This is a genomic window from Arthrobacter sp. R4, from assembly GCF_051365025.1.
GTDB lineage: Bacteria > Actinomycetota > Actinomycetes > Actinomycetales > Micrococcaceae > Arthrobacter.
On the sequence record NZ_JBLWIJ010000001.1, the window covers coordinates 55,738 to 112,431 of the forward strand.

A 56,694-nucleotide genomic window follows, 5' to 3' on the forward strand; every position below is an offset into this window, starting at 1 on the left:
TGAATGGGTCAAGGGGCATGCGGGCCACGACCTGAATGAGGCCGCTGACGAACGGGCCAGGGCCGCGGCCACCGCGTACCAGCAGGGCGTTGCTGCCCGCTCCGGTCCGGGATTCGCCGGCGCGCCGGGCCACGTGGGCGCCAAGGCTCCTGCCGCGGCCGGTGCGGCGGCAGGTATGGGCGGATCTGTTGGTTCCAATAATGTTGCCTTGTCCAATCACCAGGAGCTGCTGAGCGAGCCAGATCTGTTCAGCGAGCTGGAGGAAGATCCGCTGGCCACCCCTGGCGCCCCCGGGAAGTCGCCGGAGGAAATCGTTGAGGCCCTCGAACGGGAGCTGCTGGGCCCCGACGTTCGGGGCGACATCGGCCGCACGGGTGTCCTGCTGCATCCCGACTTCATGGAGATTGGAAGCTCGGGGAGGGCGTGGACCCGCGAGGCGATGATGCTCGCGCTGGAGGAAGATCCCGGTGAGCGGACGGAGCTGGAAATACTGGGCGCGGACCGCATCGGAACCGGCGCGGTCCTGCTGACCTACCGCAGCTACGCGCGTTCAGGGACAACGCTCCGCAGCTCCTTGTGGGTCCTCGACAACGGCCGCTGGCGGCTCCGCTTTCATCAGGGAACGCCCGAAGCCTGAAAGCAGGCATCGCCGCGGCGGCGGGGCCTCTACGGGCACCGCGCGTTGCCTCCACGTCCGGCCGCCGTTCTCAGCTAAAACGCTGGGTGTTGCCCTGCTCGGCTTGGGCATAGGTGGCCGCGGCCGAGGCCAGTGCAAGGTTGATTGACGCAAGCGAGGCCTCCACCTTGCCCTGGGTCAGGGTCCACTCCGATATCAGCGCCTGGAAGTTGGTGGCGGCCGAGCCCCGCCAGGTGGACTGTAGCTCGTCCAGGCCGCGCTTCATGGCCTGGACGTCGGCGCTGATCCGGTCCACTGTCGCTTTGACGTTGGCGGACTTGAGCTGGAGGAGTTCGGTGTCAACGGAAATGATGCTCATGGCTGCTGCCTTTCAGGTGGTGGACAGTCAGGCTGTCCGGTCCGGCACCTCCGGACCACTGCCATGAGCCTATGGAGCCGGACGCAGCCAGGGCCACGGGAGTTTGCTATATGTGGATAACGCGGCCGTCGTTGGCGCTTCCGCCGTCGCCATGATCCTGCCCACCGGTGTCCTGGACTTCGCGAATCCGTCCCTGGCCGGGTTCGCCTTGTGGGTCCTGTCCTTCGTCCTCGTCCCGTGTGGGCAGGCTGACCACCAGGGTGGCGCCGCCGCCGTCCGTGGCCTGGACCCTGACGCTGCCGCCATGTGAGCCGACGATTGCCGCGACGATGGCCAACCCCAGACCGCTGCCGCCCGTGTCTCTGGTCCGCGACGTATCCGCGCGGTAGAAGCGCTCGAAGACCCTGGAGGCGTCGTCGTCGGAAATCCCGGGGCCGTGGTCCCTGACCTCGATCACGGAGGCCGGCTGGCCGCCGTCGGACATCCTGACGCCCACCGCCAGCTCGATCGGGCTGCCGTCCGGCGTGTAGCGCAGGGCGTTACCGACCAGGTTGCCTACCACCTGGCGCAGTTTTGCTTCGTCCCCGAGGACGGGGGCGGGCGCCGCACTGCCGCCGTCGAGCCCAACCAGTGAAATGGTGCGCGTACGGTCACTGGCCTGGGTGTCCACCACGGCGTCATGGGCGATCAGCTGGAGGTCAACCGGCTTCTGCTGGAGGGGCCGTTGTTCGTCCAGGCGGGCCAGGAGCAGGAGGTCTTCCACCATGGAACCCATCCGCTTGGCTTCACTTTCGATGCGGCCCATCGCGGTGGCGACGTCGGAATCCGTAGCGAGGGCACCATGGCGGTACAGCTCCGAGAAGCCCCGGATGGTCACCAGCGGTGTGCGGAGTTCGTGCGAGGCATCGGCTGCAAAGCGGCGCATCCGGCCCTCGGAGGCTGTCCTGGCGGCAAACGCCGTTTCGATGTGCGCCAACATGGCGTTCAGCGAACTGGCCAGCCTGCCCACCTCCGTACCGGGATTTTCGACTTCCACGCGCCGGGACAGGTCACCGGCGGCGATGGCGGCAGCGGTCTTCTCCACCCGGGCCAGTGGACGGAAGGACCGCGACACGGTCCAGCTGGCAATCAGCGAGGCGAGCAGGAGCGTCAGCAGTCCCACGCCTGTGACCACCAGCGTGGCGTGCTTGAGGACGTCGTCCACGCTCTGCAGCGGCAGGCCGATGACAACCACAGCGCTGCGTCCGTTGTTCAGGACGGGCACGGCCACCACCCGCCAATTCTGGCCGTCGGTGCCGCGGACCTGGTAGGGGCGGGTTCCCAGATCCTGCGCTTGATCCGCGGTGATGTTGCTGATGTCCGGGCGGTTCACGGCATCACCGCCGAACGGGTAGGGATCCTCGCCCGGGGTGTAGAGAATCAGGGAGTAGTCGGTGGGTACCGGATTGGGTGCCTGCAATTGTGTGAAGGACCGCTGTCTGTGGGCCAGTTCGACGGCGGCATTGAGTTTGTCATCCACCTGGCCTTGGAGGTAGCTATGGAGCAGCGTCAGGGTGCCCGCGCCGGTCACCGTCAGCGCAACGATCAGCAACGCCATGATGATGGCGACGAGCTGGGACCTCAGGGAGGCCGATTTCCACCGCTCCAGCAAGGTCAGCGCTTCTCTGCCGTCCGGAGCACGTAGCCCACCCCGCGCTTGGTCTGGATCAGGGCGGGCGCCTCCGGGTCAATGTCTACCTTGCGGCGGAGATAGGAGATATAGGACTCCACGATGGAGGCGTCCCCGTTGAAGTCGTACTCCCAGACATGGTCCAGGATCTGGGACTTTGAGAGCACCCGGTTGGGGTTCAACATGAGGTAGCGGAGGAGCTTGAACTCTGTGGGGGAGAGCTCGATGACGGTGCCGCCACGCCGGACTTCGTGGGCGTCGTCGTCGAGCTCCAGGTCATCAACGCGAATGACGGCGTCGTCGTCGAGCAGCGGCTGGGTACGGCGGAGGACGGCGCGGATCCGCGCCACCACCTCGTCCAGGCTGAAGGGCTTGGTGACGTAGTCGTCGCCGCCCACAGTGAGGCCAGTGACCTTGTCCTCGGTGTCATCCTTGGCAGTCAGGAACAGTACGGGAAAGTGCTTCCCGGAGGCACGAAGCCGGCGCGTGACCGTGAAGCCATCCATGTCCGGAAGCATCACGTCCAGGACGGCCAGGTCAGGGGAGTGGAGTTCAGCGGCGGCCAGGGCATCGCGCCCGTTGCCCGCGGAGACGACCTCGAAACCTGCGAACCGGAGGGAGGTGGACAGCAGTTCGCGGATGTTGGGTTCGTCATCAACAACAAGGAGCTTCGCCTCTGGGCCGTTCTTATTCATACTCCCATGATGCTCCCAGAGTCTGGGAGTTTTCTGGATGGATGGTGGGTGTTCTTCGTGAAAGTCAAAACAGGGCCCCTGCCACCGCATGCAGGGACCCTGGTTTTGGTGCCGACAGGCACCCCGTAAGACCTATCCGGCCTGCTCTACATCCTTGGCATCCATGATCCGGTAGGCGTAGCCCTGCTCGGCCAAAAACCGCTGGCGCTTGGCCGCGAAATCCTGGTCCAGGGTGTCCCTTGCAACCAGCGAGTAGAAGCGGGCTGCCCGCCCGTCTTTCTTAGGACGCAACAGGCGGCCCAGCCGCTGCGCTTCCTCCTGGCGGGATCCGAAGGAGCCGGAAACCTGGATGGCTACGGAAGCCTCGGGCAGGTCGATGGAAAAGTTGGCCACTTTGGACACCACCAGTGTCTGCACGTCACCGGCTCGGAACGCGTCGAAGAGCTTCTGCCGTTCCTTGACGGACGTATCGCCCTTGATGACCGGAGCGTTGAGGCGCTCGCCGATTTCGTCCAACTGGTCGATGTACTGCCCGATCACCAGCAGCGGCTCGCCCACATGCTTGGCTACGAGCTGTTCCACGATCTGCGTCTTGGTCTCGGATGTGGAGCACAGCCGGTACTTGTCGGCGTCCTCTGCCATCGCGTAGGCGACGCGCTCGTCGCGGGGGAGGTCCACCCGGACTTCGACACAGTCGGCCGGGGCGATGTACCCCTGCGATTCGATGTCCTTCCAGGGCGCGTCGTACCGCTTGGGCCCGATCAGGCTGAAGACTTCGCCTTCGCGCCCGTCCTCCCTGACGAGGGTAGCGGTGAGGCCCAGCCGGCGTCGTGCCTGCAGGTCTGCCGTCATGCGGAAGATCGGGGCGGGAAGCAGGTGCACTTCGTCGTAGATGATCAGGCCCCAGTCGTTGCCGTCCACGAGCTCCAAATGCGGATACAGTCCGCCGCGTTTGGTAGTGAGGACCTGGTACGTGGCGATGGTGACAGGCCGGACTTCCTTGACCGCCCCGGAGTACTCACCTATCTCGTCCTCGGTCAGCGAAGTGCGTTTGAGCAACTCGTCCTTCCACTGCCGGGCAGCCACCGTGTTGGTCACCAGGATGAGGGTGGTTGTGGAACTGACGGCCATGGCCGCTGCCCCCACCAGAGTCTTACCCGCACCGCACGGAAGGACCACCACCCCGCTGCCCCCCGCCCAGAAGTTTTCCGTGGCCAGCCGTTGGTAGGGGCGCAGCTTCCAGCCGTCCTCATTCAAAGCGATCAGGTGCGGCGTGCCGTCCACATAGCCGGCGAGGTCCTCCGCCGGCCAGCCGATTTTCAGCAGCAACTGCTTGAGCTGGCCCCGCTGGGAGGAATGGACCACGATGGTTTCGCCGTCGATCCGTGGCCCCAACAGGGGCTGGATTTTCTTGGCCCGGATGACCTCTTCCAGCACGGGGTAGTCGTCAGTGCGCATGACCAGGCCGTGCTGCGGATCCTTTTCCAGCCTCAGCCGCCCGTACCGGGACATGGTCTCTTCGACGTCGATCAGCAGCGAATGCGGCACCGGGAAGCGTGAGTACTTCAGCAGCGTGTCCAGGACCTTTTCCGCGTCCAGCCCCGCGGCCCGCGCATTCCACAGGCCCAGCGGCGTCAGCCGGTAACTGTGCATGTGTTCCGGGGCGCGCTCGAGCTCGGCGAACGGGGCAATGGCGTGGCGGGCTTCGGTGGCCAGTTCATGGTCCACCTCAAGCAGTATGGTCTTATCGCTCTGGACAATCAGCGGTCCGTCGTTCACGCGGTGGCGTCCTTTACTGGCGCAGTTCCCCTGCGGCCTCGATATCAATGATCCGGTGGATGGAAACCACCCGTTCGGTCTCCCGCGCCGGATCGAAGACCCTGACCCGTCCGCCACTTACCGATAAGGGAACAACCGTCTCCAGACTCGCATTCCCCCCACCGTCCACGACATTCATGCTCACAGTCTGCTTGAGCCGGATGGCCCGCTGCAGGGTCTCCAGCCCAAGCTGGGTTGCGGTTTCCCCGGACCCGGACTGGGGTGGGGGCACGGACGACGGCGGGACGCCGGCCCCCGGTCCTCCCACCGCTTCCTGGCCATCGTGGATGCCGGAGGGTGAGGTTTTGTGATGGCGCAGGACAGACAGCTGGGCATCCATCTCCGCTTCGGCCGGCGCGGTCCGCGGGGCGGTGTATACCGGACGGGTGCTCCCCGGTGCCTGCGTGGTGCGGCGCAGCCGGACCACCGACGGTTCGGATTCCTCCACTGACGGCGAGAGCCCCATGCTGCGCAGGACCTGAGCCGTTTCGCGTGGGGGCGCTTTGGATATGAGCACTGTGGGCGCGATTCTCACGAGGCCAAGGCCGGAGGCCTTTGATTCGGAGGCCAGCTCCAGCACGGCGGTCTCGTCGTCGCTCTGGACAAAGCTCGCGGCCATCCCCACCCGCAGCCGTCCGTGGCGCGAGGCCGTGTCCTCTACCAGGTATTCCAGGGGTTGCGGCACAGCGGTGGCGGAGTGCTCCCTCAGGAAGCCCAGCAGGCTCGCCGCATCCTGCCCTGCCTCCAAGGCGCGGCGCACGGATGCAGCAGAAAACCGGTAGATCGTTGCCGGACCCTGCCCTTCGGCGTCGGCCATCAACAGCAGTTTTTCGCTGAGCTCGGGACTGAGGTACCCCGGGGCAACGGCCGTGAGATCGGCCTGGAGCAGCACGTGGTTCAGGGCAGCGGGAAGGTGCTCACCGAGGATCCCCAGCGCTTCATCGGGCTTGTCCTCGGCGATCGCGCTTCCCAGCTGGCTGAGCGCCCCCGAACCGGTCAGGCCAAGCATGTCGGCCTCCGCCAGCACGCCGCGGATCAGCGAACTGAAGCGCCGCGCCATCCGGGGCTGTTCCCATTCAGCCCGCTGCAGCACAGCCGCCGCGTCCAGGACGGGGGCGTGGGCGTCGGGAGCTGTGGCCTCATTGGTGAGTTGGTTCAGGATTTCCAGGATCCTTTTCCGGACAACGGGAGCATCAGGCCGTTGCGCTTCGGCCGAGAGCGCGTTGATGGTGGTGCCGGCTGCGCCGCGATGGGCAACTGCCGGTGCGTTCGGCTGCCCACTGACGGGCTGGCCCACCAGAGACGGGACGCGTTCACTTGCCAGCCAAGCGTTAACCAGCCACAGCCATTGCTCCTGCCGCGGCAGGAGCAGCCATTCCAGTTCCGGAGGCTGCACCCAGGCAGAGGAATCCACATCAAGGCGGATCAGGCCGGATAGGGCACAGAGCTCCACCAGCAAGCCCGCACGATGCTGCTCAATCCGCAGCGTTTCCGCGACCCGCCTCATCTCCCGTACCCCCACGCCGCCGGTGCGCAATGTTGCCAGTGGCTGTTCCCTGACTGCGTAAAGAAGCTCCCCCACCAGCCGAAGCGTTTCCGCAATGGCACCCAGCGCGGCGTTCCGGCGGAGTGCAGCTGTCGTGTGGCCGAGTTCAGGAACGGGCGGCGAAAGGGTGAAGTCGTTGATAATCGCACCGCCCCGGAGGGACACGCCCACGCTGTGCGGCAGTTCCACGTGGGCCGCGTCCAAGGGGACCAGCAGGCCGCGGGCCAGCAGCCAGTCAACGGGCCCGACGTCGGCGGTTTCGTTGGTCACGGATGCTTTCCGTTGCGCTTGGGGGACAGCACCCATGGCCCAGTTTCCGAATCGGGCCAGTAACGCCGTGGTACGTTCCGGTGCATCCGCCAGGATCTGCTGCAGCGACTCCGGCGACGACGTCCAGTGCTGCAGGGCAAGCGCTGCTTCCATAGGCGTGGTGGCTTCCTGGACGGGCACGCCGCTGCGGTGCAACTCGGCAACCAGCTGTACCACGCGCTGGGCGAACGCCGGCTGCAGGCGGACCAGTTCCGTGTAGCTCCGGCCCAGCCCGGCCGGGTAGATGCCCACGACATCCCGAAGGGACCCCACCGGGAGGTAGAAGCGCTGACGGTGTCCGGTAGGGGTTGTTCCGTGCGGGGGATCCGCCCGGTGTACGAGCGCGAGGTCCTGAAGGGAGGCCAGGATCCGGTCTACGGTGGCCACCGAAGCACCGGGAATGAACTTCCGCAGCCCGGCGGCGCAGGCGCTGTGGGCCGTGTCCGTATTGGTGCAGAGATGGAGGGTCTCCAGGACCTGCATCTGCGGTTTGTTCAGGCGTTCCAGTGCCCGCTGGACACTTACCCTGGCGCTGGCACGCGCCGCGAGGGCGGAAAAGTCCGGAACGGCAGGCGAGATAAGGTCCGGCCGCGCGGCGAACAGTGCCCGCAACGACTCGTCGCTGCGTGCCTCCAGCTCTTTGCTCAGCGCGCGGATAAGGGACATCAGTCCAACGTTACCGTCCGCCGGACTTTCCTGCCCGGCGCCGTCCCGCCACGCTGTCCAGGATCAGGAAAAGCATCAGCAGGAAGGCCAGCGGCAGGCCGTAGAGGGCCGTGGAGGTGACCCACACGGGGGCTGCCGAGCCGGCAAAGGCCAGCGCCATCACCGCGCCCACTGCCATCAGTGAGAGCAAGGCGACCGCTGCCGCACAGATCATCAGGGGACGCCGGTAACGCGAGGGTGTCATGGACGTAACGCTAACAGTCCTTCGGCAGGCGATGGTGTGAAGGAGGGAAAGCAGGATTCGGGCGTGCGGCAGGATAACCTTGAAGTAACAGACCAACTCGGCCCGGGCAGTCATACCCTGAACCCGCATATCAATGCGGATGCGGTGACTGCCGGTCGTGTCTCAAGACGTCAGAACGAAGAAGGTTGATTACGTGCCTACCGGCAAGGTCAAGTGGTATGACAAGGAAAAGGGTTTCGGATTCCTCGCGGGCGAGGACGGCCAGGAAGTGTTCCTGCCCAAATCATCGCTGCCTGAGGGCATTACTGAGCTGAAGGCTGGAACCCGGGTGGAGTTCGGCGTTGCCGACGGCCGCAAGGGGGCCCAGGCCCTGGGCCTGCGCGTCCTGGATAAGACGCCGTCCATCGCCAAAGCCAAGCGGCCCAGCGCCAAAGACCTGGCACCACTGGTGCAGGACCTCGTCAGCGTGCTGGACAACCTCTCCGGCACCCTGTCCGCCGGCAAGTACCCGGAAGGCAACAAGGGCAAGGCCATCGCCGCAGCCCTGCGTAAGGTTGCCGACGAGCTGGACGTTTAGGCCTGCTGATGAACCCGGAAGCTGAACAGCCGGACCCCGCGGCAGCGGATCAGGCAGGCGCCGCCGTCGAACCGTCAGCGGGAGCCGCGGCGAAGGCCGCCCCCGCCGCCACCGAAACCAAGCGCCGTGCGGGTGTCCCCGTCTGGCGTATCGGAAAACCGGACGCCTTCCTCGCCGGCGCAGTTGACGTAGCCCGGACCGCCGTTGAAGGCATCACTGCGGCCTCGACAATAGGCGCCCACCTCGGTGCCAAGAGTGAGGGCGACCGCCTGGTGACGCACCTCTTTGAGTCGCGCCTGCCCGGATACCAGGGGTGGCAGTGGTTTGCCGTCCTGACGCGTAACTCGCGGTCCAAGGTGGTCACGGTCAGTGAACTTGGACTGCTGCCCTCAGAGGACTCCATCCTTGCCCCCGAGTGGGTGCCTTGGGCAGAACGCGTGCGCCCGGAGGACGCCCAGGACGCCGAAGCCCCGGAGGTGGTTGGGGCACCGGACATCGAGGAAGGTCCGGACACCAATGTGCCTGGCCCGGAAGCGTTGGATGGCGAAGGGACCCTCGCGGAGGACGCGGACGCTGAAGACGCCGAAGAGCCTGACGCTGACGAGCCTGACGCCGAATAATCGGCGGGCAGACACGCGACTCACACTAAAACGCAGACGGCGCCGTCCGGGACCAAAGTCCGGACGGCGCCGTCGAGCGTTAAGGGCCCGATATTGCCCCAGGCGTCCTGACGCCCCCTACCCATCGATTGCTCCGTAGGCGCCCTTTAGGGCCCCCAAAAGGGCGCCTACGGAGCAATCGATGAGTGGATGGGGGGGCTACTTGCGCAGTTCGCCCACCACGAAGTCGATGCAGGCCAGCAGCGCCGAGACATCTGCCGGTTCGATTGCCACGAAGGTGGCGATCCTGAGCTGGTTGCGGCCCAGCTTGCGGTAAGGCTCCGTGTCCACAATGCCGTTGGCACGCAGCACCTTGGCAACGGCAGTGGCGTCGATGGAGTCGTCAAAGTCGATCGTCGCGATAACGTTTGAGCGCTCCTCTGCCTTGGCCACGAAAGGCGTGGCAAACCCGGAAGCCTCAGCCCAGCTGTAAATCCGGCCGGCAGAGTCCGCTGTACGGGCCGACGCGAAGTCCAGGCCGCCGTTGCTGTTCAGCCACTGCACCTGGGCATCCAGGGTCACCAGGGTGGAGAGCGACGGCGTGTTGTAGGTCTGGTTCAGGCGGGAGTTCTCGATCGCCGTCTGGAGGTCCAGGAAGTCGGGGATCCAGCGGTCGCTGGCCTTGATCCTGGCGGCACGCTCCAGCGCTGCCGGGGAAAAGAGGCCCAGCCACAGGCCGCCGTCGGACGCGAAGTTCTTCTGCGGTGCGAAGTAGTACACGTCTGCCTCGGCAACATCAACGTCCAGGCCACCTGCGGCGGACGTGGCGTCCACCAGGACGAGCGCGCCCTCATCCACACCGGAGACGCGCTTCACGGGCGCCGAAACACCGGTGGAGGTCTCGTTCTGCGGCCAGGCGTAGACGTCAACGCCCGCCTCGGCCTGGGCAACCGGCCGCGTACCTGGCTCGGACTTGATGATCGAGGAGGCGTCCAGGAACGGCGCCTTGTTGGTGGCTGAGGCAAACTTGGAGCCGAATTCGCCGAAGGACAGGTGCTGGGCCTTCTTCTCAACGAGGCCAAAGCTGGCAATATCCCAGAATGCTGTGGAACCGCCCACGCCCAGTACTACCTCGTACCCGTCAGGGGCACGGAAGAACTGGCTCAGGCCTTCGCGGACCGAACCGACAAGGTTCTTGACCGGAGCCTGGCGGTGGGACGTGCCCAGAATGGTCGTGGATGCCGCCGAGAGTGCTTCAATCTGTTCCGGCCTGACCTTGGAAGGTCCTGCGCCGAACCGTCCGTCCTTGGGCAGGAGGTCGGCAGGAATAGTGATGCTGTTTTCGCTCACAAGGGCTCCAATTCGGCGTGGACGTGACACATGTCCGGGACGGTGGGGTGGCCGGCAGTCGTCAGTGACCGCAACGAGGACCTCCTATATTCTGCCTGAACCGCTGATTCGGCGGGAACCGGCTACGTCATAGTCCAGCCATTGAGACAGGCCGGAGGGGCCGTAGGAATTATCCGGACAAATTCAAAATAGGCTAAGCTTTTCAACGGACTACGTCGCTGTCGGTACGCGATACGGTGGGACAACGCAAGGTAATGCGCTCGAGGAGCTGAGCTGGATGACGGATCTGATCGATACTACGGAGATGTATCTTCGGACCATTTTGGAGCTTGAGGAAGAGAACATCGTTGCTCTTCGCGCCCGCATTGCCGAACGGCTGCGGCACTCCGGACCCACGGTGTCCCAAACGATTGGCCGGATGGAACGCGACGGCCTGGTGGTGGTCTCCGGAGACCGCCACCTGGAACTGACGGAAACCGGGCGTAAACGGGCCACCGAGGTCATGCGCAAGCACCGGCTCGCGGAGCGCCTCCTGGCGGATGTGATCGGCCTGGACTGGGCGTACGTCCATGACGAAGCGTGCCGCTGGGAGCACGTGATGAGTGAGCGCGTCGAGCGGCGCATCTACGAAATGCTGAACCACCCCACTGAATCGCCCTATGGCAATCCCATCCCCGGCCTGGCGGCATTGGGAGGCCAGGCGTCGTCGCCCTTCACGGACGGTGTGATTAATCTCCTGGAAGCCATGAAGGGCTATGGCCCCGGATCCACCGTGGTTGTCAGCAGGCTGGCAGAACCCATCCAGGTGGACCCTGAGCTGCTGACCCAGCTGGACGAGGGCGGGATCCGGCCGGGCGCCCCGATTTCGCTGGAGCGCGTGGGAGACTACATTTCGGTCCGGGTCCCCGGGATCGAAGGGGCGCTGGAGCTTCCTCCCGAAGTGGCGGCGCACGTTTTCGTATCCGTCCGCTGACCCCTGACGAAGCGCCCGGGTCCGGGGGACGAATTACCCCAATGAATAGGCTTTAAGCAAAGATAACGGAATTGTTACTGTCCGGCTTAATCGCCTATAGTTAACGCCAAGCGTCGATACAAAAGCGTTACCTGATCTGGAGCCGAGCTCTGCCAGCAGATCAGTAGTACGAGTCACCAACTGGCAGAGGCGGGGGAACCACAACCGGCAGTCGCAAGGCTGCCTTGGGGTGAAGTCCGTCAGCAGCAAGCCTCTTCCAGCGAAGGATCCTCACGGGATATCTCTGCGCCGAAGCTTGCTTACGGCGGACCGGGTCTATGAACTCTCTGACCCGAATCCGACAGCTAACTTCGCAGGCTTTCCAGAGAGGAACCGTTCTTGACCATGCAGAATTCCAGGGGCCGCCGCCGCGCAGCGGGCCCCGCAGCAGCGCCCCGCGTTGCGGCAGCTGTGGCCGCGGACAGGCCCCGGGATCCACAGCGCGATGCGCGCCGCCGCCGGGGACCCTTCCGGCAAATCACTGACTTCGCAGCGGCCAGTGGGGTGGGCCAAAAGGCCGGTATCGCCCTCGCGGCCACCGGCCTGGTGCTCACAGTCACCGTCCCTGCCACCAGTCCCGTCCTGGCCACGCCGGACGCCGGTCAGCAGACATCGGCTGTTTCCGCAGCTCCACAGCCTGAAATCTCTGCCGAAGCAGCTGCAAAAATCGACTTCAGCCGCTCATCCGTAGTCACCATGGGTGATCCGGACGGCAAGCTCAAGCAACTCTTGAGCGCCCAGTCGGCGGGGTCCATCACCCGGGCCGCCTCCGCCGGCAGCCTCGGTGCTCCGCTGGCGAGCCTGGTTACGGCCTCCCCATTCGGCTATCGCGTGAGTCCTATCACTGGCGGCTCCGGTGACTTCCACCGCGGCCAGGACTACGTGGCACAGTGCGGCACGTCCGTCCTGGCGGCCGCCAGCGGCACTGTGACCTTTGCGGGATGGCACCAGTTTGGCGGAGGTAACCGCGTGGTCGTGGACCACGGCAACGGCCTTGAAACGACGTATAACCACCTGTCTTCCTTCAACGTCAAGGTTGGCCAAACGGTCAGCCGAGGTGAGGTAGTGGCGCTCAGCGGCACCACCGGCGCCTCCACAGGCTGCCACCTCCATTTCGAGGTCCAGGTCAATGGCGAAGTCGTTGACCCCACCGGCTGGCTCTAGCCCAACTGATGGAAAACTCTCACATTTGCGTGACATGCCGTGACCTGAATGTGACATTCGCTCTGAACTGCTGTACCGTCTAACTTGCGTCAACTTTTCCGAAGTTGACGTTCTTGAGTGGATTGCCTAGCTCTGCCACCGCTCAAGGTCCGTTCGCATGACATCGTCTGGCAGGGGCGGGGGAACCAATTTTGGCCTTTGAAGTTCGAAGGCCTTGGGGTTAAGTCGCAAAGCTTCCTGTGGAAGCGGCGTGGCCGGGTGAACTCCCATCCGAATCCGACAGCTCACCTCGTAGGCATTGGGAGAGGCTACCTTCGTGTCTTCACGCCATAATTCTGCGCGTCACCGCGCACAAACGGTTCGCACCAACCCGTTGGGCCCCGTGTCCAAGGCTGTCAGTGCAAATGCCGGGACCGTCGGTCGCCAAGCTGCTGTCATCGCAGCTGCATCAGGTCTGATCCTGAGCATGGGGCTTCCGGCCAACGCAGCGGACACCACCGCTGGCGTTTCCGCCTCCACCGAGTCCGGCTCGCAGACGGCGCTTGCCGTCACCGCTGCCCCCACCGCCACCGTCTCCTTCGAACGCCCCGTGGTTAAGACCACGCCGGCCCCGAAGGTCGAAACGGTCCGTGCACAGTCCACTGACACGGAACGGGCAGCAGATGCAAAGGCCCCCGCAGCCAGCAAGCTGACGGACGCGGTATCTTCCGCGGCCGCCTCCGGCCTGGCCGCAATCGCCTACACCGGAATCGGCCACCCCTACGTCTGGGGCGGCACCTCGCCCAGCGGGTGGGACTGCTCCGGCTTCACCCAGTGGGTGTACGCCCAGGCAGGCATCAGCATTCCCCGTGTAAACGCGTGGACGGCAATGACCCCCACGTCAACACCGTCTCCCGGTGACCTTGTTATGCAGAATGGCGGCGCACACGTAGGCATCTACGTTGGCAACGGCATGATGATCAGCGCCCTGAACCCGTCACAGGGAACGCTGCTGCACTCCGTGGCCTCCACGGGCGGCGGATCCTTCTACACCCTGAAGTAGAAGAACCGCGCCCGCTAGAACACTTTTCGCAAAATCCCCGTTCGGGGTGTGCCGGCGTACCCCCAAGATGCCGGCGCACCCAAAGCCCTTGGCCTGCCTGTGCGGTCCTGAGGAAAACGAAAGAGAGAAATAATGACTACACGTGCAATTGCTGCACGGCACCGCGCGGAGGTCACCACGACCAACTCGCTGGCTGTCATTGCCAAGGCCCTCGGCGACAACGCCGGTGGCATGGGTCGCCAGGCCGCGGTTATCGCTGCTGCCTCCGGCCTGGTCCTGACCAGTGGTATCGCCGCCAACGCTGCAGACACCAACGTTCAGCGCGAATCGGCTTCTGCTTCCAACCTTGAGGTTGAGGTTGCCGCTCCGGCAGTCATTTCGGCCGCTTCCACCATTGCCATCTCCTACGAGAAGCCCGCGGTGACCACCACGCCGGCTCCCGTGGTTGAAGCGCCGGAACCTGAGCCTGAGGTTGAGGTTGCGGCTCCCGCACCCGCCGCCCAGGCTGTTACCACTGTCAAGGTAGCGGCTGCAGCTCCGAAGGCACCTGTGGCGGCCAGCAGCAAGGGCCAGGCCATCCTGTCCGCAGCCTACGCCCAGCTGGGCGTCAACCAGGACTGCACCATGCTGGTCACCAACTCCCTGGCCGCTGTGGGCATCAACTTCCACGACTGGCCTGCAGGCTACCTGTCCTTGGGCCAGACCGTGAGTGCCGCCGAGGCCCAGCCCGGCGACCTGATCTACTACGCCGATGGTGGTGCGGGCGTTGCCCACGTAGCTGTCTACGCCGGCAACGGCCAGGCCGTACACGGTGGCTACAACGGCAACCAGACCGTTGTTTTCAGCGCCAACGTTGGCTCCGGCCCGGTTTTCATCCGCGTCAGCTAGTTTCCCTAGCAACGCTTGGCAAGGACCCCCGCCCTACGGCGGGGGTCCTTGCGCTTTAACGGCGCAGCCCGGCCCAGACCCGGTAAGAGGCGATCGACACGGGCGCACCCCGAAACCATGGATTAGTTGATCCCGGGTTTCTTTGTTTACTCTTGTGGTGTCGATCCATAGCCCGGACATGCCGAGGGCAGCCGGCCCTCGCGCCCCTGACGGGTGCGGCCGTGAAGAGGTACGTGCATGCGCACTCTCGTTCTGAATGCTGGATATGAACCGCTGGCGGTAATCACCTTCCGCCGGGCGCTGGTCCTTGTGCTCACGGGGAAGGCAAGCGTTGTAGCCGAAGGCGAGGACCCTGTAGTGGGGCCACAGGAGATTCTGGGCCGCCCGTCCGTGATCCTCCTGAACCGCTACATCCGCCCCCGGTACAACCAGACCACCGCCGTGAGCCGCCGTGGCGTGCTGCGCCGGGACGGACACCGGTGCGCCTACTGCGGAAAAGCAGCCCACACCATTGACCACGTCCAGCCCAAGTCCCGCGGCGGTGCAGATTCCTGGGAAAACCTCGTGGCCGCCTGCCTGCGCTGCAACAACGTCAAAGGCGACCACACGCCGGGGGAGATGGGGTGGAAGCTCCGGTTCACCCCGGAACCACCGCATGGGACCATCTGGCAAATCAAGGAGCTGGAGAAACCCACACCGGCGTGGGATCCCTTCCTGTTGCCTGAACGGGCTGCCTGACCCGGCTGAAAGCACGGATAACACCCGCCCCGCTAGGCTGGAGTGGTGGCTCCTGATACATACGAATTTGACGCGGTAATCCTTGCGGGCGGCCGTTCGTCCCGTCTGGGTGGCGTCCCCAAGCAGTCATTGATTTACGACGGCGCCACCCTCCTGCAGCGGTCCCTCGCAGCAGCCGGGGGTGCCCGGGGGGTCGTGGTGGTCGGCCCGGACCCGGGACCCCTGCCCGAGGGGGTCCTCACGTGCCGGGAAGAACCGCCGTTTGCCGGTCCGGCGTCGGCCATTGCAGCAGGGTTGGCCGCGCTCGATGGAACCGCGGGGCCGCGTCCTCCCTTCACGCTCTTGCTGGCCTGCGACATGCCCAGGGTGGGCCAGGCCATTGATGCCCTTCGGCGGTCGCTTGGTCCTGGCGACGGCGCCATGGCCGTTTCGCCGGACGGCCACCGCCAACCCCTGGTGGGCTTTTACAGCACTCCCGCACTCCACCGTTCAGTGCAGGACCTTGACTCCCGCGGGGCCTTAATGAACGGCTCAGTATCCGCTCTCCTTGCTAGGCTGGACGTGCAGCTTGTCACCGTCCCGGCGGGCTCTACGGATGACGTAGACACGTGGGATGATGCCGCCGCGCTTGGAGTGGCCGGCCGGGAACCACGATGAGGTACCGGACCTGCATGGCCGCAGTTGAATGGGAGGCATACAGTGAAGAGCCAGGATGAGACGCTGGAAGAATGGTGCAGGGCGCTCCTTCAGGCCTACGAACTCGAGGACGTCCAGATAGACGTCAACGCCATCCTCTCGCTCGCCGGAGTGGCTGCACATTCGGTAGTGCGGCCCGCAGCGCCCCTGACCACCTTTATCGCAGGCTTCGCCGCCGGCCTGGCCTCAGGCTCGGGGAAGGCGCCGGACACCGCGTCCATGTCCGCTGCCATGGACGTGGCACGGTCCCTGGCCGTGGACTATGATTCTGAATCCGCCGGGACTCCGCGCGAATGACGGCTGCCCCCGGCGACAACGACGACGCACTTAGGCAGGACACTCACGACGAAAAAACCAGGCATCTGGCCCACACCTGGGAAGAGGCCCGCCAGGCAGCGTTCGATTGCGCCGTGCCGATACCCCCGGGACGCGTTCCGTTGCAGCAGGCCCTTGGCCGGACGCTTGCCGAGGACATCACAGCCCTCCAGGAGATGCCGCACTACGCCTCGTCCGCCATGGATGGCTGGGCGGTCAACGGCAGCGGCCCCTGGATCCTGGCCGAGGCCGGGCAGCGGCTGGCGCCGCACCAGGCCAGCCCCATCGTCACAGGTGGCCTGATCCCCGCCGGTGCCAAAGCCGTGCTCCGCAGCGAAAGCGCTGTGCTGGGCACTGACGACGACGGCCTCCCGGTCCTGATGGTTGGCGGCGGCGCCCGCCCCGGCGAGCCGAAGAACGGCCAGCACATCAGGAAAGCCGGGGAGGAAGCGGCTGTGGGTGACGTGCTTGTCAAGGCAGGCGTTACCCTCAATCCCGCCCACCTTGCCGTGGCGGCCCTTTCCGGCCATGACGACCTCCTGGTGCAAGGCAAGCCGGTGGTCAAACTCCTGCTGACCGGCTCCGAAGTGGTGACCCATGGACTGCCGGCGCCCGGGCAGGTCCGTGACACATTTGGCCCCCAGCTGGCTGCAGTCGTGGAAATGCTGGGGGGCATTCCCGCCGGGCAGGAAAAGATCGGCGACTCCTACGAAGACTGGCTCACTGCCTTGGAAGACGTCGCCGAGCCCGGCGGTGAGGTTCCCGCCGTCGTGCCTGCCGACGTCGTCATCACCACCGGCGGTACCGGCAGATCAGGAACCGACCACCTGCGCCAGGCCGTCGCCGAACTGGGTGGAAGGCTGGTCATCGACGGGATCGCCATGCGGCCCGGCCATCCCGCTGTCCTCGCGGAGCTGCCCGACGGACGGTTTGTCCTCGGGCTGCCCGGAAACCCCCTGGCCGCCATGATGGCGTTGTCCACCGTAGGCGCGCCGTTACTCGCGGCACTTGGCCACGGGTCCATGCCGGAAATACAGGAAGTCCCCTCCGGAACCACCATCGAGCCGGATCCCGGCCGTACCCGGCTGATGCCGTTCCGGCTGCTGTATGGCATGGCGTCGCCGGCCCAGCACACCGGCCCCGGCATGATGCGGGGGTTGGCGTCCGCCCACGGTGTGATGGTGGTGCCGCCCCACGGGGTGCAGCTCGGTGAAGCAGTCCCGGCCTTCGCGCTGCCGTGGGGGCCGCCGCTCGCCACCGGAGAAAAATCCGGCACCAAAGCCAAGACCCCTGCACGGGCTGCCCGGAAGGCCGGCTCCAAGCCCGCGGCACCGGCAGGCCCCGTGGACTGGAGCGCACTCCTGGGCTGACCGTGGCGCCGCTGGCTTAGTGCCCTTGCCCTTGCAATGATGGAGTCATGAACAGGCACCTTGGCCATCGACGGCAGCAACGGGACATACTGCAGGGCTTCCGCCGGCAGGACGGGGCACAGCTATGGGCCGTGTGACGCAGCGCCGCAAGGTCCACCGGTACGTGCTGGACGGGTCCCCCCAGGCCCTCGAGTTCCCCATACGGCACAGGGAAGACACCCTGGCCGTGGAGGAACCCCTGGAGATCCGGTTGGGCTCCCTGTCCTTCTCCGTCACGATGCGCACTCCAGGCGACGACTTTGACCTCGTTGCCGGTTTCCTGGTGTCCGAGGGGATCATCTGGACTCCTGAGCAGCTGGTGTCGCTGCGGTTCTGTGCCGGGGAGGACGAAAACGGCGTGCAGACGTTCAATGTCGTGGAGGCACAGCTGCGTCCGGACGTGGACGTCCCGACGATCGGCCGTAACGTCTATACGTCCAGTTCGTGCGGCATCTGCGGCACGGATTCGATCGATGCCGTGCGGAAGTCATCGCACTACAGCCCTGCCGCGGATCCGGTCTCGGTGCCTGCGGAAGTCCTCGCGTCGCTGCCGGACCGTCTCCGCGAGGCGCAGGCGGTGTTCGACGTCACCGGGGGAGTGCACGCCGCCGGGCTGTTCAGGGTAGAGGACGACGGCGGGGTGCAGCTTTTGTGCCTGCGCGAGGATGTTGGCCGGCACAATGCCGTGGATAAGGTGGTGGGCTGGGCGTTGCGGGAACGGATGCTTCCGCTGTCCGGACTGGTGCTCCAGGTATCCGGGCGGGCGTCCTTCGAGCTCGTCCAGAAAGCGGCCCTGGCTGGCATCCCGGTGCTGGCTGCCGTGAGCGCGCCCTCCAGCCTCGCGGTAGAACTCGCCGAGGCGTCCGGAATGACCTTGGCAGGGTTCAGCCGGGGGACAAGCCTGAACGTTTACGCCGGGCAGCACAGGATCACCGTCCCTGTGCCGGCCGAGGATCCCGCGGAACTTCGAGGATAAGCAACTGGCACGCAGCCGGCCCCGCCGAGGCTTGGTTATTAAGCTACGACGCAGTAGATTTTATCCATCGAATGGACACTTTGATCCAGTTTCAAGCGTTAAAGAGGGCTTACATTGCATGACGACCGCCGGATCACGGAAGTCCGCCTGGACCGTTTCGTGCGCGAACGGATCATCCCCGCTGTCTACACACGCACCGTCCCACTGAACCTCAGCACCTGGGACGTTCCGGACGAGCCCGTGACCGTGATGGAGGCGCTGCGGCACGACTTCGTGCCCCAGGAGCCGGGTGCCGCGTGGGGCAAACCCTGGGGGACGAAGTGGCTCAGGCTGCAGGGCGACGTCCCGCAGTCCTGGGGAACCGATCCTGACACCACAGTTGAAATCGTGGTGGACCTTGGTTTCACCACCGAGGCGCCAGGCTTCCAGTGCGAGGGGATCGCTTGGCGCCCGGATGGCACCATCATCAAGGCCATCTCGCCGCGGAACCAGTACATCCCGCTCAAACTTCTTGGCAGCGGCATGGCCGTGGACTTCTACGTTGAGGCTGCGGCCAACCCCGACGTCGCGCAGGGCTGGACCTTCGCGGCCACTCCTTACGGAGACAAGGCGACAGCAGGCACTGCGCCGCAGTACCGCCTTGGCCACATCGCCATCGCGGAACTCAACCAGACGGTGTGGGAGCTCCAGCAGGACATCTGGACCCTTTCAGGGCTGATGCATGAGCTGCCCATGGAGCAGCCGCGGCGCCACGAAATCCTCCGCGCGCTCGAACGGATGATGGACGCCATGGACCCGGACAACATTGCCGGAACGGCCGCAGCCGGGCGCCAGGTGCTGGCAGAGGTGCTTTCCAGGCCGGCCTATGCCTCGGCGCACCAGTTGGTGGCCACCGGACACGCCCATATCGACTCCGCCTGGCTCTGGCCCGTGCGGGAAACCATCCGAAAATGTGCCCGGACATTCTCCAACGTCGTGGCGCTGATGGACGAGGACCCTGACTTTGTGTTCTCCTGCTCCTCCGCCCAGCAGCTTGCCTGGATGAAAGAGTTTTACCCGGAGCTGTTTGGCCGTATCCGGGAGAAGGTCAAGGCCGGCCAGTTCGTGCCGGTGGGCGGAATGTGGGTGGAATCGGATACCAATATGCCCGGCGGCGAAGCCATGGCCCGGCAGTTCGTCGAAGGCAAGAGCTTCTTCCTCAACGAGTTCGGCATTGAATGCCGTGAGGCCTGGCTACCCGATTCCTTCGGCTACTCAGCCGCACTGCCGCAGATCGTCAAATCGGCAGGCAGCCGCTGGTTCCTCACGCAAAAGATCTCCTGGAACCAGATCAACCGGATGCCGCACCACACGTTCAACTGGGAAGGGATCGACGGGACGCGGCTCTTTACGCACTTCCCGCCAGTGGACACCTACAACTCCGAGCTCAGCGCGCGGGATTTGGCGCATGCCGAACGCAACTACCGCGACCACGGGCGCGGCACCACCTCCCTGGTTCCGTTCGGCTATGGCGACGGCGGCGGCGGGCCTACGCGCGAGATGCTGGCCGCCGCCCACCGCACCGCTGACCTTGAAGGATCGCCCAAGGTCAGGGTGGGCTCCGCCGAGAGCTTCTTTGCCGAGGCCGAGGAGGAGTACAGCGCCCTTCCCGTGTGGGTGGGTGAAATGTACCTTGAGCTCCACCGCGGCACCTACACCAGCCAGGCCCAGACCAAGCGCGGCAACCGCCGCAGCGAGCACCTGCTCCGCGAGGCCGAACTCTGGTGCGCTACTGCAACCGTCCGCACGGGCGGGTCATTCACCTACCCGGCAGCGGAACTCAAGCGGCTCTGGCGCCTGGTGCTGCTCCAGCAGTTCCACGACATCCTGCCCGGCAGCTCCATCGCCTGGGTCCACCAGGATGCCGAAAGGAACTATGCTGCCATCAGCGCCGGCCTCGAAGCCCTGATCGCGGAGGCAGCGGCCGCCTTGCTGGGCGAAGGCCCCCATGATTTCCTGCTCAACGCCGCCCCCCACGCCCGTGACGGCGTCCCCGCGCTGGGTGCTGCTGAACGGCAGGCAGCCGGACAACCAGCGACGGTATTGGAGCAGGACGGCGGGTACGTGCTGGACAACGGCGTCATCCGCGCAGTCCTGGATGCTGACGGCCTGATCGCGTCCCTCTCGGATTACGCCAGCGGACGGGAAGCCATAGCGCCCGGCCAGCGCGGCAACTTGCTGGAACTGCACCGGGACACCCCCAACGAGTGGGACGCGTGGGACATCGACGCGTTCTACCGGCGTAACGTCACGCGGCTGGACCAGGCCCAGGCTGTTCGGGTGGAGACCCACGGCCAGTCCGCCGTCGTCGTGGTGGAGCGTGTCGCAGGGTCCTCGCCGGTCACCCAGCGGATCGTTCTGGCACCAGGCAGCGATTCACTGGAAATCACTACGGCCGTCGATTGGCAGGAGAGCGAGAAGCTCCTCAAGCTCGGCTTCGCACTGGATGTCCGGGCGGACCGCTCGGCCTCCGAAACACAGTTCGGCCACGTCTTCCGGCCCACGCACGTGAATACCTCGTGGGAAGCTGCCAAGTTCGAGATCTGCGCCCACCGGTGGATCCATGTGGCCGAACCGGGCTACGGCGTGGCGGTGTCCAACTCGTCCACCTATGGGCATGACGTCACCAGGAACATCCGGGAGGACGACGGCGGGACCACCACTACCGTCCGGCTATCACTCCTGCGGGCCCCCAAGTTTCCCGATCCCGCCGCTGACCGCGGACATCACGAACTGACGGTCACCATCCGCCCGGGTGCCGGTATCGCCGAGGCCGTGGAGGAGGGGTACCGAACTAACCTGGCACCGCGGATGGTGCGTGGCGCCAAACCGGCGGAACCGCTGTTCACCGTGGGCAACGCCGCGCTGGTTATCGAGGCCGTGAAGCTGGCCGAGGATGGCTCGGGGGATGTCATCGTCCGGCTTTACGAGTCCCTGGGCCAGCGTTCGGCCGGGCTACTAACGGCGAATTTCCCGGTCGCCAAGGCGTATGCCACTGACCTGCTGGAACGGCCCGTCGAAGCGCCAGGCGTGGCACCGGCCGGGGATGGCGGCGTCACGCTGGCCCTGCGCCCCTTCCAACTGGTCACGTTGAGGTTCGTCCGCTGACTCCATCAGCCGGCTTTACGCCCGCGCCTGGCTGAGGAGCCGTCCCCTGATTCCGCCTGCGGGAATATGCAAATGCATCTATTGCTTGGATTAGGCATGGAACTAGGAATCTTCACCTTCGGCGATGTCCACCGCGATCCCGTACGCGGCACTGTGGTCTCTCCTGAACAGAACACCCAGGATCTCCTGGAGAGGGCCCGCCTCGCCGACCAGGTGGGACTTCACTACTTTGGGGTCGGGGAGCACCACCGCGCCGACTACTCCGTCACGTCGCCGTCCACGGTGCTGGCGGCCGTTGCGGCGCAGACCCGGCAAATCAAAGTGGGAAGCGCAGTCACGGTCCTCAGCACCGAGGACCCGGTGCGGGTTTTTCAGCAGTTCGCCACGATCGACCTGATCAGCCAGGGCCGTGCGGAACTTACGGCGGGCCGCGGCAGCTTCATCGAGTCCTATCCACTGTTCGGGGCCCGCCTGGAGGACTATGACGCCCTCTACGAGGAGAAGTTGGAGTTGCTGCTCCGGCTCAATGCGCAGGAGCGTATTACCTGGAGCGGCAAGTTCCGTTCCGGCCTGCATGAGGCGCAGATCCTGCCGCGCCCCTTCCCGGCGGAGGACGGCCTCCGTGAGCTGGATATCTGGATCGCCACTGGTGGAACACCTCAGTCGACAGTGCGTGCCGCAGCCCTGGGCAAGAACGTGATGTACGCCTTGTTGGGTGGATCGGTGCGAAACTTCGAGCGCCATGCGGCGCTCTACCGGCAGACCGCCGTCGAACAGGGGCACGGATCCGCCGGCCTGAAGGTGGGCGTTAGTGCACCGGGGCTGGTGCTGCGGGACACACCAGCTGCCGCGGGCAGGGCCAAGGAGGCCTTCCGGCCGTACTGGATGGACACCATGCGCCGGATCTCGGCAGAACGGGGATTTCCCACCCCGAGCGGGCTTACCTACAACATGGAGGCGGCGCCCGGCGGCGCATTGTTCGTAGGCAACCCGGAGCAGGTGGCCGAAAAAATCGTCAGGATGCACGGCCATCTGCAGCATGACCGGCAGATCTTCCAACTGGACCTGTCCTCAGTCCCGCAGGCAACCGTGCTCGAAGCGATCGAATTGCTGGGTACCGAGGTACTTCCACTGGTGCAGCGTGAGCTGGGGCGGGCTGCCGGGACCGGAGGGCAGGCCGTGAGCCACGCCGCGCCTTAAATAGGCTGAGTGGGGGCGGTCCCCAACGGCCGCCACCACTCATCCCCCCAATGCGCGTGAAGACATCCGAGGCGCAACGTCTAAGAATTTATCCCCGTTCGTAAACGCCCTGCGCCTCGCCTTCACACATTCATGATTGTTTCATATTCTAATGATTTTGTGAATTTGTCGAGGTTACTTTTCAGTAAAAGTCCTCTGTTTTGCCGCGTTGCGACCATAACCGACCTTGGCCGCCCAGATGATCGCCAGTCCCACAACGAAGCACAGCACTGCCGTGTAGTTGATCATGAATTTGGCCGGCGCCCAGCCGGACGGCATAAGAGGGAAGAACAGCGTTAAGGCGATAGCCACTGCTCCGACGGCCAGCAGGAAGGCCGCGGTGCGGATCGGTAGCGGCAGCGAACCGCGGACTGCCCGCACCATGGCAGGCAACAGCACCAGGGACACGTACGTGGGGTACGCCCTGCCAGCCGCACCGTAGTATTCCACCAGCACGGCATCCGGACCGCCCCTGAGCGAGATTCGGGCCAACCCCGCGGACGAACCCTGTGAGTCGATCATGATGAACAAACCAATAACGGCCAGCGACACCAGGGCCAGCGCCATCATTCCGACAGGGCCGGTCAGCAGCCGGTAGCCATCGGTGGCGCCGAAACCCCGGGTGACACGGATGCCCACGCAGAGGATGGCGGCGAAGATGACAAACCGCAGGATGAGGTTTGCCACATTGAATCCGCCCAGCGCCTGGTCTATGGCCACGTAGGGCGCCTCGATGCTGAGGATGATGGCCAGGGTCATGAGCGCAAAGATCCAGAACAGGGTCCGGTTTTCACCGCGCAGCATGCTGGGAACTCTGGCGATCGCAACCAGGGCGCAGATGGCCAGGGTGGACCACTGAAGGATCTCGATCATCCGAGGTTCTCCCAGATCTTGTCGGTTTGTTCTTGGTCGTGTTCCTGGCGCTTCAAGGTTTTCCCCAAGGCTTGCAGCCGGTCGCCGGCCAAGGTGGTCAGCTCGCCGTCTGGCAGGCTGTCCAGGGCGGCCTGGCGGGCGTCCGGCGGCCAGCCAGCTTCTGCCTCGGTGATCAGTCCCGTGGCCACCAGCCCGCCTGCCGCGCCCACGCCTGCGGCCAGGGAAGTTGCGATGGCCAGTTCGGGGGAGAGCCGGTTGGCGCTCAGTTGGGCCGAGTAGTTTTGGGGTGCGACGCCGGTGGCGGCCGAGACGCGGTGCCTCAGTTCGCCGTCGTCAATTGCCTCAACCCAGTTCTTCACGGAGGTGGCATGCGGTGCCGGGCTCAGCGGGGGCGGCTCCGCCGAGGTCTGGCCGGCTGGATCCACCGCCGAGCGAGCCAGCACGGCGCGCAGGAGGTCAGGCGTGGAGATCTGGCTGACCAGTTCACACCTCGTGGGTGGGACTGTCGCAGCCAGGTCGCGGTAGGCATCGAAGCCGGCGAGGGCCGAGACCGGATTGACGCCATAGGCGCGGCTGATGCTCACCACGGTGGCCTCGGCGACCTTCCCGCGGACCAACTGCTGGGCCAAAGTGGTCCGTTTGATCCCGGAGATCCGGCAGACATCGGCCGTGCTGGCATTGGGCGCAATGCCTTGCAGCCAGCGCTGGAACGCCTTGGCGGGGAGGGGCATGAAGTGCTCTCTTCAGAACGGACGGATGCCTCAATTTTAGCCTGCAGAACCCCGGGCGATTTTACGCGGAGTGTCGATTCGACTATGCTCGATGGTCGAGCCCGTTGGTCCGTACACCCCCCAAGTCCGGACCAGCGGGTTCTTTTATGCCCCCGTCGCGAGCAGGGCGGTAGCACCCGGATTTCCCGCGGTTTCCCGCGGTTTTCTGGCGGAGTCCCGGGCGTCATTCCGCGCCAGCGCCCCAGCGGGGTCCCGCCGTCCGGCAGCATCGAGAGGATCGACCCCATGACTGCAACCCTGGTTGCCAAAGACCTTTCCGGCGGCCACGACCACCGGACGCTCTTCTCCAAGCTTTCCCTGACCGTATCCCCGGGTGACGTTGTGGGGGTGGTGGGAGCCAACGGCGCCGGCAAGTCCACCCTGCTGCGGCTGCTGGCTGGAGTTGACCAGCCGCAGGGCGGTTCCGTCAGCCTGGCCCCCGCCGATGCCTTCGTGGGATGGCTGCCGCAGGAGCACGAACGCGTGGCGGGCGAAACGGTTGCAGCCTACATCGCACGCCGCACCGGCTGCGCCCAGGCGACGGCGGAGATGGAATCCACCGCCGAGGCCCTGGGTTCCGGTGCCCCCGGGGCCGACGACGCCTACTCCCTGGCTTTTGACCGCTGGATGGCCTCCGGGGCAGCCGATCTGGACGAGCGCATCCCCCCAGTGCTTGCAGACCTGGGGCTGGAGACCGGCACTGACGCTCCCATGACAGGCCTCTCCGGCGGCCAGGCCGCCCGTGTTGCCCTTGCCGCCCTGCTGCTCAGCCGCTTCGACATTGTGCTGTTGGACGAGCCCACCAACGACCTTGACCTCGCGGGCCTGGCCAAACTCGAGGCGTTTGTGCAAGGACTGCGGGGCGGTGTGGTGCTGGTGTCCCACGACCGCGAATTCCTGGCCCGCTGCGTCACCACCATTGTGGAACTGGACCTGGCCCAGAACTCGGTGGCGGTCTACGACGGCGGTTACGAGGCCTTCCTGGAGGAACGCGCCGTGGCCCGCCGCCACGCACGGGAACGCTTCGAGGAATTCGCCTCCACGAAGGCGGATCTCGTCTCGCGCGCCCGGACACAGCGTGAGTGGAGTTCCCAGGGCGTGCGGAACGCCATGAAGAAAAGCCCCGACAACGACAAGATCCGCCGCGCCGCGAGCACCGTGTCCTCCGAGAAGCAGGCCCAGAAGGTCCGGCAGATGGAGTCCCGCATCGCCCGGCTGGACGTAGTGGAGGAACCGCGGAAGGAATGGCAGTTGCAGTTCACCATCGGCCAGGCGCCCCGCTCCAGCGCGGTGGTGGCAACGCTGCGGGACGCAGTGGTCAAGCAGGGCGACTTTACGCTGGGCCCCGTCAACCTCCAGCTCAACGCAGGAGAGCGGATCGGCATCACAGGACCCAATGGAGCGGGCAAGTCGACGTTGCTGCGGCTGCTCCTGGGCATCCAGGCACCAGACTCCGGCAACGCAGCCATGGGTGCCTCGGTGGCCATCGGAGAAATTGACCAGGCCCGCGGACTTTTGGCTGGCCACCTCACCCTGGCAGACGCCGTCGAAGCCGTCCTCACGAACCTGACGGCGGCGGAGGTCCGCACACTGCTGGCCAAATTCGGGCTGAAGGCCGACCATACGGCCCGCCCCGTGAATTCCCTCTCACCCGGGGAACGGACGAGGGCCGCACTGGCCCTGCTGCAGGCCCGCGGCGTCAACCTGCTGGTACTGGACGAGCCCACCAACCACCTTGACCTCCCGGCCATCGAACAGTTGGAGGAGGCACTGGGAAGTTATGAGGGCGCTTTGTTGTTGGTAACCCATGACCGGAGGCTGCTCGAAAACGTTCAGCTCGACGTCCGGTGGAATGTGGAAGATGGAATGGTAACTGAATTGATGACCGGCGCGACGGGGCAGCAGCTATGAGCATGGATGGCGCCGCCTGGCACACCCTGTACAGCATCACCCGCGCAAAGAGCGGCTCCAAGCCCTTCTCCAAGGAAACCCTGAAACGGGTTCTGGGCTTTGCCCGCCCGCACCGCGGAAAACTGATAGCCTTCGTGGCGCTTTCGGTTGGGATGGCCTTCCTGGCAGTAGCCACGCCTGTCCTGGCTGGCCAGGTGGTTGACGCCATCGTGGCCCAGGCAGGCACGGACCAAGTCATCCGGCTGGCCGTGCTGATCGCCGTCGTGGCCGTGGCCGAAGCCGGACTGGGGCTGGTCAGCCGCTGGCTGTCCTCCACCATCGGCGAAGGCGTCATTGTTGACCTGCGCACCAAGGTCTTCGACCACGTGCAGAAGATGCCCATTGCGTTCTTCACCCGCACCCGGACCGGCGCCCTGGTCAGCCGCCTCAATAACGACGTCATCGGAGCGCAGTCCGCCTTCGCCGGGACCCTGTCCGGGGTGGTCAGCAACGTCGTGGCGCTGGTCCTGACGCTGATCGTTATGCTCGGCACGTCCTGGCAGGTCACCGTGCTGGCCATGGTCCTGCTGCCGATCTTCCTGATCCCCGCACGCCGCATGGGTTCCCGCCTTGCTGACCTCCGCCGCGAAGCCGCCGAACATAACGCCGCCATGGGCACCCAGATGACAGAGCGCTTCTCCGCCCCTGGCGCCACGCTGGTCAAGCTGTTCGGCCGGCCGGACGAAGAATCACATGAGTTCGCGGTCCGGGCCGGCCGGGTCCGTGACATCGGCGTCCGCACGGCCATGCTGCAGTTCACCTTCGTCACGGCGCTGACCCTGGTTTCGGCCCTCGCCCTTGCCCTGGTCTACGGACTGGGCGGTGTGCTGGCCATATCCGGCCAGCTTGCTCCGGGCGACGTGGTGGTGCTCGCGCTGCTGCTGACGCGCCTGTACGCACCGCTGACTGCGCTGTCCAATGCCCGGGTGGAAATCATGAGTGCCCTGGTCAGCTTCGAGCGGGTCTTCGAAATCCTGGACCTGAAGCCACTGATCCAGCAGAAGCCCGACGCCGTCGAGGTACCGCAGGGACCCGTCTCCGTGGAATTCCACGACGTCCGTTTCGCCTACCCTTCGGCGGACAAGGTGTCACTGGCCTCCCTCGAAGAAGTGTCCACCCTTGACACCCGCGGCGGCGAAGAGGTGCTGCACGGCGTCAGCTTCCGGGTGGAACCGGGGCAGACCGTGGCCCTGGTGGGCTCTTCCGGTGCGGGAAAGTCCACCATTGCCCAGCTGCTTTCAAGGCTGTACGACGTCGACTCCGGCGCCGTGCGGCTCGGCGGCACCATTCCGGGGACGGGGCTGGACGTCCGCGACGCCACCTTCGATTCCCTGCGTGACACCCTGGGCATGGTGACCCAGGACGGGCACCTCTTCCACGAGAGCATCGCCTCCAACCTCCGGCTCGCCAAGCCGGACGCCACCGACGACGACATGTGGGAAGCCATCCGGCAGGCCCGCCTCGAGACGATGATCCGGTCCCTTCCCGACGGCCTGGACACCGTGGTGGGGGAGCGGGGATACCGTCTTTCCGGCGGTGAACGCCAGCGGCTCACCATCGCCAGGCTGCTCATTTCCCAGCCCAGGGTGGTCATCCTCGATGAGGCGACTGCCGCACTCGACTCCACCAACGAAGCTGCCGTGCAGGCGGCCTTGGGCGCGGCGCTCGAGGGGCGCACCGCCGTCGTGATTGCCCACAGGCTCTCCACCATCCGCGCTGCCGACGTGATCCTGGTAGTCGAGGACGGCCAGATCGTGGAGCGCGGAACACACACGGAGCTGCTGGCGGCCGAGGGTCGCTATGCGGAGCTGTACCGGACGCAGTTCGCGGAGGCCACTGCGGTGGCCGCGGAAGCCGTTCCGGAGTTCTAGCGGTTTTGCCCAACTAGGTAGCAGCAGATGTCGTTTTGAGCCGTCAAAACGACATCTGCTGCTACCTACTTGGGCCGGGGCGCAGTGTGGCCAGTTCTGGCAGGATGTGGTCTGTCAGGAGCGGCGCGAGGTCCGCGGGCAACCTGGCTCCCTGATCCAAGGCAGCCAGGTCTAGCCAGCGGATCTCGTCGATCTCGGCCGAGGGGTGCGCCGTCCACGTCCCCGGAGCGGTGAACACGGTTGCCTCAATGTCGGTGGAGGCCTCGTTGGCGGCGTCCGCGATCCACACGCCCATCAGCTGTAGCTCGTCCGGATCCACGATGATCCCCACTTCCTCCTGGAGCTCCCGGGCTGCAGCGTGGGCGGCGGTTTCGCCCGGTTCGGGCTTGCCGCCGGGGTGCATGAACATGCTGGTGCCGCGTTTGCGGACGGTCAGGAGCCGCCCGGCGGCGTCGAAGACACAGACGGCGGACACAACGATGCGGGCTTTCACGGTTTCGAGCCTAGCCGGTTCAACGTGGACGATAGCAGCAGGTCCTTGCTGGGCCCGCGGACGTCCCAGGTGTAGCTAAACCGGTCCGGGCCCTCCAGCGCATAGGCCACCCGGTAGGTGTCGGGATCGCACCAGTGGTTGTCCAGGTTCGCTTCCGGCGTGAAGCTCATCCGGTGGAAGGGCCGCCCGTCGGCAAAGAATACGTCCATCGCATCACGCTGTTCAGCGGGCTTGAGAAGGTACTCGCGGGAGGCCGGGCCCGTGAAGGTAGGCCAGCGCATGGTCCCCTCTTCGCGAAGGTGCAAACCGCCGTCGTCCGTGGAGGAAAAAAGTACGACGCCGGAAAAGGTTCCGCGGGTGCCTGCCGTCCGGTCCAGCAGCTGCCGTTCAACGGCCCAGCGTGCAGCCTGCGACGGACCGAGCAGGTAGGCGCGGAGATCAAAATCCGCCCCCGTCTGCCCGGGAGCCTGGGGTTCAGGAAGGTTCAAGTGCCCTCGATTGGAATCGAACCAACGACACCGGCTTTAGGAGAGCCGTGCTCTATCCACTGAGCTACGAGGGCGCGCATCCGCTGTACCGGCAGGGCCGGTCCGTCCGGACACGGATATAAGCATACAAGGTGGGAGGCCGTACTACGCTCTTGGCATGAGATCAGGCCCGACGTCCGCTCCAGCCACCGTTTACATCCCGGACACGGCCTCCACCCGCCAGTACGTCGGTGCCTGGTCCGTCCTGAGCGTCCTGCAGTATTTTGCCGCGGAAACAGCGGTGATCGGGGCGTGGGCCGGACCGCAGCCCTATGACCGACGGACTGGCTACATCAGTGACCTGGGCGCGGTTCATTGCGGGATCTACGACGGCCGGGACGTGTGCTCGCCGCTGCATTGGCTCATGAACGCCTCGTTCGTCGTCCAGGGGCTGGGCATGCTCCTCGGGGCGCTGCTGCTGAGTTCCGGGCTGTTGTGCATCGCCGCCCGGGCGGGTGTGCGCGTCCATCCGGGGCGCAGGAAACCCTGGTTGGCGGCCCTCTGGATGCGGGCACTGACCGGGATCGCGGGAGCAGGCACGGTCATCGTGGGGCTGGTTCCCGAGGACGTGGGCTCAGCCTGGCATTTTGCCGGTGCAGTGATGTATTTCATCGCCGGGGCCGCGGCACTGCTTGTGCTGGGCATACTGTGGCTGAACCAGACACCGTTGGGATGGTTCATCCTGGCGTGCGGCGTGGTGTCCGCCGCCGCGCTGGTTACTGGTGGACTGACAAGGATGGACGTTCCCGAACCCGGCACCCTGGAGCGGCTGATGGGCTATCCCGTCACCGTGGGAATGGCGGCCGCCGGGCTGGTGGTCGCGCAACGGGTGCACAGGCACCGCCAGGAAGGCCGCCTTCACCCATCCGTTGCTCCGTAAACGCCGTTTAGGGAGCTCAAAAGGGCTGTTACGGAGCAGTCGATGGGGAGTTGGCTTTCTGCCGCGGCCGCTTGCCCAGGAACACTGCCGCCGCCCCGGTCAGCAGGCTGAGGACGAACAGTACCCACCCGGCAACGGTGAGGCTGGACGCCAAGGCGACCTGGCCGGCGTCGGGCGTTCCTGCCGCCAACGCCGTGTCGATGGCGACGTTGCCCCACAACCGGACTACCACGAACAGCAGCGGGACTGCCCAGAGGGCCCACCGAAGGGCCTTCCGGGCCACGTTCGTGCCGATCAACAAGAGCCAGGTGAAACCAAATATCAGCGGGAAGAGTGTGCCGGCCGTCTTGTGCACGTAGTTGAGCTGGCCGCGGGCGTCGTCGTTCATGGCAGTATGCAGCTCGCCGACGTAAGCGGTGTCGAAGCCACCTACCAGCGAATCCGGCATAGCCAGCCCGCTGGCGAGCTGCCGCAGCTGGTCCAGGGTCAGCAGGTGGACGTACCAGAACAGGAACAGGCTGGCCACGACCCCGGCGATGACGATCAGGTTGCTGTTGTTCCGGGCTGTCTGCGGGGACCGGTCAGTGGTGGGATTGATCACCGGCGGGAGGTGGTGCTGCGGAACAGCCGCCTTGGAGCCGTGCTTCTTGATCCGCTGCGCAGGTGTCTTGGCCATGCCACCATTATCCCGCCCCATAAACTGGGTGCATGACCATAGGCCGGCATAGCGCTGTTGAACTTGACCCCTCACTGGACGACTACCAGCTGGCATCCGCGCTGGTCCGGGAGGCGGGGCAGTTGGCGCTGCTGATGCGTATGGCCGGCCTCCAGTCCCAGCAGAAAACCTCCGTTTCTGACGTGGTAACGGCCGCGGACCATGCGGCTGAGGCGTACGTCCTCGAGCAGCTCCGCCGCTGCCGCCCCGAGGACGGCATCCTGGGTGAGGAAGGCGCCTCGGTGCGGGGAACCAGCGGGCGGACCTGGGTCATCGACCCCGTGGACGGCACGTACAACTTCCTCCACGGCTCCACCTACTGGTGCTCGGCCATCGCGCTTAAGGACTCCTCGGACGTGCTGCTCGGAGCTATTTTCCAGCCGGAAGAGGACAAGCTCTGGCTGGGCGGCAGCACGCGGAAGGCGACCCTGAACGGCGAGAGCCTGGGGATCTTCCGCGACAACAACGGATCCCGCAACGGCACCCCGGTGGCGGAGCTCGGCGCGGCAACGTACATCCATCCCACGTGGCTGATGGATCCGCTGTGCGCAATGCCCTGGCACGCTGCCGCAACCTCCGCCGCGGCTCTGCGGATGCTCGGCTCCGGGTCCTGCGACCTGGGGCGGGTGGCCGACGGCCAGCTGGGCTGCTGGTTCCAGCACAGCTGCCCCGAGTGGGACTGGCTCCCTGGCAAGGCGATCGTCCGCGCCGCCGGCGGTGCCACGGACACGGTCCGGATCAACGGCCTGGAATGGTTCATGGCTGGAGGCACGACGGCGGTACGCGAGTTGCGTGCGGCCCTTGAGTCCGGCTCGGTGGCCTGAGCCCCGCTGCCTGGGAGATGTTGGTGTCGCGCGGGCTTGCTCGCAGTAATCCACAGGCCGGAAGTGAGTGTCGGCCCCACCGCCTAGACTTGTAGGCACCATGGATATGTTGTTTGACCCGTACTCTGACGGACCGTTCAAGGCCGCCCCGGCGGCCGCTGCCCGCACCAAGTCGCGCCCTGAGGGCTTGGCGACGGCCGCCGAAATGGGAGGCGGCGGGGGAGGCCGGAGCGCGGAAACCCACCAGGCCGCGCACCACCGGCCGGACGCCGCGGAGCTCCTGCAGGGACTCAACCCCCAGCAGGAAGAAGCCGTCAAACATGCCGGCAGCGCCCTGCTGATTGTGGCGGGCGCAGGTTCGGGCAAAACCCGTGTCCTCAGTAACAGGATCGCCTACCTGATCGCCACCCGCCGGGCACACCACGGCGAGATCCTGGCCATCACGTTCACCAACAAGGCGGCCGCGGAAATGCGGGAGCGCATCGAGGCGTTGGTGGGCGCCCGGGCGAAGATTATGTGGATCTCCACTTTCCACTCCTCCTGCGTACGCATCCTGCGGCAGGAAGCGGCCAATATCGGCCTGAAGTCCAACTTCTCCATCTACGACTCAGCGGACTCGCTCCGGCTGGTCACGCAGGTGTCCAAGAGCCTTGACCTTGATCCCAAGAAGTTCGCGCCCAAGGCCATCCAGCACAAGATCTCGGCGCTCAAGAATGAGCTCATCGATGCCGATTCCTACGCTTTGTCCGCCAACCACAACGACCCCTTCGAGTCCGCCGTGGCGGACGTCTTCAAGGGCTACACCCAGCGGCTGCGCCAGGCCAACGCCATGGACTTTGACGACCTCATCGCGGAGACCGTCTACATGTTCCGGGCATTTCCTGCGCTCGCGGATTCCTACCGGCGGCGGTTCCGGCACGTCCTGGTGGACGAGTACCAGGACACCAACCACGCCCAGTACGCGCTGGTGCGCGAAATCGTAGGCGAAGGGCCCGGCGCGTCCGAGCTCACTGTGGTGGGCGACTCCGACCAATCGATCTACGCCTTCCGCGGCGCCGACATCCGCAACATCGTGGAGTTCGAAAACGACTACCCTGAGGCGCGCACCATCAAGCTGGAGCAAAACTACCGCTCCACCCAGAACATCCTCAGCGCCGCCAACTCCGTCATCTCGCGGAACCCCAACCGCCCCGAGAAGCGGCTGTGGACGGCCGAGGGCGAGGGCCACAAGATCATCGGCTATGTGGGCGAAAATGAGCACGACGAAGCCCAGTTCATTGCCAAGGAAATCGACCGGCTCCAGGACGAGGACAACCTGCGCCCCGGCGACGTCGCCATTTTCTACCGCACTAACGCCCAGTCCCGCTCCATCGAGGATGTCCTGGTGCGCGTCGGCTTGCCGTACAAGGTGGTGGGCGGCACGCGATTCTACGAGCGCAAGGAAATCAAGGACGCCCTCGCGTACCTCCGCGTCCTGGTTAACCCGGACGACGACGTCAACCTGCGGCGCGTTCTGAACGAACCCAAGCGCGGAATCGGCGACCGCGCCGAGGGCGCCGTGGCCGCGCTGGCACAGCGGGAGCGGATGTCCTTCATGGCTGCGGCCCGCCGTGCCGAGGAAGCCCCGGGCATGGCCACCCGTTCCGTCAACGCGGTGCTGGGCTTCGTGAAACTTCTCGACGACCTCGCTGAGGTAGCGGCAGGCTCAGGCGCCGCCGCGGCCCTCGAGGCGGTATTGGAGCAGACCGGTTACCTCGCAGGCCTGCGTTCGAGCACCGACCCCCAGGACGAGTCCCGCGTGGAAAACCTGGCGGAACTCGTCGCCGTCGTCCGCGAGTACGAGCAGGAGAATCCGGAGGGGACGCTGGGCGCCTTCCTGGAACAGGTCTCGCTGGTGGCTGATGCTGACCAGATCCCGGACGCGCCGGGTGCTGATATCGATGCCGCGGTGGCGGAAGCGAAGCGGCTGGGAGTGGTCACCCTGATGACCCTCCACACAGCCAAAGGACTCGAATTCCCGGTGGTGTTCCTGACCGGGATGGAGCACGGGCTTTTCCCTCACCAGCGGTCCGCCACGGATCCGAAGGAACTTGCCGAGGAGCGGCGGCTGGCCTATGTGGGCCTGACCCGCGCCCGCAAACGGCTATATGTCACCCGCTCCGAGGTCCGCAGCATGTGGGGCCAGAGCCAGTACAACCCCGCCAGCCAGTTCCTGGAGGAAATCCCGGCCGAGCTGATGGAGTGGAAGCGGGAAGGCACCAGTCGGCAGTCCAGCGGCGGCTGGGGCGGTGGATCCATCGGGTCCAACCGGTACAGCGGATCCTTCTGGGGTGCCGGCACGGCACGAGGGGCGGCGGCCGATTCTTCGGCCGGTTTCAACGCGGACGTTCCCGCGGCCATCGCGAAGAACCGCGTGCAGCCGCAGAAGGAAATTGTGGCAGTCAGCGTGGGGGACAAGGTCAACCACACGAGCTTCGGCAACGGGACGGTGCTGGCACTGGAAGGGGCCGGCGACAAGACCGTGGCAAAGGTTAAATTCGATGTGGGGGAGAAGCGGCTCCTCCTGCGGTACGCGCCGTTGACCAAGCTCGACGCCTAGGCTGCCTGCCCTTGTCCAAGGACTGGGTCTGTCATACAGTTCAGGAACGCGCGGGCAGCCACGGAACCGGGCTGGGGCGTATCCATAACGGCAGATTCGGGGCACTACCGTGAAGATCCTGTTCGCAAGCCAGGCAATCGACGGCCACTTCAACCCGATGACAGGGGTGGCGATGCGGCTTAAGGACCGCGGCCACGAGGTTGCCTGGTACACGGGTCCCACTTTCGCTGACCGGCTCCAGAGCCTGGGGATCCGGCATTTCCCCTTCCGCCGGGCCATCGAGCACCGGGCTGACAACCTGAACGAACTGTATCCGGAACGGGCTAAGCTCAAGGGCCCATTGGCGATCGGTTTCGACGGGGAAAAGATCTTTGCCAGCAACGTCAGCAATTTTTTCGAGGACATCCGGGAGTTGGAAGCGGACTTTCCCTTCGATGTTGCGGTGGTGGACAGTTCCATGTTCATTCACCGGCTGGTTTCCCACTTGATGGGCAAGCCCCTGGTGAATTTTGTAGCTATCCCGAACATGGAGAGCGACCTCTTGGTGCCGCCGCTGTTCTTTGGGTTCAAGCCGCCCCGCAATCCCGTGGAACGGGTGGTGCAGGCTGCGGCAGGCCTTCTTTCCGACAAGGTCATCCTGAGGCCTGCCAGCCAAAGCTACCGGCGGCAGCACGATGCCTATGGCCAAGTGGTACCCCGCCGCGGGCGGTTGACCGACGAGCCCTACCGTTGCTCTGAAGCCATCATCCAGACGGGCCCGGAGTCGTTCGACTTTCCGCGCAGGCACGTCAACCCGAAAGTCCATTACGTGGGAGCCCTCCTGCCCTATCGGCCCACAACTCCAGCCGGTCCGGAGGCCGGTGACGGCGAGGCATGGCCCGCCTATCCTGCCACTTTGGTGGTGACGCAAGGGACAGTGGACAACCTGGATCAGGACAAACTGATCATTCCCGCCCTCGAAGCCGTGAAGGACATGGACGCCCTGGTGATCGTTGCGACCGGCGGCCGTGGAACGGAGGCGCTCAAGGCCAAATACCCACAGCCCAACATCGTCGTCCGGGATTTTGTCGATTTCGCCCGCGTCTTCGAGTTCACCGATGTGTTCATCACCAACGGTGGCTTCGGAGGTGTGCAACTGAGCCTGTCGATGGGTGTTCCGTTGGTGGTTTCGGGCATCAACGAGGGAAAGAGCGACGTCAACGCCCGGGTGGAATATGCCGGTGTAGGCATAAACCTCCACTCGGACTCCCCAAAGCCAGCCGCCATTGCCAAAGCCGTGGAGAATATTCTGGCCAATCCCAGCTGGAAAGAGCGCGCGCGGAAGATGCGGGAGCAGTTCGACCGGACGGATCCAGCTGAGGCTGCTGCCGCCGTCGTCGAGGGTGTGCGGAAGCCGACCGGCGGATAAGGTCACCGGACCGGCATAATGGAGCCCATGCGACGGACTGTCTTGGGGATCCTGGCCGCCTTCTTCCTGCTGGCTGGCACTGCGTGCACCATCACCACCGAGGACCCCGGCTACGTGGCTCCGCCGCCGCTGCCCGCACTGAAACAACTGGAACAGGCGGCCCTGGTGGATACTGCCCCGTTCAGGGCCGGCGAAGACATCCTGTCCTTCGTGACCGAGGACCGCAGCGTCGTTTGTTCGCTGACCTCGGCCCGGGGTGAACACGTCAACCTCCCCTATGAGCGGAACAACTTCAGTGACGGCGCGAACAACAAACTGCCCACCGTTCCCGTGGCGCACTGCGAGCTCGCGAAGTTTCCCCTGCCGGCAGCCGATGACGTGAAGGACGATTGCGCCGGCACGGGCCTGGGGTATCTCGGCGGAACCGCGCTTCTGACCCCGGAATCTGCCACGTATGGGGGGTGCCGTTCCGGCGTCACACAAATGGAGGCAGCTTATGGGCCGAAGGGAAACAAAACCGGCACGATCACCCAGCTGCCGGTGCTTGCCGAGGGACAGAACCTGGAGCGGAACGGGCTGCGTTGTTCGGCCTACAACGGCGGCGTGGCGTGCGGAAACGTGTCCGCCGGCGTCGGTTTTTTTGTTGCCAGGGACCGCTACGAACTTATTTCCGAGGCTTCAAGACCTGCTTCCCCGGCCCCGTCGGAGGCCGCAAAAACCCCGTAATCTAGGGCTTTTTCTACGTCCCATAGAATAGTGTCCTTACTCACATAAGCGGTAGTCTGGGACGGGCCGGTCCCCACAAAGGACTAGAGTTCCCCATGGAGCATCACGCCGCGTGGCTCGTTTCCAACAGGCCGCCGGTGCGTGCAATTCCGCAGCCCGGTCACCGTCTTCGATGGTGTCCGACTGTACAGAAACTACTTCGACGTAGAAGGACACTAAACCGTGGACCTGTTTGAATACCAGGCGCGCGATATGTTCGAGGCGCACGGTGTACCCGTGCTTGCTGGCATCGTGGCGTACACCCCAGAAGAAGCAAAGGCAGCTGCCGAGAAGATCGGCGGCGTAACTGTCGTTAAGGCCCAGGTTAAGGCCGGTGGCCGCGGTAAGGCCGGCGGCGTCAAGGTTGCCAAGACCGCCGATGAGGCACTTGAGCACTCCACCAACATCCTGGGCATGGACATCAAGGGCCACACCGTTAACAAGGTGATGATCGCCCAGGGTGCGGACATCGCCGAGGAATACTACTTCTCCGTCCTGCTCGACCGGGCAAACCGCAACTATCTGGCCATGTGCTCGGTTGAGGGCGGCATGGAGATCGAGCAGCTGGCCGTCGAACGTCCGGAAGCACTGGCCAAGATCGCCATCGACCCCGCCGTCGGCATCGACCAGGCTAAGGCTGACGAAATCGTTGCAGCTGCAGGCTTCGCTGAGGAACTGCGCGGCAAGGTCGCCGCCGTGATCCTCAAGCTCTGGGACGTCTTCAAGAAGGAAGACGCCACCCTGGTGGAGGTCAACCCGCTCGTCAAGACCGGCGCCGGCGACATCGTGGCACTGGACGGCAAGGTCTCGCTGGACGAGAACGCCGACTTCCGCCACGCCAAGCACGCCCTCCTTGAAGACAAGGACGCTGCCGATCCGCTCGAGGCCAAGGCCAAGGCGCAGGACCTGAACTACGTCAAGCTGGACGGCTCCGTAGGCATCATCGGAAACGGTGCAGGCCTGGTCATGTCCACCCTGGACGTTGTTGCCTACGCCGGCGAAAACCACGGCAACGTCAAGCCCGCCAACTTCCTGGACATCGGAGGTGGAGCTTCCGCCGAGGTCATGGCAGCCGGCCTTGACGTCATCCTCGGTGACGAGCAGGTCAAGTCCGTGTTCGTGAACGTCTTCGGTGGCATCACCGCGTGTGACGCCGTAGCCAAGGGCATCGTTGGTGCTCTGGCCGAGCTGGGCCACTCCGCGAACAAGCCGCTGGTAGTCCGCCTCGACGGCAACAACGTTGAGGAAGGCCGCCGCATCCTGGCCGAGGCCAACCACCCGCTGGTTACCCTGGCCGCCACCATGGACGAGGGCGCCGACAAGGCCGCCGAGCTCGCCAACGCAGCTAAGTAAAGGGACGCACCATGTCTATCTATCTGAACAAGGACTCCAAGGTCATCGTCCAGGGCATCACCGGCGGCGAAGGCACCAAGCACACCGCCCTGATGCTCAAGGCCGGCACCAACATTGTTGGCGGCGTCAACGCCCGTAAGGCCGGCACCACGGTCCTGCACGGCGAAACCGAGATCACTGTTTTCGGCACCGTCAAGGAAGCCATGGCCGAAACCGGCGCCGACGTCTCCATCGTCTTCGTGCCCCCGGCCTTCACCAAGAACGCCGTTGTTGAAGCCATCGAGGCAGGCATCGGCCTGGTCGTTGTCATCACCGAAGGCGTTCCGGTCCAGGATTCCGCCGAGTTCTGGGCATTGGCCCAGTCCAAGGTTGACGCAGACGGCAACCAGGTCACCCGCATCATCGGCCCGAACTGCCCCGGGATCATCACTCCGGGCGAGGCCCTGGTTGGCATCACCCCGGCCAACATCACGGGCAAGGGCCCCATTGGCTTGGTTTCCAAGTCGGGCACCCTGACCTACCAGATGATGTACGAACTGCGCGACCTTGGCTTCTCCACCGCCATCGGCATCGGCGGCGACCCCGTCATCGGTACCACCCACATCGACGCCCTGGCTGCATTCGAGGCCGACCCCGAGACCAAGGCGATCGTCATGATCGGCGAAATCGGTGGCGACGCTGAAGAGCGTGCGGCTGACTTCATCAAGGCCAACGTCACGAAGCCGGTTGTTGGCTACGTGGCCGGCTTCACCGCTCCCGAGGGCAAGACCATGGGCCACGCCGGTGCCATCGTCTCCGGTTCCGCCGGAACCGCCCAGGCCAAGAAGGAAGCCCTTGAGGCTGCAGGCGTCAAGGTTGGCAAGACGCCTTCCGAGACCGCCAAACTGCTTCGCGAAGTTTACGCGGCGCTCTAGGCTCCACAGCTCCACACAGCAGCGCGGGGTCACCCGCCGTCCCTCGGGACGGTGCGGTGACCCCGCGTTTCCTGCTTACGCACGACGACGGACGGTCACCTTCACGGGAAAGGTGACCGTCCGTCGTCGTACTTGGTGTTTTTGGATTTCAGACTTTAGCGCCGCTGAGCAGTTCATCCAGCCGCTCGTAGCCCTCCGTCATTCCACCCTCCATGCCGGACTGCGCCATGCCGTCCCGTGCCTCCTGCGTGGGGTAGACCGAGTGGCCCTTCAGGCGGGTGCGTCCGTTGCCGAGGTCCTCGAAGGTCATGAACTCGAGGCTGACGATGTCCGGGTAGCCGCCGAATTCGAAGGTCTGGATGGCGAACTCGTTTTCACGGACAGTGTGAAAGATTCCCTTGAATTCGTAGGCGACGCCGTCCGGCCCCGTGTGTACGTAGCTGTAGCCGCCGCCGGTGCGGAAATCGTAGTGGTTGATTTCCATCTTGAGTCCCCGCGGACCGAGCCACTGGACGATCAGGTCCGGGTCCTTGTGGGCGCGGAACACGTCCGCCACCGGGAAGTCGAACTCCCGCTCGTAGTCGATAAAGGGGAGTCCCTCTGGGATGCTGAGTTTCAGTTCGTTGCTCATGATGGGTCCTTTGCCTGTGTGCCGCTCGCGGCGGCGCTGGAATGGTGGAGCACGGCATCGAGGCTGCGGAACTGCCCCTCGCGGACCAACCGGTACTGGTCAATCCATGCGGTGAGCGCCTCCAGCCGTGCGGGGTTCAGGTGGACGGGCCGGCGTTGCGCGTCGCGGGTCCTGGTGACCAGCTGTGCCTGCTCGAGTACCTGGATGTGCTTCGAGACCGCCTGCTTGGTGATCGCGAATGGTTCCGCCAATTCGTTTACCGTGGCCGGGCCCCGGCTGAGCCGGGCGATGATGAGGCGTCGCACGGGGTCGGCCAGGGCCATAAAAGCCGAGTCCAGTGAGGCGTCGTCGGTGGACTTCATCGTGCTGCGGGGCCTTCCTGAATCAAAATCAACCAAATCGTTGATCAACTTATTGGTTGATTACAAATCTATGCCTTATGTGGCCGCCGGTCAAGGAGTTTTTGTCCAGCTAATGCCGCGCGTGAGGTTTACCGGGGGTTATCTCGATAAAAACGCGATGCGGCAGCGCGGCTAGACCGGGGCGTGGAGGCCGGGGAGGGCGTCCACCAGGGCGGCCAGTTCGGGAACCTCATGGGCCTCGGCCAGGGCGCGTTCCAGGGTGGCATCGTGTACCGGCCGGGCCTCCTCCAGCAGCTTGATCCCACCGGCCGTGAGCTCGGTGTAGATTCCGCGGCGGTCGTCCGCGCAGAGGATCCGGGTCAGGAGGCCCCTTTCCTCGAGCCGGTTTACCAGGCGGGTGGTGGCGCTGGCGCTGAGGGCGGTGGCGCGGGCCAGTTGCTGCATTCGCATGTGCCAGCCGTCCTGCCGGCTGAGCGCGTCCAGCACGGTGTACTCCACTACTGATAGCTGTGATTCGGCCTGGAGCGAGCGTTCCAGCTCACCTTCGATCATCCCGTGCAGCGCCGCCAGAGTGCGCCAACCCTGCGCCCGGACCTCCATGGCGTCGTCCTTGATGCCCATTTCTTTATCCTCTTCCGATGCTGTCCAGCGGCCCAATGGCATGTGTGCGGACACGACCAATAATAGTTGCTTGCGCGTTGTATTTGCGTGTGCAACAATAAATAACGCGTCTGCAACTACTAGCTTACGCGTCCTATCTCATTCCGTACAGTTTTTGAAGGAGCATCCCATGCCCATTGGCCTGATAGCCCTCGCCCTTGGCGGGTTCGGCATCGGACTCACCGAGTTCGTCATCATGGGCCTGCTGCCCGAGGTTGCCGCCGATTTCCAGGTCAGCGAGGCCACGGCAGGCTGGCTGATCTCCGGTTACGCCCTCGCCGTCGTTGTCGGCGCCCTGCTGCTCACCGCGGCCGTCACCCGGTTCGAACGCAAGCCCGTCCTGGCGGTGCTGCTGGTGCTGTTCATCGCCGGCAACCTGATCTCCGCGATCGCTCCCGGCTACGGGATGATGATGGTCGGACGCATCATCGCCGCCCTGGCCCACGGCGCCTTCTTCGGCATCGGTGCCGTGGTGGCCGCGGACATGGTGGCTCCCACCAAGAAGGCCGGGGCCATCGCCATCATGTTCACCGGGCTCACCGCGGCCAATGTCCTGGGCGTGCCCTTCGGTACAATGCTGGGACAGGCGGCAGGCTGGCGCTCCACCTTCTGGGCCATCACCGTCATTGGCGTCATCGCCCTGGCGGGAATCCTCACCCTGGTTCCCAAAACCGGTCACGGGGACACTACTCCGGGAACCCTCCGCAGCGAACTTCGTGCCTTCCGATCCGGCCAGGTGTGGCTCTCCATCCTGGTTACGATCCTCGGCTACGGCGGCATGTTCGGCGCCTTCACATATATCGCCTTCACGCTCACCGAGGTCTCCGGCTTCGCGGCGACCACTGTGCCGTGGCTGCTGATCGTCTTCGGCGTGGGGCTCTTCATCGGCAACACCCTGGGCGGCAAGGCAGCGGACCGGAACGTGGACCGCACCCTCATGGTGGTACTCGCCGTCCTGGTGGTTGTTCTCGTCGGCTTTGCCCTGACCGCCGGCAATCAGGTCCTTACGGTCACCTCGATAGTCCTGATGGGCGGCTTCGGATTCGCCACCGTCCCAGGCCTGCAGATGCGCGTCATGAAATATGCCAGCCGCGCCCCCACCCTGGCCTCGGGCGCCAACATCGGTGCCTTCAACGTAGGCAACGCCCTCGGAGCCTGGCTCGGCGGCGTGACCATCACCGCCGGGCTCGGCTACACCTCGCCCATCTGGGCCGGCGCCGCCATCACCCTCCTCGGACTCGGCGTGATGATCATCGCCGCCGCCCGGGCCAAGCGGACTGCCGCGCAGCAGGTACCCATCGGCGGCCCCGTTGCCGCCGAGCCTGTCACCGTCCTTTCCTAGGCTGTGCTTTCTTATCCCATCCAAGAGCAGGACGCAAAAGCCTGGATGTCTTTGGCTTCGAGCTGACCGCCGACGAGTTGTCAGTGATCGATGGCCTCGAAAAGGACGGCCCCACCGGCCCGCACCCCGCGGAGTTCAATGGCTAAGCATCTCCGGGACCCTGGTTCCGGCCGCGTGTCTGCGGAACCGCACAACTGCATAAGTACGACGACGGACGGTCACCATCGCTGCGACGGTGACCGTCCGTCGTCGTACTGGTTTCCTGTCTGTCCTCGGGGAGTGGGTGGCGCTTGGTCACCAGCGTTGCCGGGACTCTTGCCTGACGAGCGTAAAGTTTGTTAGTATGTCAGGACAAACTAAAGGAGAAAAAATGCCGCTCGTGCGCATCGACGTCAACCAGGGACGCAGTGCCGAAGACCTGCGCCGTCTTAGCCAGGGGATCCATGACGCGATCCTCGCGGAATACAAGATCCCGGAGCGGGACTACTTCCATATCCTGACCGAGCACCCTGCCGGGCAGATTTTTGCCCAGGACGCGGGCCTCGGATTTGAACGCACGAGCGAAGTGGTGATGATCCAGATCTTTACGCAGGGCGGACGCTCGCAGGCGGCAAAACAGCGACTCTTTGCAGCTGTAGCGGAAAAGCTTGCCCACGCAGGCATTGCCGGCGAGGACGTCTTTATTGGATATGTGGAAAACACTGCGGGCGACTGGTCCTTTGGATTCGGCCGGGCCCAATATGTCACCGGTGAGCTGGCTGTACCCAAGAAATAGGCCTCCTTTCCGGTGGAAAGGCCGCCAGGCGTACGCTTGTGAACGCAGGTTTGGCAAGTTGTAAATATGTCAGTACAAACCTTTGACAGGACATTGATTCTAGGGCAAAGTAGTGGTTGTGGCCCCGCTCACGGGGGTCGGAACCGGAGCTCTAACTGCTCAGAGGTACAGAGTTCAAACGAGAAAGGTCCGCGATTACCGTGACCCACGAACTGCTCACGATCGGGCGCATCAGCGTTGATATCTACCCGAACGACATTGGTGTGGACCTCGAGGACGTGACGTCCTTCGGGAAGTACCTCGGCGGATCGCCGTCGAACGTTGCCGTAGCAGCTGCCCGGCACGGCCGCCGGTCCGGTGTGATCACCCGCACCGGTGATGACGCGTTCGGGACGTACCTGCACCGGGAACTGAAGAAGTTCAATGTGGATGATTCCTTTGTTACGCCGGTGAAGGAGTGGCCCACCGCCGTGACCTTCTGTGCGATCAAACCGCCGAAGGACTCTCCGCTGTACTTCTACGGCCGGTTCCCCACGGCTCCGGACCTGCAGATCAAGGCTTCCGAGTTGGACCTGGACGCGATTCGCGACGCCGGCATCTTCTGGTCCACCGTAACCGGCCTCTGCCAGGAACCCAGCCGTGAAGCGCACATCAAAGCCCACGAGGCCCGCCCGAAGGCCGGCTTGGAACAGGGCCAGTTCACTGTCCTGGACCTGGACTACCGGCCCATGTTCTGGGCATCGGAAGAGGAAGCCCGGGCCCAGGTCGCGAAGATCCTGCCGCACGTGACGGTGGCGATCGGCAATGACAAGGAATGCGCCGTCGCGGTAGGCGAGGGGACCCCTGATGAGCAGGCGGACCGGCTGCTGGCTGCGGGTGTGGAGATCGCCGTTGTCAAGCTCGGACCTGAAGGGGTCATGGCCAAGACCCGCACCGAACGAGTGGTGTCCGCCCCGGTTCCGGTGGAGACCATGAATGGCCTGGGCGCCGGAGACTCCTTCGGCGGGGCGTTCTGCCACGGTCTGCTGTCCGGATGGCCGCTGGCGCAGGTCCTGGACTACGCGAATGCCGCCGGTGCGATTGTTGCCTCCCGTTTGTCCTGTGCCGATGCGATGCCGACGCCGGACGAGGTCACCTCGCTGCTGGCGGAACGCGGCCGCCTTGTCCCTGGACAGGTCGCTACTGAAGGAGCAGCGCTGTGACTCTCACGCCCCTTGCCTCGAACAATGCCGTGGACGATGATCCCCGCCGCTATGCGCACCTGAGCACCATCCGGCTCGAGGATCCGGACGCCATTGCCCGGGCAGCCGGGGCGCGGCGCCGGCACCCTGGCTTGAAGTACGGCCGGCAGAATTTCATCGTTGCCGCCGACCACCCCGCCCGCGGTGCACTCGCCGTCGGGAATGATCCGGTGGCCATGGCCGACCGCCGCCAGTTGCTGGACCGGCTGCAGATTGCGCTGGCCAATCCGGACGTGGACGGCGTGCTCGCCTCGCCGGACATCATGGACGACCTACTCCTGCTGGGGGCGCTGGAAGGAAAGCTGGTCTTCGGGTCCATGAACCGCGGCGGCCTCGCCGGCCTGGTCAACGAGTTCGATGACCGCTTCACTGGCCACACGGCCGCTGCACTGGAGGCGCTGGGGGCCGACGGCGGCAAGATGCTGACCCGTATCTGCCTCGGCGACCCGGACACTGTGTCCTTGCTGGAAGCGACCGCGAAGGCCATTGACTCCCTCGCTGAGCGGAAGCTGATCGCCATGGTGGAACCGTTCCTGTCCGTCCGCGAACACGGCAAGGTCCGCAATGACCTGTCCACCAACGCCGTTATCAAGTCGATCGCGATTGCCGAGGGCCTGGGTTCCACGAGTGCGTACACGTGGATGAAGCTGCCGGTCGTGGCGGACATGGAGCGTGTCATGGCTGCGACCACCATGCCCACGGTTTTGTTGGGCGGGGATCCGGACGGTACGCAGGACGAAGTCTTCGCCAGTTGGGAAGCCGCCCTGGCGCTTCCCGGCGTGCAGGGCCTCACTGTCGGGCGGACGTTGTTGTATCCGGCCGACGGCGATGTTGCCGGCGCCGTGGCCACCGCAGCTTCCCTCCTTAACCACACCGCATCAGCAGAAGTATCGGAGTAACTTCCCATGGGGACGAGAACAGCATCAGGGACCCGTCTAATGACCGTGGCCCAGGCCGTCGTCGAGTATCTTTCCAAGCAGTACACCGTCGATTCCGTCGGCGGGGTGGACTTCCGGGAACGCCTGATTCCGGGCACGTTCGGGATCTTCGGGCACGGCAACGTCGCCGGTGTCGGACAGGCTTTGAAGCAATACCAGCAGCTTGACCCGCGGATCATGCCCTACTATCAGGGACGGAATGAGCAGGCGCAGGCGCACCAGGCTGTCGGGTACGCCCGGCACACCCGTCGACGCCAGACGTTCGCGATCAGCACTTCGATCGGGCCGGGTTCCTCGAACCTGCTCACCGGCGCGGCCTTGGCGACGACGAACCGGCTCCCGGTACTGCTGCTGCCGTCAGATACGTTCGCTACGCGCGCCGCGGACCCGGTCCTGCAGCAGCTCGAACAGCCCTATGCCTACGACATCACGGTCAACGACGCGTTCAGGCCGTTGTCTAAATTCTTTGACCGGGTTTCCCGGCCGGAGCAGCTATTCTCGGCGTTCCACCACGGCCTGCGGGTCCTGACGGATCCGGCGGAGACAGGTGCTGTGACGATTTCGCTGCCGCAGGATGTCCAGGCCGAGGCTTTTGATGTGCCGGAGGAGTTCCTGGCCGAGCGGGAGTGGCGGATCCGCCGCCCGGACGCCGACGACGACGATATCGCCCGAGCCGCCGAGGCGATCCGTGCCGCCAAGCGGCCGCTGATCATCGCCGGCGGTGGTGTCCTGTACGCCTACGCCAACGACGAACTCGCTGCTTTCGCTGAGTTGACCGGCATTCCGGTGGGGAATACGCAGGCCGGCGTCGGTGTCCTGCCCTGGGACCACAAGTTCTCCCTCGGCGCGATCGGCTCAACGGGGACGACGGCGGCGAATGCCATCGCCGCGGAGGCGGACCTGATCATCGGCATCGGCACCCGTTACGAGGACTTCACCACCGCGTCCCGCACGGCGTTCCAGAACCCGGACGTGCGCTTCATCAACATCAACGTCGCCGCGATTGATGCGTACAAGCACGGCACCACGCTGCCGATTGTGGCCGACGCCCGCAAGGCCCTGGTCAAGCTCAATGCAGCCCTGGGCGGGTACCGCGTCGGTGCGGACCTCGAAGCGGCCATCGCGGTGCAGAAGCAGCGCTGGGACGCCACCGTGGACGAGGCCTTCGACACCCGGCACACACCGTTGCCGGCGCAGAACGAGATCATCGGCGCCACCTCCCGGGCCATGGACGCCACTGACGTGGTGATCTGTGCCGCGGGGTCGCTGCCGGGGGACCTGCACAAAATGTGGCGCGTCCGTGACCCGTTCGGTTACCACGTGGAGTATGCGTACTCCTGCATGGGCTACGAAATCCCGGGCGGGCTAGGCGTCAAGCGTGCAGCCCTCGCAGAGGCCGCGCGAAACGGAACCCAGCGCGACGTCGTCGTGATGGTGGGGGACGGCTCCTACCTGATGATGCACACCGAACTGGTCACCGCCGTCGCCGAACGGATCAAACTGATCGTGGTCCTGATCCAGAACCACGGCTACGCCTCCATCGGATCGCTCTCCGAAATGCTCGGTTCCCAGCGGTTCGGCACCCAGTACCGGGCCTTGGACGAGGAACAGCACAGCTTCGACGAGGGCGAAACCCTGCCGGTGGACCTGGCCCTGAACGCCGAATCCCTGGGCGTGAAGGTGGTCCGGATCGAGCCCGGCGAGAAGGTCATCGCTGAACTCGAACAGGCCATCCGCGACGCCAAAGCAGCCCCGGAACGCGGCGGGCCCATCCTGATCCACGTCGAATCCGACCCGCTGCTGGATGCCCCATCCTCCGAGTCCTGGTGGGACGTCCCTGTCTCCCAGGTCTCCGAACTGGACTCCACCCAGCAGGCCTACCAGACCTACACCGACCACAAGTCCCGCCAGCGCAAACTGCTCGGCTAGAAACCCCTCACACCCACTCAAGGAAGAGTCCCCATGACTGTCACCACTGAGACCACCACCATCAACCACTTCATCAACGGTTCCGAGACTGCCGGCGAGGGCGACCGCACGCAGCCGGTTTTTAACCCGGCCACGGGTGCCGTGTCCGGGGAGTTGCGGCTGGCCAGCCGGGCGGACCTGGACGCCACGGTGGCCGCTGCCCGCGCCGCCGCCGATACCTGGGGTGACATTTCGTTGGCGAAGCGGACCGCGGTGCTGTTCAAGTTCCGTGAACTGGTCGCGGCGCACGTGGATGAGTTGGCTGAGCTGATTACGGCAGAGCACGGGAAGGTCATCTCCGATGCGAAGGGTGAGATCGGCCGCGGCCTGGAAGTCATCGAATACGCTTGCGGGATTCCGACCCTGCTGAAGGGCGATTACTCGGACCAGGTTTCCACGGGCATCGATGTGTTCTCTTTCCGTGAGCCGCTCGGTGTGGTCGCGGGGATCACGCCGTTCAACTTCCCGGTGATGGTGCCGTTGTGGATGGCGCCGATGGCGATCGCTACGGGTAACGCGTTCATCCTCAAGCCCTCCGAGCGTGACCCGTCTGCCTCGATGCTGCTGGCCAGGCTCTGGAAGCAGGCCGGGCTGCCTGATGGGGTGTTCCAGGTCCTGCACGGCGGCAAGGAGACCGTTGACGGGCTCCTGACGCACCCGGATGTGGACGGGATTTCCTTCGTCGGGTCCACCCCGATCGCGCAGTACGTCCATGAGACCGCCACGAAGCATGGCAAGCGGGTCCAGGCTTTGGGCGGGGCGAAGAACCACGCGATCGTGCTGCCCGACGCGGACCTGGACAACGCCGCGGACCACCTGGCCGCCGCTGCGTTCGGCTCCGCGGGGGAGCGGTGCATGGCGATTTCCGTGGCGGTCGCGGTCGGGGACGCCGCGGACTTGCTGGTCAAGAAGGTCCAAGAACGTGCCCTGGCCGTGAAGGTGGATAACGGCACCGCCCCGGGCGCGGAAATGGGCCCGGTCATCACCCCGGCCTCCAAGGACAGGATTGTCCGGATCGTCACCGAGGCAGAAGCCGCGGGAGCTGCGATGGTGGTGGACGGCCGGGACCTCGTGGTCCCCGGACATGAGGACGGCTTCTGGGTCGGCCCCACCGTGCTCGATCACGTGAAGACCGGGATGAGCGCGTACACCGAGGAAATCTTCGGACCCGTCCTCGTGGTGGTCCGCGTCGACACCCTGGAGGACGGCATCAGGCTGATCAACGCCAACCCGTACGGGAACGGCACCGCGATCTTCACCTCCTCCGGCGCGGCCGCCCGCAAGTTCCAGCGCTCCGTGACCGTGGGCATGATCGGCATCAACGTGCCCCTGCCCGTGCCGGTGGCCTATCACTCCTTCGGCGGCTGGAAAGCCTCCCTCTTCGGCGACAAACACATCTACGGCCCCGAAGGCGTGTCCTTCTACACCCGCGGCAAAGTCATCACCTCCCGCTGGCCCGAACCCACCCACGCCTCCGGCGCCTCCTACAACTTCCCCTCCAACTGACGACCCCACCGCCACCGATCGATTGCTCCCCACCGGCACCCTCGCAGTTTTGAACCTCCAAAAGGGCCGTTGCGGAGCAACCGATGAGAAGGATTGAGAAATGACTGAGAACAAGCTAATCATCGGCACCGCGCCGGACTCCTGGGGCGTCTGGTTCGCTGATGACCCTAAGCAGACCCCCTGGGAGCGGTTCCTCGACGAAGTGGCCGAATCCGGCTACAAGTGGATCGAACTCGGCCCCTACGGCTACCTCCCGAACGACCCCGCCCGGCTCGCCGAAGAGCTCAAGCAGCGTGACCTGAAAGTCACCGCGGGAACTGTCTTCACGGCGTTCCACCGCGGACTGGACCAGTGGGAGACCGCCTGGGAGCCGGCCCGAAAGGTCGCAGAACTCACCGCAGCCATGGGCGGCGAACACATGGTGGTCATCCCGGCCATGTGGCGGGATGACGTCACCGGTGAGGCCGTGGAAAGCGGGCAGCTCACCGAGAAGGCGTGGGCCGATCTGTTCGCCGGACACAACCGCCTGGGCAAGACCCTGCTGGAAGACTTCGGCCTGAAGCAGCAGTTCCACTCGCACGCCGACTCCCACGTGGGCGCCCAGGAAGACATCGAACACCTCCTCGCCGCGACGGACCCGAAGTACCTGAACCTATGCCTGGACACCGGCCACGCGGAGTACTGCGGTGCCTCCAGCCTTGAGCTCATCAAGAACTATCCGGACCGGATCGGCTACCTGCACCTGAAGCAGATCAACCCGGACATCTTGAAAAAGGTCAACGAGGAAAACATGACTTGGGCCGCGGCCAACCTGGCCGGCGTCATGACAGAGCCGCCGAACGGGCTGCCGGACCTGCGTGCAGTCATCGAAGCCGTCGAGGCACTGAACCGCCCCATCTTCGGAATTGTGGAGCAGGACATGTACCCGGTAGCGTTCGACGTCCCCATGCCGATCGCCAAGCGCACCCGCAACTACCTGTTGTCCTGCGGCTCCCGCACGGCCGTCAACTAACGCCCGCCTCGGGACCCGAACCTAAGGAAAGAACAATGACTGAAACCCTTCGCGTCGCCGTCATCGGCGCCGGCCGCATGGGCGCGGACCACATCCAGCGCCTCAACACGCGTATCCATGGAGCCGAAGTTGCCGCCGTCGTCGACGTCGACCTTGCCCGCGCCCAAGCAGCCCTTGAAGGCATTCCGGGCGCCGTCGCCCTGGCTGACGCCGAGGAGGCGCTGAATAACGGCGACGTCAACGCCGTCCTCATCGCCACGCCCGGTTTCCTGCACGAGGACATCCTGATCAAGGCGATCGCCAAAGACATCCCCATCCTCTGCGAAAAGCCGCTGACTCCGGGCGCCGAGTCCTCCTGGAAGATTGTCCGGGCCGAAATGAAGCTGGGCCGCAAGCGCATTCAGGTGGGCTTCATGCGCAGGTTCGACGCCGAATACGCCGCCTTGGGCGGCATCATCCGCAGCGGAGAACTTGGCGAGCTGCTGATGCTGCACCACCAGCACCGCAACCCCACCACCCCGGCCGGCTTCACCAATGAGATGCTGATCAACGATTCGGTGGTGCACGAGTTCGATGCCATCCGCTTCTTCACCGGTGAGGAAATTACCAGCGTCCAGGTGCGGCTGGGCAAGGCGACGAAGAATGCGCCCGCTGGCCAGCACGACCCCCAGCATGTCCTGCTGGAGACCGAATCCGGTGTCCTGGCCGACGTCGAAATCTTCGTCAACGCCAAGTTCGGCTACGAAGTAGCTACCCAGGCCTCGTTCGAGGAGGGCATCGTCAGCATCGGCGGGGACCAGGGACCATACACGCGCAGCTCCGGCCGCTGGGGCGGCAACGTCACCCCTGGTTTCGAAGAGCGCTTCGGTGCCGCGTACGACGTCGAAATCCAGTCGTGGGTGGACGCTGCGGTCCGCGGTGAGATCGGCGGCCCCACCGCCTGGGACGGTTATGCCACCGCGGCATGCTGCGAGGCCGGCGTCGAGGCACAGAAATCCGGCGAAAAGGTACAGGTCCGGCTCAACACCAAGCCTGACCTCTACAGCTAGCCCCTCCCGACCGAACCACAACGGAGTGTCCCACGTGAAAATTGCCCTCGACCCCACCCCGTACCATCACAGCCACAGCCTGCTGGAATTCCCGCGGGTGGCAGCCGATCTCGGTTACAAGTACCTGCAACTGACGCCGCATGCAGACATGATCCCTTTCTACAACCACCCCAAGGCCGACGACGAGCTCGTGGCCCAGATGAACAAGGCCTGCAAGGACGCCGGCGTCGAAATCGCCTCAGTGCTTCCCGTGCTGCGTTGGTCCGGCCCCGATGAGGATGCCCGCGAGGCGGCCGTTCGTTACTGGAAACGCGCTATCCGCATCGCCGTGGACCTCGGCGTCAGCACCATGAACACCGAATTCAGCGGCCGCCCGGAAAAAGCCGAGGAATCCGAACGCGCCTTCTACCGGTCCATGGAGGAACTGCTGCCGATCATCGAACGCGAGGGACTGGATGTGCTGATCGACCCGCACCCGGACGACTTCGTCGAAGACGGCCTGGCCGCCATCCGCGTCATCCGCGGTGTCAATTCGCCCAACATCGGCATGGTCTACGTGGCCTCACACACCTTCCACATGGGCAACAAACCCCTTGACATCATGCGCGCAGCGGGGGACAAGCTGCGCTTGGTCCACGTCTCGGACACGATGGACCACCACGCCTCCCACGGCCTGCGGTACATCACCAACCCACCCGGAAACGCCGTGCGCGTGCACCAGCACCTGAAGATCGGCGACGGCGACGTCAACTGGGACGAGTTCTTCGGCGGGCTCAAGGAAATCGGCTTCCTGGCCAAGGACAACACCGTGATGGTGTCCAGCGTCTTCGCCGAGGATGAAAACGCCGACGACGTGTCCCGCTACCAGCTGGAAACCATGCGCAAGTACGTCGCCAAGGCCAACTAGTGGCGAGGTTGGAACAAGACAAAGGAACCATGACACAACCACAACCAGCGACAGTCCAGGCCGCTGCCCCTGACGCCGCCCTGGCCGCCTCTCCGGACAACCCGAACCCGAAGAAGTTCATGCGGAAGGTAGCGTTGTTCTCCACCTTCGGCGGGTTGCTGTTCGGCTACGACACCGGCGTCATCAACGGCGCCCTTCCGTTTATGCAGAGGGACCTGGGGCTGACCCCGCTTACGGAAGGGCTTGTCACCTCCACCCTCCTGTTCGGTGCGGCCTTCGGCGCCATCAGCGCGGGACGGCTCTCGGACCGCTTCGGCCGCCGAAAGACCATCATGGGGCTGGCCTTGATCTTCGTGGTGGCCACCATCGCCTGCACCCTCTCACCCAGCACTGAACTGCTCATTGCGGCGCGGACCCTGCTGGGCCTGGCCGTGGGCGGTGCCTCCGTGATTGTCCCGGTGTACCTCGCCGAGATGTCGCCGGCAGCCCAACGCGGCCGCATCGTCACGCAAAACGAACTGATGATCGTTACCGGCCAGTTCCTGGCCTTCACGTTCAACGCCGTCCTCGGCAACGCCTTCCCCGAAGAAACGCATGTGTGGCGCTGGATGCTGGTTATCGCCACGCTCCCGGCCGTGGTCCTGTGGTTTGGGATGCTGGTCCTGCCGGAGAGCCCGCGCTGGCTGGCGTCCGCCGGCCGTTTTGGGGCCGTCCTTGACGTGCTGCGGTCCACCCGGGCCGCAGGCGACGTTTCTGCAGAGTTCGACGAGGTCCGGCAAGCGGCAAGGGAGGACTACAAGGCCAACCTCGGGACTTTCAGGGACCTCACCGTGCCCTGGATCCGCAGGATCTTCGTGGTGGGCCTGGGAATGGCCATCATCAACCAGATCAGCGGCGTCAACGCCATTATGTACTACGGGACGTCCATCCTGTCCTCGTCCGGATTCGGCGATCAGGGCGCCTTGATCGCCAACGTCCTGAACGGCGTGACGTCCGTTGTGGCCGTGATCATCGGCATGTACCTGATGACGCGCGTACCCCGCAAACCCATGCTGATCGTGGGGCTGTGCGGCACCGCTTCTTCCCTGACGGCCATTGCGCTCGTCTCCATGCTCCTGCCGGAGAGCACGTTACGCGGCTATCTTGTGCTGCTGTTTATGGTGACGTTCCTGGCGTCCATGCAGGGCTGCATCGGCACCGTCACATGGTTGACCATGTCCGAGATCTTCCCCATGCACGTCCGCGGCATCGCGATGGGCATCTGCGTCTTTGTGCTGTGGATGATCAACTTCCTGATCGGGTTCTCGTTTCCGCAGATGGTCTCGTGGATCGGTGTTTCGGCGACGTTCTTCATCTTCGTGGCACTGCAGCTGTCCGCCATTGTCTGGGTCAAGCGCGTCGTTCCGGAGACAAAGGATAAATCGCTGGAGGAGTTGGAGCACCTGTTCAAGCAACGCTCGGGCGTGCCCGCCTAGGGCGCCGAAAATGAGGCAGCAACAAACGCCCGACGCCGGCCGGCGTCGGGCGTTTATTCCTGCACCTCGCGGTGCGGGCCGGCGGGTGCGTTGTGGGTGCTAGAGCGCGATCACCACTTTCTCCTGCGCGCTGCGGCGGGCCGCGTCCAGGACCTCCAATGTCTGAATCCCCTCCGATGCGGGAACGGGTTCCGGCCCGTCGCCGCGGACCGCGCGGGCGAACTCGGCATAAAAGCCGGCCTGCGCAGAGGCAATGATCCTGCGGCCACGTAACTGCCCTTGCTGCCGTACGCGCGCAGCTCCCGGATGGAGGAGTAGTTCATTTTGCTGGCGGAGGCCGTGGAGACGGCACCCGATCAAATTCAAGGCTGTCCGCATTCTCTTCCAGGACAAGCTCTGTCGGTTCCTTATCGGGTGGGAATGTCCCACATGCCAGAAACAGCAAGGAGGCGTCGCACTGGCGATGCCCCCTTGCTGTTTGGTTGCGTTGTATTGAAGCGTCAGGCCGTCAGGTTCAGCGATGCGGAGAGCACTGCGTCAGCGTCCCGCAGGACCTTGGCCGCGACCTCGAGGCCCTCGATCCGGCCCAAGGACACATCCTCGTGCTCGATGTTGACCAGCATGTCCGGGTCCACCTCGCGCAGCGCGCGCAGGAATTCTGTCCAGAAGGCGGTGTCGTGCCCCCGGCCAAGGGCCACGAAGTCCCACGCAGAGTTCTTGGGCCACTCGTTCGCCCACTCGTCGCCGCCGAGGTTGGTGCGGTTTTCCTCCGGGGCCAGCCTGCGGAAGCTGTTGTCCAGGACGCCGTACAGTGCCGCGTTTTCCGTGTTGACCCTGACATCCTTCGCGGCCGCCTGAAAGACCAGCGGGCCGAGTTCGCGGACGACGGCCACGGGATCCATCTGCTGCCAGAACAGGTGCGAGGCGTCGAGTTCGACACCGACGTGGGTGGCGCCCGTGAGCTCGATGAGCTTGCGGACATCGGCTGTGTTGAAGACGATGTTCTGCGGGTGCAGCTCCAGCGCGACCTTGACGTCATGGTCGGCCGCGAGGCGGTCGGTTTCTTTCCAGAACTTCGCAGCCACGCCCCATTGGTAGTCCAGCACGTCCAGTGCCGCCGAATTCCAAGCGTTGACTACCCAGTTGACGGTGGTGGCGCCGGGCTCCCCGCCGGGCAGGACGGACATGGTCACTACCCGGTTCTGGCCGAGGCGGTGCGCCAGCCTGATGGAGCGGCGGATGTCCTCGGCATGCTTCTCGCCGATCTCACGTTTCGGGTGCAACGGATTGCCGTTGCAGTTCAGTCCGGCGATGGAGACACCGGTGCCTTCGAAAATCGCGAGGTAGTCATCCCGGGCGGCGTCGCTTTCGAGGATCTGGTCCATGGTGGGTACATGGACGGCGGGCAGGAAACCGCCGGTGTTGATCTCGATGCCGGTGAGGCCAAGGTCAGCGATGACCTTCAGTGCCTCGGGAAGCGGCCGGTCGTGCAGGATCGCGTTGTACACGCCGAGCTTCATAGCGTGATCTTCTTTCCGTTGTTGAGGGCGGATTCGGTTACTGCGCCGAGCAGTTCCATGTTGCGCACACCTTCGTCGAAGCTGGCGCAGCGGGGCAGGGATTCATCTTCACTGATGCCGGCAACTTCCTCGAGGAATGCCCGGGCCTGGTAGCCGAAGGCGTCGTTCTGGCCGAAACCGACCTCGGGAGCATCCATGGCGAGGCCGCCGGCGATGTAGGGGTGGCCCGGGCCGAGGATGACCTGGCGGTAGCCGTTCTCATTGCCTGAGCCGTCGTTGAGGAACAGCTGGATCTCAGCGGGGCGGCGCTGGTCGAACTTTGCGGCACCGTTTTCGCAGAACACCTCGAACTGCAGGCTGTTGGCGTGCCCGGCTGCGACGCGGGAGACTTCAAAGCTGCCGGCGCCGTTTTCAAACTCCGCGTTGAACGCCGCATAGTCGTCATTCTCGACGGCTTCGAAGGTATCGCTGACGGCAACATGGTCGTGGCCCATCACGGCGGCGAGCGGCAGCGGGCGCTTCCCTATGACGGTGCTCAATTGCCCGCCCGTGACGGACTTGATGTCGCCGCACAGGAACTCCGAGATGTACGTCAGGTGGCTTCCTACGTCGGCGAGGGCACCGGAGCCGGGGCCGCCCTTATAGCGCCAGCTCATGGGGGCGGCGGGGCTGAAGCCGTAGTCGGTCCAGTAGCGGCCGCTGAAGTGCAGGACGTTGCCGAGGACACCGTTGCGGATGAGGTCCCGAATGTAGGCGATGCCGGGGGTACGGCGGAACGTGAAACCGATCCGGGCAATGCTGCCGGCGTTCCGGGCCGCATCTGCCATGGCGCGGGCATCGGCCAAGGAGTCGCTCAGCGGCTTCTCGCACAGGACATGCTTGCCCGCGGCCAGCAGGCCTTCGACAACCTCGCGGTGGAGGGAGTTGGCGATGACGACGCTGACAACGTCGATGTCGTCGGCTTCGGCGATTGCCTGCCAGGACGTGTCGTTGCGCTCGTAGCCGAAGCGGCGGGCGGCCAACGAACCGAACTCAGCGTTGACGTCGCCGATTGAGACCAGCCGCACCGGCGGCAGCACCGGGCTGTACAGGGCAGATGCTGTGCGGTACGCGGCAGCGTGGGCCTTGCCGGCCATGCCTGCACCGATGACGGCGACGCCTAGGCTTTCAGCCATTGATTTCTCCTTCGAAATTCAGCCGCGGCGGGACACTCTACGGCATTTTGTAGCGCTACAATTTGTAAGCTGGATTCGAGCGTAACTATGTTCATATGTCCTGTCAATCCTTCGGCGGATATCCTCGAAGCCAGAGAAGAGAGGCACTTCCGATGACGTTGAATCGCCCCAAGGCGCGACGCCCCACGATCTACGACGTAGCAAGGCAGGCCGGCGTCTCACCGTCTTTGGTTTCGCTGGTGCTGCAGAATCCCGTGCGCGTGAGCGAGAAGCGGCGCGAAGCCGTCCAGGCGGCCATATCGGACCTTGGGTACCGCCCCAGCCGGGCCGCGACGACGCTTGCCAGCAGCCGGACCAAAAGCATTGGACTGGTCATTGACGATTACCGGAACCTCTGGTTCGTCGACCTGCTCCGGGGTATGGAATCCGCGCTCACCGAGCATGGCTATCAGGTCATGCTGGCCGACTCCCGGCCGGGGGAGAATCGCATCAAGGAAGCCGTTGACGGGCTGCTTGCCATGCACGTTGACGGGCTGGTGATCGCTGCGGAACCCAGCCCGTCCATGCTGGGCGGGGTGGGGGTGCCCACGGTGGTGGCCGGCTGGCGCGTCGGCGTGCCGGCCGGCGCCGATCTCATAACCAATGACGACGACGGCGGCGGCGCGATGGCGGCGGATCACCTTCTGGGGCTCGGTCATAGGCGGATCGGCCACCTCACCGGGTCGGGCGGCGCCGCTGCCCATCGGCGGGAAGGCTTCCGCGCACGGCTGCAGGAGTCCGGCGCTGAACAACGGATCGTGGGGGATTCGGGTGGCACGTCCGAGGAGGACGGCTACGCCTCGGCGTGTTGGCTGCTGGACAACCATCCGGACACCACCGCCATCTTTGCCGCCAACGACACGATGGCACTGGGGGCCTTCGGCGCGATCAAGGCGCGCGGCCTGGCTGTCCCGGCCGACATCTCCGTGATCGGCTACGACAACTCAACCTTGGCAAAGTCGCGATATCTGGATCTGACGTCGGTGGACAACCGTAGCGACCTCGTGGGAGTGGATGTGGCGAACGCACTGCTGGCGCGCATTCAGGAGCCCGCCATT

The 56,694-nt window shown here is 65.0% G+C and carries 53 protein-coding genes, 1 tRNA gene and 2 riboswitches (2 of these 56 cut by a window edge); of the genes, 35 read left to right on the forward strand and 19 right to left on the reverse strand.

All coding sequences use genetic code 11. The features are described from left to right. Positions 1 to 637 carry the 3' portion of an RNase H family protein gene (locus ACLKOZ_RS00275; protein WP_436472171.1) on the forward strand. 344 nt of this gene lie to the left of the window's left edge, so only the last 637 of its 981 coding nucleotides appear in the window; the start codon falls outside the window, past its left edge; the stop codon is at positions 635 to 637. 70 nt (positions 638 to 707) lie between these two features. Here the strand turns inward: ACLKOZ_RS00275 and ACLKOZ_RS00280 are convergent, their stop codons facing one another. From ACLKOZ_RS00280 to ACLKOZ_RS00305, 6 genes are all read right to left on the reverse strand, one after another. Continuing rightward, complete coding sequence (locus tag ACLKOZ_RS00280) at positions 708 to 995, reverse strand: WXG100 family type VII secretion target (protein ID WP_337346331.1); 288 nt, start codon at positions 993 to 995, stop codon at positions 708 to 710. Between the two features lie 106 nt (positions 996 to 1,101). Beyond that, the gene (locus ACLKOZ_RS00285) at positions 1,102 to 2,646 is read right to left on the reverse strand and encodes an ATP-binding protein (protein ID WP_436472172.1); all 1,545 of its coding nucleotides are present in this window, start codon (positions 2,644 to 2,646) and stop codon (positions 1,102 to 1,104) included. A 2-nt stretch (positions 2,647 to 2,648) separates the two neighbouring features. Then, positions 2,649 to 3,359, reverse strand: coding sequence for a response regulator transcription factor (locus ACLKOZ_RS00290; protein WP_436472173.1), 711 nt, complete (start codon positions 3,357 to 3,359; stop codon positions 2,649 to 2,651). 132 nt (positions 3,360 to 3,491) lie between these two features. Further along, complete coding sequence (locus ACLKOZ_RS00295; RefSeq protein WP_337346334.1) at positions 3,492 to 5,138, reverse strand: DNA repair helicase XPB; 1,647 nt, start codon at positions 5,136 to 5,138, stop codon at positions 3,492 to 3,494. A 13-nt stretch (positions 5,139 to 5,151) separates the two neighbouring features. Further along, a complete protein-coding gene (locus ACLKOZ_RS00300) occupies positions 5,152 to 7,698 on the reverse strand; it encodes a helicase-associated domain-containing protein (RefSeq protein WP_436472174.1) in 2,547 nt (848 codons plus the stop codon). Positions 7,699 to 7,708: 10 nt separating this feature from the next. Further along, positions 7,709 to 7,942: a hypothetical protein gene (locus ACLKOZ_RS00305; protein ID WP_337346336.1), complete on the reverse strand. Its 234-nt coding sequence runs from the start codon at positions 7,940 to 7,942 to the stop codon at positions 7,709 to 7,711. A gap of 193 nt (positions 7,943 to 8,135) precedes the next feature. Between ACLKOZ_RS00305 and ACLKOZ_RS00310 the strand changes: the two genes are divergently transcribed. Then, on the forward strand, positions 8,136 to 8,519 hold the full coding sequence (locus ACLKOZ_RS00310; protein WP_214962901.1) for a cold-shock protein: 384 nt from the start codon (positions 8,136 to 8,138) through the stop codon (positions 8,517 to 8,519). Between the two features lie 8 nt (positions 8,520 to 8,527). Next, entirely contained in the window at positions 8,528 to 9,139 is a 612-nt protein-coding gene (locus ACLKOZ_RS00315; RefSeq protein WP_436472175.1) for a DUF3027 domain-containing protein, read from the forward strand. A gap of 198 nt (positions 9,140 to 9,337) precedes the next feature. On the opposite strand, the gene serC is transcribed toward ACLKOZ_RS00315, so the two are convergent. Continuing rightward, positions 9,338 to 10,468 (reverse strand): phosphoserine transaminase, encoded by a 1,131-nt coding sequence (gene serC / locus ACLKOZ_RS00320; protein ID WP_436472176.1) that lies wholly within the window; start codon positions 10,466 to 10,468, stop codon positions 9,338 to 9,340. Positions 10,469 to 10,745: 277 nt separating this feature from the next. Between serC and ACLKOZ_RS00325 the strand changes: the two genes are divergently transcribed. The 11 genes from ACLKOZ_RS00325 (at position 10,746) to ACLKOZ_RS00375 (ending at position 23,055) form a co-directional block, all read left to right on the forward strand. Beyond that, complete coding sequence (locus ACLKOZ_RS00325; RefSeq protein ID WP_337346339.1) at positions 10,746 to 11,441, forward strand: metal-dependent transcriptional regulator; 696 nt, start codon at positions 10,746 to 10,748, stop codon at positions 11,439 to 11,441. 161 nt (positions 11,442 to 11,602) lie between these two features. Beyond that, positions 11,603 to 11,815: riboswitch (cyclic di-AMP (ydaO/yuaA leader) on the forward strand. Between the two features lie 10 nt (positions 11,816 to 11,825). After that, the gene (locus tag ACLKOZ_RS00330; protein WP_337350430.1) at positions 11,826 to 12,644 is read left to right on the forward strand and encodes a M23 family metallopeptidase; all 819 of its coding nucleotides are present in this window, start codon (positions 11,826 to 11,828) and stop codon (positions 12,642 to 12,644) included. Positions 12,645 to 12,792: 148 nt separating this feature from the next. After that, a riboswitch (cyclic di-AMP (ydaO/yuaA leader) is annotated at positions 12,793 to 12,956 on the forward strand. 70 nt (positions 12,957 to 13,026) lie between these two features. Continuing rightward, positions 13,027 to 13,686, forward strand: a complete 660-nt coding sequence (locus tag ACLKOZ_RS00335) for a C40 family peptidase (RefSeq protein WP_376045523.1) — start codon at positions 13,027 to 13,029, stop codon at positions 13,684 to 13,686. A 132-nt stretch (positions 13,687 to 13,818) separates the two neighbouring features. Next, entirely contained in the window at positions 13,819 to 14,574 is a 756-nt protein-coding gene (locus ACLKOZ_RS00340) for an NlpC/P60 family protein (RefSeq protein WP_436472177.1), read from the forward strand. A 237-nt stretch (positions 14,575 to 14,811) separates the two neighbouring features. Further along, entirely contained in the window at positions 14,812 to 15,312 is a 501-nt protein-coding gene (locus tag ACLKOZ_RS00345; RefSeq protein WP_066286886.1) for an HNH endonuclease, read from the forward strand. Between the two features lie 45 nt (positions 15,313 to 15,357). After that, the gene (gene mobA / locus ACLKOZ_RS00350; protein WP_436472178.1) at positions 15,358 to 15,969 is read left to right on the forward strand and encodes a molybdenum cofactor guanylyltransferase; all 612 of its coding nucleotides are present in this window, start codon (positions 15,358 to 15,360) and stop codon (positions 15,967 to 15,969) included. A 42-nt stretch (positions 15,970 to 16,011) separates the two neighbouring features. Beyond that, positions 16,012 to 16,305: a DUF6457 domain-containing protein gene (locus tag ACLKOZ_RS00355; protein WP_337346343.1), complete on the forward strand. Its 294-nt coding sequence runs from the start codon at positions 16,012 to 16,014 to the stop codon at positions 16,303 to 16,305. Beyond that, on the forward strand, positions 16,302 to 17,693 hold the full coding sequence (locus ACLKOZ_RS00360; RefSeq protein ID WP_436472179.1) for a molybdopterin molybdotransferase MoeA: 1,392 nt from the start codon (positions 16,302 to 16,304) through the stop codon (positions 17,691 to 17,693). The genes ACLKOZ_RS00355 and ACLKOZ_RS00360 overlap by 4 nt, the downstream gene beginning before the upstream one ends. Positions 17,694 to 17,817: 124 nt before the next feature. After that, positions 17,818 to 18,708, forward strand: a complete 891-nt coding sequence (gene fdhD, locus ACLKOZ_RS00365; RefSeq protein WP_436472180.1) for a formate dehydrogenase accessory sulfurtransferase FdhD — start codon at positions 17,818 to 17,820, stop codon at positions 18,706 to 18,708. A gap of 114 nt (positions 18,709 to 18,822) precedes the next feature. Next, the gene (locus tag ACLKOZ_RS00370; protein WP_436472181.1) at positions 18,823 to 21,855 is read left to right on the forward strand and encodes an alpha-mannosidase; all 3,033 of its coding nucleotides are present in this window, start codon (positions 18,823 to 18,825) and stop codon (positions 21,853 to 21,855) included. A gap of 96 nt (positions 21,856 to 21,951) precedes the next feature. After that, complete coding sequence (locus ACLKOZ_RS00375) at positions 21,952 to 23,055, forward strand: LLM class flavin-dependent oxidoreductase (protein WP_436472182.1); 1,104 nt, start codon at positions 21,952 to 21,954, stop codon at positions 23,053 to 23,055. Between the two features lie 174 nt (positions 23,056 to 23,229). Here ACLKOZ_RS00375 and ACLKOZ_RS00380 read toward each other — a convergent pair whose 3' ends face one another. Next, the gene (locus ACLKOZ_RS00380; RefSeq protein WP_436472183.1) at positions 23,230 to 23,967 is read right to left on the reverse strand and encodes a hypothetical protein; all 738 of its coding nucleotides are present in this window, start codon (positions 23,965 to 23,967) and stop codon (positions 23,230 to 23,232) included. Next, positions 23,964 to 24,698, reverse strand: coding sequence for a hypothetical protein (locus ACLKOZ_RS00385; RefSeq protein ID WP_436472184.1), 735 nt, complete (start codon positions 24,696 to 24,698; stop codon positions 23,964 to 23,966). Before ACLKOZ_RS00385 ends, ACLKOZ_RS00380 begins: the two co-directional genes overlap by 4 nt. A gap of 285 nt (positions 24,699 to 24,983) precedes the next feature. Between ACLKOZ_RS00385 and ACLKOZ_RS00390 the strand changes: the two genes are divergently transcribed. Both ACLKOZ_RS00390 and ACLKOZ_RS00395 read left to right on the forward strand, forming a co-directional pair. Further along, the gene (locus ACLKOZ_RS00390; RefSeq protein WP_436472185.1) at positions 24,984 to 26,648 is read left to right on the forward strand and encodes an ABC-F family ATP-binding cassette domain-containing protein; all 1,665 of its coding nucleotides are present in this window, start codon (positions 24,984 to 24,986) and stop codon (positions 26,646 to 26,648) included. Further along, positions 26,645 to 28,558 carry an ABC transporter ATP-binding protein gene (locus ACLKOZ_RS00395; protein WP_436472186.1) on the forward strand — a complete coding sequence of 638 codons (1,914 nt, stop codon included), beginning with the start codon at positions 26,645 to 26,647 and terminating at the stop codon, positions 28,556 to 28,558. The genes ACLKOZ_RS00390 and ACLKOZ_RS00395 overlap by 4 nt, the downstream gene beginning before the upstream one ends. A 61-nt stretch (positions 28,559 to 28,619) precedes the next feature. Here the strand turns inward: ACLKOZ_RS00395 and ACLKOZ_RS00400 are convergent, their stop codons facing one another. The 3 genes from ACLKOZ_RS00400 to ACLKOZ_RS00410 form a co-directional block, all read right to left on the reverse strand. Next, positions 28,620 to 29,051 (reverse strand): NUDIX hydrolase, encoded by a 432-nt coding sequence (locus ACLKOZ_RS00400; protein ID WP_436472187.1) that lies wholly within the window; start codon positions 29,049 to 29,051, stop codon positions 28,620 to 28,622. Then, positions 29,048 to 29,539: a DUF6314 family protein gene (locus ACLKOZ_RS00405; RefSeq protein WP_376045293.1), complete on the reverse strand. Its 492-nt coding sequence runs from the start codon at positions 29,537 to 29,539 to the stop codon at positions 29,048 to 29,050. The genes ACLKOZ_RS00400 and ACLKOZ_RS00405 overlap by 4 nt, the downstream gene beginning before the upstream one ends. Position 29,540: 1 nt before the next feature. After that, positions 29,541 to 29,613 (reverse strand) — tRNA-Arg (locus ACLKOZ_RS00410). An 83-nt stretch (positions 29,614 to 29,696) separates the two neighbouring features. Between ACLKOZ_RS00410 and ACLKOZ_RS00415 the strand changes: the two genes are divergently transcribed. Further along, positions 29,697 to 30,458, forward strand: coding sequence for a DUF998 domain-containing protein (locus tag ACLKOZ_RS00415; protein WP_436472188.1), 762 nt, complete (start codon positions 29,697 to 29,699; stop codon positions 30,456 to 30,458). A gap of 28 nt (positions 30,459 to 30,486) precedes the next feature. Here ACLKOZ_RS00415 and ACLKOZ_RS00420 read toward each other — a convergent pair whose 3' ends face one another. Then, positions 30,487 to 31,134, reverse strand: coding sequence for a hypothetical protein (locus ACLKOZ_RS00420; protein ID WP_436472189.1), 648 nt, complete (start codon positions 31,132 to 31,134; stop codon positions 30,487 to 30,489). A gap of 32 nt (positions 31,135 to 31,166) precedes the next feature. Between ACLKOZ_RS00420 and ACLKOZ_RS00425 the strand changes: the two genes are divergently transcribed. The 6 genes from ACLKOZ_RS00425 to sucD all read left to right on the forward strand — a co-directional run bounded on the left by ACLKOZ_RS00425 (position 31,167) and on the right by sucD (position 39,036). Continuing rightward, positions 31,167 to 31,997 carry an inositol monophosphatase family protein gene (locus tag ACLKOZ_RS00425; RefSeq protein ID WP_436472190.1) on the forward strand — a complete coding sequence of 277 codons (831 nt, stop codon included), beginning with the start codon at positions 31,167 to 31,169 and terminating at the stop codon, positions 31,995 to 31,997. 106 nt (positions 31,998 to 32,103) lie between these two features. Further along, positions 32,104 to 34,596: a DNA helicase PcrA gene (gene pcrA, locus ACLKOZ_RS00430; protein WP_436472224.1), complete on the forward strand. Its 2,493-nt coding sequence runs from the start codon at positions 32,104 to 32,106 to the stop codon at positions 34,594 to 34,596. A gap of 109 nt (positions 34,597 to 34,705) precedes the next feature. Then, complete coding sequence (locus tag ACLKOZ_RS00435; RefSeq protein WP_436472191.1) at positions 34,706 to 36,004, forward strand: glycosyltransferase; 1,299 nt, start codon at positions 34,706 to 34,708, stop codon at positions 36,002 to 36,004. Between the two features lie 18 nt (positions 36,005 to 36,022). Next, on the forward strand, positions 36,023 to 36,730 hold the full coding sequence (locus ACLKOZ_RS00440) for a hypothetical protein (RefSeq protein WP_436472192.1): 708 nt from the start codon (positions 36,023 to 36,025) through the stop codon (positions 36,728 to 36,730). Between the two features lie 222 nt (positions 36,731 to 36,952). Next, positions 36,953 to 38,122 carry an ADP-forming succinate--CoA ligase subunit beta gene (gene sucC, locus ACLKOZ_RS00445; RefSeq protein WP_337350367.1) on the forward strand — a complete coding sequence of 390 codons (1,170 nt, stop codon included), beginning with the start codon at positions 36,953 to 36,955 and terminating at the stop codon, positions 38,120 to 38,122. Positions 38,123 to 38,133: 11 nt separating this feature from the next. Continuing rightward, complete coding sequence (gene sucD, locus ACLKOZ_RS00450) at positions 38,134 to 39,036, forward strand: succinate--CoA ligase subunit alpha (protein WP_337346361.1); 903 nt, start codon at positions 38,134 to 38,136, stop codon at positions 39,034 to 39,036. 148 nt (positions 39,037 to 39,184) lie between these two features. On the opposite strand, the gene ACLKOZ_RS00455 is transcribed toward sucD, so the two are convergent. Together ACLKOZ_RS00455 and ACLKOZ_RS00460 are read right to left on the reverse strand one after the other, a co-directional pair. Continuing rightward, positions 39,185 to 39,667 (reverse strand): SRPBCC family protein, encoded by a 483-nt coding sequence (locus tag ACLKOZ_RS00455; protein ID WP_337346362.1) that lies wholly within the window; start codon positions 39,665 to 39,667, stop codon positions 39,185 to 39,187. Next, positions 39,664 to 40,029, reverse strand: a complete 366-nt coding sequence (locus tag ACLKOZ_RS00460; protein WP_436472193.1) for an ArsR/SmtB family transcription factor — start codon at positions 40,027 to 40,029, stop codon at positions 39,664 to 39,666. The genes ACLKOZ_RS00455 and ACLKOZ_RS00460 overlap by 4 nt, the downstream gene beginning before the upstream one ends. Here ACLKOZ_RS00460 and ACLKOZ_RS00465 point away from each other — a divergent pair. Continuing rightward, positions 40,019 to 40,204 carry a hypothetical protein gene (locus tag ACLKOZ_RS00465; protein WP_436472194.1) on the forward strand — a complete coding sequence of 62 codons (186 nt, stop codon included), beginning with the start codon at positions 40,019 to 40,021 and terminating at the stop codon, positions 40,202 to 40,204. The genes ACLKOZ_RS00460 and ACLKOZ_RS00465 overlap by 11 nt on opposite strands. On the opposite strand, the gene ACLKOZ_RS00470 is transcribed toward ACLKOZ_RS00465, so the two are convergent. Then, on the reverse strand, positions 40,201 to 40,650 hold the full coding sequence (locus ACLKOZ_RS00470) for a MarR family winged helix-turn-helix transcriptional regulator (RefSeq protein WP_337346364.1): 450 nt from the start codon (positions 40,648 to 40,650) through the stop codon (positions 40,201 to 40,203). The two genes, ACLKOZ_RS00465 and ACLKOZ_RS00470, sit on opposite strands and share 4 nt — an antisense overlap. 169 nt (positions 40,651 to 40,819) lie before the next feature. On the opposite strand from ACLKOZ_RS00470, the gene ACLKOZ_RS00475 reads away from it, so the two are divergent. The 10 genes from ACLKOZ_RS00475 to ACLKOZ_RS00520 all read left to right on the forward strand — a co-directional run bounded on the left by ACLKOZ_RS00475 (position 40,820) and on the right by ACLKOZ_RS00520 (position 52,902). After that, complete coding sequence (locus ACLKOZ_RS00475) at positions 40,820 to 42,031, forward strand: MFS transporter (protein ID WP_436472195.1); 1,212 nt, start codon at positions 40,820 to 40,822, stop codon at positions 42,029 to 42,031. Positions 42,032 to 42,401: 370 nt separating this feature from the next. Beyond that, entirely contained in the window at positions 42,402 to 42,806 is a 405-nt protein-coding gene (locus tag ACLKOZ_RS00480; protein WP_436472196.1) for a tautomerase family protein, read from the forward strand. Between the two features lie 200 nt (positions 42,807 to 43,006). Further along, complete coding sequence (gene iolC, locus ACLKOZ_RS00485; RefSeq protein ID WP_436472197.1) at positions 43,007 to 44,008, forward strand: 5-dehydro-2-deoxygluconokinase; 1,002 nt, start codon at positions 43,007 to 43,009, stop codon at positions 44,006 to 44,008. Beyond that, complete coding sequence (locus tag ACLKOZ_RS00490) at positions 44,005 to 44,946, forward strand: Cgl0159 family (beta/alpha)8-fold protein (RefSeq protein ID WP_436472198.1); 942 nt, start codon at positions 44,005 to 44,007, stop codon at positions 44,944 to 44,946. Before iolC ends, ACLKOZ_RS00490 begins: the two co-directional genes overlap by 4 nt. 39 nt (positions 44,947 to 44,985) lie before the next feature. Next, positions 44,986 to 46,914, forward strand: a complete 1,929-nt coding sequence (gene iolD / locus ACLKOZ_RS00495; RefSeq protein WP_436472199.1) for a 3D-(3,5/4)-trihydroxycyclohexane-1,2-dione acylhydrolase (decyclizing) — start codon at positions 44,986 to 44,988, stop codon at positions 46,912 to 46,914. 33 nt (positions 46,915 to 46,947) lie between these two features. Next, positions 46,948 to 48,459 carry a CoA-acylating methylmalonate-semialdehyde dehydrogenase gene (locus ACLKOZ_RS00500; RefSeq protein ID WP_436472200.1) on the forward strand — a complete coding sequence of 504 codons (1,512 nt, stop codon included), beginning with the start codon at positions 46,948 to 46,950 and terminating at the stop codon, positions 48,457 to 48,459. Positions 48,460 to 48,559: 100 nt separating this feature from the next. Further along, a complete protein-coding gene (locus ACLKOZ_RS00505; protein ID WP_436472201.1) occupies positions 48,560 to 49,471 on the forward strand; it encodes a sugar phosphate isomerase/epimerase family protein in 912 nt (303 codons plus the stop codon). Positions 49,472 to 49,506: 35 nt separating this feature from the next. Then, complete coding sequence (locus ACLKOZ_RS00510; RefSeq protein ID WP_436472202.1) at positions 49,507 to 50,520, forward strand: Gfo/Idh/MocA family protein; 1,014 nt, start codon at positions 49,507 to 49,509, stop codon at positions 50,518 to 50,520. Positions 50,521 to 50,554: 34 nt separating this feature from the next. Continuing rightward, a complete protein-coding gene (locus tag ACLKOZ_RS00515; protein ID WP_436472203.1) occupies positions 50,555 to 51,427 on the forward strand; it encodes a sugar phosphate isomerase/epimerase family protein in 873 nt (290 codons plus the stop codon). Between the two features lie 119 nt (positions 51,428 to 51,546). After that, on the forward strand, positions 51,547 to 52,902 hold the full coding sequence (locus ACLKOZ_RS00520) for a sugar porter family MFS transporter (protein ID WP_436472225.1): 1,356 nt from the start codon (positions 51,547 to 51,549) through the stop codon (positions 52,900 to 52,902). Between the two features lie 99 nt (positions 52,903 to 53,001). On the opposite strand, the gene ACLKOZ_RS00525 is transcribed toward ACLKOZ_RS00520, so the two are convergent. From ACLKOZ_RS00525 to ACLKOZ_RS00535, 3 genes are all read right to left on the reverse strand, one after another. After that, complete coding sequence (locus ACLKOZ_RS00525) at positions 53,002 to 53,295, reverse strand: Gfo/Idh/MocA family oxidoreductase (protein ID WP_436472204.1); 294 nt, start codon at positions 53,293 to 53,295, stop codon at positions 53,002 to 53,004. A gap of 107 nt (positions 53,296 to 53,402) precedes the next feature. After that, a complete protein-coding gene (locus ACLKOZ_RS00530; RefSeq protein WP_436472205.1) occupies positions 53,403 to 54,422 on the reverse strand; it encodes a sugar phosphate isomerase/epimerase family protein in 1,020 nt (339 codons plus the stop codon). Continuing rightward, the gene (locus ACLKOZ_RS00535) at positions 54,419 to 55,597 is read right to left on the reverse strand and encodes a Gfo/Idh/MocA family protein (protein WP_436472206.1); all 1,179 of its coding nucleotides are present in this window, start codon (positions 55,595 to 55,597) and stop codon (positions 54,419 to 54,421) included. The genes ACLKOZ_RS00530 and ACLKOZ_RS00535 overlap by 4 nt, the downstream gene beginning before the upstream one ends. A gap of 152 nt (positions 55,598 to 55,749) precedes the next feature. On the opposite strand from ACLKOZ_RS00535, the gene ACLKOZ_RS00540 reads away from it, so the two are divergent. After that, positions 55,750 to 56,694: the 5' portion of a LacI family DNA-binding transcriptional regulator gene (locus tag ACLKOZ_RS00540; RefSeq protein ID WP_436472207.1), read on the forward strand. It continues 75 nt past the right edge of the window; the window shows 945 of its 1,020 coding nt (coding positions 1-945); its start codon is at positions 55,750 to 55,752; the stop codon falls past the right edge of the window.

Coding starts and splice junctions, on each gene's coding strand:
- ACLKOZ_RS00470 (WP_337346364.1), bottom strand. CDS start 40,650: ATGGGCATCAAGGACGACGCCATGGAGGTCCGGGCGCAGGGTTGGCGC.
- ACLKOZ_RS00535 (WP_436472206.1), bottom strand. CDS start 55,597: ATGGCTGAAAGCCTAGGCGTCGCCGTCATCGGTGCAGGCATGGCCGGC.
- ACLKOZ_RS00345 (WP_066286886.1), top strand. CDS start 14,812: ATGCGCACTCTCGTTCTGAATGCTGGATATGAACCGCTGGCGGTAATC.
- ACLKOZ_RS00440 (WP_436472192.1), top strand. CDS start 36,023: ATGGAGCCCATGCGACGGACTGTCTTGGGGATCCTGGCCGCCTTCTTC.
- ACLKOZ_RS00290 (WP_436472173.1), bottom strand. CDS start 3,359: ATGAATAAGAACGGCCCAGAGGCGAAGCTCCTTGTTGTTGATGACGAA.
- ACLKOZ_RS00280 (WP_337346331.1), bottom strand. CDS start 995: ATGAGCATCATTTCCGTTGACACCGAACTCCTCCAGCTCAAGTCCGCC.
- ACLKOZ_RS00315 (WP_436472175.1), top strand. CDS start 8,528: ATGAACCCGGAAGCTGAACAGCCGGACCCCGCGGCAGCGGATCAGGCA.
- ACLKOZ_RS00390 (WP_436472185.1), top strand. CDS start 24,984: ATGACTGCAACCCTGGTTGCCAAAGACCTTTCCGGCGGCCACGACCAC.
- sucD (WP_337346361.1), top strand. CDS start 38,134: ATGTCTATCTATCTGAACAAGGACTCCAAGGTCATCGTCCAGGGCATC.
- ACLKOZ_RS00340 (WP_436472177.1), top strand. CDS start 13,819: ATGACTACACGTGCAATTGCTGCACGGCACCGCGCGGAGGTCACCACG.
- ACLKOZ_RS00500 (WP_436472200.1), top strand. CDS start 46,948: ATGACTGTCACCACTGAGACCACCACCATCAACCACTTCATCAACGGT.
- ACLKOZ_RS00375 (WP_436472182.1), top strand. CDS start 21,952: ATGGAACTAGGAATCTTCACCTTCGGCGATGTCCACCGCGATCCCGTA.
- ACLKOZ_RS00510 (WP_436472202.1), top strand. CDS start 49,507: ATGACTGAAACCCTTCGCGTCGCCGTCATCGGCGCCGGCCGCATGGGC.
- iolD (WP_436472199.1), top strand. CDS start 44,986: ATGACCGTGGCCCAGGCCGTCGTCGAGTATCTTTCCAAGCAGTACACC.
- ACLKOZ_RS00455 (WP_337346362.1), bottom strand. CDS start 39,667: ATGAGCAACGAACTGAAACTCAGCATCCCAGAGGGACTCCCCTTTATC.
- ACLKOZ_RS00420 (WP_436472189.1), bottom strand. CDS start 31,134: ATGGCCAAGACACCTGCGCAGCGGATCAAGAAGCACGGCTCCAAGGCG.
- ACLKOZ_RS00415 (WP_436472188.1), top strand. CDS start 29,697: ATGAGATCAGGCCCGACGTCCGCTCCAGCCACCGTTTACATCCCGGAC.
- ACLKOZ_RS00305 (WP_337346336.1), bottom strand. CDS start 7,942: ATGACACCCTCGCGTTACCGGCGTCCCCTGATGATCTGTGCGGCAGCG.
- ACLKOZ_RS00530 (WP_436472205.1), bottom strand. CDS start 54,422: ATGAAGCTCGGCGTGTACAACGCGATCCTGCACGACCGGCCGCTTCCC.
- ACLKOZ_RS00300 (WP_436472174.1), bottom strand. CDS start 7,698: ATGTCCCTTATCCGCGCGCTGAGCAAAGAGCTGGAGGCACGCAGCGAC.
- ACLKOZ_RS00395 (WP_436472186.1), top strand. CDS start 26,645: ATGAGCATGGATGGCGCCGCCTGGCACACCCTGTACAGCATCACCCGC.
- ACLKOZ_RS00360 (WP_436472179.1), top strand. CDS start 16,302: ATGACGGCTGCCCCCGGCGACAACGACGACGCACTTAGGCAGGACACT.
- ACLKOZ_RS00425 (WP_436472190.1), top strand. CDS start 31,167: ATGACCATAGGCCGGCATAGCGCTGTTGAACTTGACCCCTCACTGGAC.
- ACLKOZ_RS00325 (WP_337346339.1), top strand. CDS start 10,746: ATGACGGATCTGATCGATACTACGGAGATGTATCTTCGGACCATTTTG.
- ACLKOZ_RS00460 (WP_436472193.1), bottom strand. CDS start 40,029: ATGAAGTCCACCGACGACGCCTCACTGGACTCGGCTTTTATGGCCCTG.
- pcrA (WP_436472224.1), top strand. CDS start 32,104: ATGTTGTTTGACCCGTACTCTGACGGACCGTTCAAGGCCGCCCCGGCG.
- fdhD (WP_436472180.1), top strand. CDS start 17,818: ATGGGCCGTGTGACGCAGCGCCGCAAGGTCCACCGGTACGTGCTGGAC.
- ACLKOZ_RS00480 (WP_436472196.1), top strand. CDS start 42,402: ATGCCGCTCGTGCGCATCGACGTCAACCAGGGACGCAGTGCCGAAGAC.
- ACLKOZ_RS00330 (WP_337350430.1), top strand. CDS start 11,826: ATGCAGAATTCCAGGGGCCGCCGCCGCGCAGCGGGCCCCGCAGCAGCG.
- ACLKOZ_RS00475 (WP_436472195.1), top strand. CDS start 40,820: ATGCCCATTGGCCTGATAGCCCTCGCCCTTGGCGGGTTCGGCATCGGA.
- ACLKOZ_RS00520 (WP_436472225.1), top strand. CDS start 51,547: ATGCGGAAGGTAGCGTTGTTCTCCACCTTCGGCGGGTTGCTGTTCGGC.
- ACLKOZ_RS00505 (WP_436472201.1), top strand. CDS start 48,560: ATGACTGAGAACAAGCTAATCATCGGCACCGCGCCGGACTCCTGGGGC.
- ACLKOZ_RS00385 (WP_436472184.1), bottom strand. CDS start 24,698: ATGCCCCTCCCCGCCAAGGCGTTCCAGCGCTGGCTGCAAGGCATTGCG.
- ACLKOZ_RS00380 (WP_436472183.1), bottom strand. CDS start 23,967: ATGATCGAGATCCTTCAGTGGTCCACCCTGGCCATCTGCGCCCTGGTT.